Annotated in this window: 50 protein-coding genes and 1 riboswitch (2 of these 51 running past the window's edge); of the genes, 2 read left to right on the plus strand and 48 right to left on the minus strand. The window is 41.2% G+C overall.

Annotated features, from left to right (window positions below; all coding sequences use genetic code 11):
- From pseG to metK, 29 genes are all read right to left on the minus strand, one after another.
- Positions 1-776: the 5' portion of a UDP-2,4-diacetamido-2,4,6-trideoxy-beta-L-altropyranose hydrolase gene (gene pseG / locus WMO37_RS05210; RefSeq protein ID WP_349154465.1), read on the minus strand. 241 nt of this gene lie to the left of the window's left edge; 776 of the gene's 1,017 nt are visible here — the first part of the coding sequence; it begins with the start codon at positions 774-776; its stop codon lies beyond the left edge, outside the window.
- Positions 773-1,801: a pseudaminic acid synthase gene (gene pseI, locus WMO37_RS05215; RefSeq protein ID WP_349154466.1), complete on the minus strand. Its 1,029-nt coding sequence runs from the start codon at positions 1,799-1,801 to the stop codon at positions 773-775. The genes pseG and pseI overlap by 4 nt, the downstream gene beginning before the upstream one ends.
- A gap of 17 nt (positions 1,802-1,818) precedes the next feature.
- Positions 1,819-3,057 (minus strand): ATP-grasp domain-containing protein, encoded by a 1,239-nt coding sequence (locus tag WMO37_RS05220; protein WP_349154467.1) that lies wholly within the window; start codon positions 3,055-3,057, stop codon positions 1,819-1,821.
- Positions 3,009-3,710, minus strand: coding sequence for a pseudaminic acid cytidylyltransferase (pseF, locus tag WMO37_RS05225; RefSeq protein ID WP_349154468.1), 702 nt, complete (start codon positions 3,708-3,710; stop codon positions 3,009-3,011). Before pseF ends, WMO37_RS05220 begins: the two co-directional genes overlap by 49 nt.
- Positions 3,700-4,824: a UDP-4-amino-4,6-dideoxy-N-acetyl-beta-L-altrosamine transaminase gene (pseC, locus tag WMO37_RS05230; RefSeq protein ID WP_349154469.1), complete on the minus strand. Its 1,125-nt coding sequence runs from the start codon at positions 4,822-4,824 to the stop codon at positions 3,700-3,702. The genes pseF and pseC overlap by 11 nt, the downstream gene beginning before the upstream one ends.
- A 69-nt stretch (positions 4,825-4,893) precedes the next feature.
- Positions 4,894-5,886 carry a UDP-N-acetylglucosamine 4,6-dehydratase (inverting) gene (gene pseB, locus WMO37_RS05235; RefSeq protein ID WP_349154470.1) on the minus strand — a complete coding sequence of 331 codons (993 nt, stop codon included), beginning with the start codon at positions 5,884-5,886 and terminating at the stop codon, positions 4,894-4,896.
- Between the two features lie 181 nt (positions 5,887-6,067).
- Entirely contained in the window at positions 6,068-8,230 is a 2,163-nt protein-coding gene (locus WMO37_RS05240) for a motility associated factor glycosyltransferase family protein (RefSeq protein ID WP_349154471.1), read from the minus strand.
- Between the two features lie 79 nt (positions 8,231-8,309).
- Complete coding sequence (locus WMO37_RS05245; protein WP_349154472.1) at positions 8,310-9,128, minus strand: flagellin N-terminal helical domain-containing protein; 819 nt, start codon at positions 9,126-9,128, stop codon at positions 8,310-8,312.
- Between the two features lie 130 nt (positions 9,129-9,258).
- The gene (gene flgN, locus WMO37_RS05250; protein ID WP_349154473.1) at positions 9,259-9,738 is read right to left on the minus strand and encodes a flagellar export chaperone FlgN; all 480 of its coding nucleotides are present in this window, start codon (positions 9,736-9,738) and stop codon (positions 9,259-9,261) included.
- A 44-nt stretch (positions 9,739-9,782) separates the two neighbouring features.
- Entirely contained in the window at positions 9,783-10,160 is a 378-nt protein-coding gene (fliS, locus tag WMO37_RS05255) for a flagellar export chaperone FliS (RefSeq protein ID WP_349154474.1), read from the minus strand.
- Between the two features lie 27 nt (positions 10,161-10,187).
- On the minus strand, positions 10,188-12,494 hold the full coding sequence (fliD, locus tag WMO37_RS05260) for a flagellar filament capping protein FliD (protein WP_349154475.1): 2,307 nt from the start codon (positions 12,492-12,494) through the stop codon (positions 10,188-10,190).
- A 46-nt stretch (positions 12,495-12,540) separates the two neighbouring features.
- Positions 12,541-12,936 carry a flagellar protein FlaG gene (locus WMO37_RS05265; protein WP_349154476.1) on the minus strand — a complete coding sequence of 132 codons (396 nt, stop codon included), beginning with the start codon at positions 12,934-12,936 and terminating at the stop codon, positions 12,541-12,543.
- 141 nt (positions 12,937-13,077) lie between these two features.
- Positions 13,078-13,293 (minus strand): carbon storage regulator CsrA, encoded by a 216-nt coding sequence (gene csrA / locus WMO37_RS05270; protein WP_349154477.1) that lies wholly within the window; start codon positions 13,291-13,293, stop codon positions 13,078-13,080.
- 2 nt (positions 13,294-13,295) lie between these two features.
- Positions 13,296-13,763 (minus strand): flagellar assembly protein FliW, encoded by a 468-nt coding sequence (gene fliW / locus WMO37_RS05275; RefSeq protein WP_349154478.1) that lies wholly within the window; start codon positions 13,761-13,763, stop codon positions 13,296-13,298.
- A gap of 214 nt (positions 13,764-13,977) precedes the next feature.
- Positions 13,978-15,597 (minus strand): flagellin N-terminal helical domain-containing protein, encoded by a 1,620-nt coding sequence (locus WMO37_RS05280; RefSeq protein WP_349154479.1) that lies wholly within the window; start codon positions 15,595-15,597, stop codon positions 13,978-13,980.
- Positions 15,598-15,636: 39 nt separating this feature from the next.
- Positions 15,637-17,196, minus strand: coding sequence for a flagellar hook-associated protein FlgK (gene flgK / locus WMO37_RS05285; protein WP_349154480.1), 1,560 nt, complete (start codon positions 17,194-17,196; stop codon positions 15,637-15,639).
- Positions 17,197-17,292: 96 nt separating this feature from the next.
- Entirely contained in the window at positions 17,293-19,233 is a 1,941-nt protein-coding gene (flgK, locus tag WMO37_RS05290; protein WP_349154481.1) for a flagellar hook-associated protein FlgK, read from the minus strand.
- Positions 19,234-19,323: 90 nt separating this feature from the next.
- Positions 19,324-19,836 (minus strand): flagellar protein FlgN, encoded by a 513-nt coding sequence (locus tag WMO37_RS05295; RefSeq protein WP_349154482.1) that lies wholly within the window; start codon positions 19,834-19,836, stop codon positions 19,324-19,326.
- Between the two features lie 12 nt (positions 19,837-19,848).
- The gene (gene flgM / locus WMO37_RS05300) at positions 19,849-20,130 is read right to left on the minus strand and encodes a flagellar biosynthesis anti-sigma factor FlgM (protein WP_022432018.1); all 282 of its coding nucleotides are present in this window, start codon (positions 20,128-20,130) and stop codon (positions 19,849-19,851) included.
- A 193-nt stretch (positions 20,131-20,323) separates the two neighbouring features.
- Complete coding sequence (locus WMO37_RS05305) at positions 20,324-20,734, minus strand: FeoC-like transcriptional regulator (protein WP_349154483.1); 411 nt, start codon at positions 20,732-20,734, stop codon at positions 20,324-20,326.
- A 36-nt stretch (positions 20,735-20,770) separates the two neighbouring features.
- Positions 20,771-21,562: a ComF family protein gene (locus WMO37_RS05310; protein WP_349154484.1), complete on the minus strand. Its 792-nt coding sequence runs from the start codon at positions 21,560-21,562 to the stop codon at positions 20,771-20,773.
- A gap of 74 nt (positions 21,563-21,636) precedes the next feature.
- Complete coding sequence (gene recD2 / locus WMO37_RS05315) at positions 21,637-23,886, minus strand: SF1B family DNA helicase RecD2 (protein WP_227090467.1); 2,250 nt, start codon at positions 23,884-23,886, stop codon at positions 21,637-21,639.
- A complete protein-coding gene (locus WMO37_RS05320; protein WP_022432022.1) occupies positions 23,876-24,289 on the minus strand; it encodes a hypothetical protein in 414 nt (137 codons plus the stop codon). Before WMO37_RS05320 ends, recD2 begins: the two co-directional genes overlap by 11 nt.
- A 49-nt stretch (positions 24,290-24,338) precedes the next feature.
- Entirely contained in the window at positions 24,339-25,160 is an 822-nt protein-coding gene (locus tag WMO37_RS05325; RefSeq protein WP_022432023.1) for a flagellar hook-basal body protein, read from the minus strand.
- 84 nt (positions 25,161-25,244) lie between these two features.
- Positions 25,245-26,015 carry a flagellar basal-body rod protein FlgF gene (flgF, locus tag WMO37_RS05330; protein WP_022432024.1) on the minus strand — a complete coding sequence of 257 codons (771 nt, stop codon included), beginning with the start codon at positions 26,013-26,015 and terminating at the stop codon, positions 25,245-25,247.
- Between the two features lie 38 nt (positions 26,016-26,053).
- Positions 26,054-27,049 (minus strand): rod shape-determining protein, encoded by a 996-nt coding sequence (locus WMO37_RS05335; RefSeq protein WP_022432025.1) that lies wholly within the window; start codon positions 27,047-27,049, stop codon positions 26,054-26,056.
- Between the two features lie 188 nt (positions 27,050-27,237).
- Positions 27,238-28,407: a CgeB family protein gene (locus tag WMO37_RS05340; RefSeq protein WP_349154485.1), complete on the minus strand. Its 1,170-nt coding sequence runs from the start codon at positions 28,405-28,407 to the stop codon at positions 27,238-27,240.
- A gap of 14 nt (positions 28,408-28,421) precedes the next feature.
- Complete coding sequence (locus WMO37_RS05345; RefSeq protein WP_349154486.1) at positions 28,422-29,225, minus strand: putative ABC transporter permease; 804 nt, start codon at positions 29,223-29,225, stop codon at positions 28,422-28,424.
- Positions 29,226-29,361: 136 nt separating this feature from the next.
- Positions 29,362-30,543: a methionine adenosyltransferase gene (metK, locus tag WMO37_RS05350; protein ID WP_022432027.1), complete on the minus strand. Its 1,182-nt coding sequence runs from the start codon at positions 30,541-30,543 to the stop codon at positions 29,362-29,364.
- A gap of 134 nt (positions 30,544-30,677) precedes the next feature.
- Positions 30,678-30,799, minus strand: a riboswitch (SAM riboswitch).
- Between the two features lie 150 nt (positions 30,800-30,949).
- Between metK and WMO37_RS05355 the strand changes: the two genes are divergently transcribed.
- On the plus strand, positions 30,950-32,053 hold the full coding sequence (locus tag WMO37_RS05355) for an HD-GYP domain-containing protein (RefSeq protein WP_349154487.1): 1,104 nt from the start codon (positions 30,950-30,952) through the stop codon (positions 32,051-32,053).
- Positions 32,054-32,124: 71 nt separating this feature from the next.
- Here the strand turns inward: WMO37_RS05355 and spoIIID are convergent, their stop codons facing one another.
- The 19 genes from spoIIID to WMO37_RS05450 form a co-directional block, all read right to left on the minus strand.
- Positions 32,125-32,376 carry a sporulation transcriptional regulator SpoIIID gene (gene spoIIID / locus WMO37_RS05360; protein ID WP_022432029.1) on the minus strand — a complete coding sequence of 84 codons (252 nt, stop codon included), beginning with the start codon at positions 32,374-32,376 and terminating at the stop codon, positions 32,125-32,127.
- Between the two features lie 108 nt (positions 32,377-32,484).
- On the minus strand, positions 32,485-32,919 hold the full coding sequence (locus WMO37_RS05365) for a MarR family winged helix-turn-helix transcriptional regulator (RefSeq protein WP_349154488.1): 435 nt from the start codon (positions 32,917-32,919) through the stop codon (positions 32,485-32,487).
- A 345-nt stretch (positions 32,920-33,264) separates the two neighbouring features.
- Positions 33,265-35,121, minus strand: coding sequence for an ABC transporter ATP-binding protein (locus WMO37_RS05370; protein WP_349154489.1), 1,857 nt, complete (start codon positions 35,119-35,121; stop codon positions 33,265-33,267).
- Positions 35,121-36,848 carry an ABC transporter ATP-binding protein gene (locus tag WMO37_RS05375; RefSeq protein ID WP_349154490.1) on the minus strand — a complete coding sequence of 576 codons (1,728 nt, stop codon included), beginning with the start codon at positions 36,846-36,848 and terminating at the stop codon, positions 35,121-35,123. The genes WMO37_RS05370 and WMO37_RS05375 overlap by 1 nt, the downstream gene beginning before the upstream one ends.
- A 255-nt stretch (positions 36,849-37,103) precedes the next feature.
- Complete coding sequence (locus WMO37_RS05380) at positions 37,104-38,450, minus strand: MFS transporter (protein ID WP_349154491.1); 1,347 nt, start codon at positions 38,448-38,450, stop codon at positions 37,104-37,106.
- 41 nt (positions 38,451-38,491) lie between these two features.
- Positions 38,492-39,319: a zinc dependent phospholipase C family protein gene (locus WMO37_RS05385; protein WP_349154492.1), complete on the minus strand. Its 828-nt coding sequence runs from the start codon at positions 39,317-39,319 to the stop codon at positions 38,492-38,494.
- A gap of 245 nt (positions 39,320-39,564) precedes the next feature.
- A complete protein-coding gene (locus WMO37_RS05390; RefSeq protein WP_349154493.1) occupies positions 39,565-40,926 on the minus strand; it encodes an MATE family efflux transporter in 1,362 nt (453 codons plus the stop codon).
- A gap of 46 nt (positions 40,927-40,972) precedes the next feature.
- Complete coding sequence (gene recQ / locus WMO37_RS05395) at positions 40,973-42,808, minus strand: DNA helicase RecQ (protein ID WP_349154494.1); 1,836 nt, start codon at positions 42,806-42,808, stop codon at positions 40,973-40,975.
- Positions 42,809-42,816: 8 nt separating this feature from the next.
- On the minus strand, positions 42,817-44,508 hold the full coding sequence (locus tag WMO37_RS05400; protein ID WP_349154495.1) for an extracellular solute-binding protein: 1,692 nt from the start codon (positions 44,506-44,508) through the stop codon (positions 42,817-42,819).
- A gap of 289 nt (positions 44,509-44,797) precedes the next feature.
- Complete coding sequence (locus tag WMO37_RS05405; protein ID WP_349154496.1) at positions 44,798-45,646, minus strand: sugar ABC transporter permease; 849 nt, start codon at positions 45,644-45,646, stop codon at positions 44,798-44,800.
- Positions 45,643-46,974, minus strand: a complete 1,332-nt coding sequence (locus WMO37_RS05410) for a carbohydrate ABC transporter permease (RefSeq protein WP_349154497.1) — start codon at positions 46,972-46,974, stop codon at positions 45,643-45,645. The genes WMO37_RS05405 and WMO37_RS05410 overlap by 4 nt, the downstream gene beginning before the upstream one ends.
- Before the next feature lie 33 nt (positions 46,975-47,007).
- The gene (locus WMO37_RS05415) at positions 47,008-48,270 is read right to left on the minus strand and encodes an extracellular solute-binding protein (RefSeq protein WP_349154498.1); all 1,263 of its coding nucleotides are present in this window, start codon (positions 48,268-48,270) and stop codon (positions 47,008-47,010) included.
- Positions 48,271-48,445: 175 nt separating this feature from the next.
- Complete coding sequence (locus WMO37_RS05420) at positions 48,446-48,802, minus strand: PqqD family protein (protein WP_022432041.1); 357 nt, start codon at positions 48,800-48,802, stop codon at positions 48,446-48,448.
- Positions 48,783-50,684, minus strand: coding sequence for an OPT family oligopeptide transporter (locus tag WMO37_RS05425; protein WP_022432042.1), 1,902 nt, complete (start codon positions 50,682-50,684; stop codon positions 48,783-48,785). Before WMO37_RS05425 ends, WMO37_RS05420 begins: the two co-directional genes overlap by 20 nt.
- A gap of 129 nt (positions 50,685-50,813) precedes the next feature.
- Entirely contained in the window at positions 50,814-51,665 is an 852-nt protein-coding gene (gene nadC, locus WMO37_RS05430) for a carboxylating nicotinate-nucleotide diphosphorylase (RefSeq protein WP_022432043.1), read from the minus strand.
- Entirely contained in the window at positions 51,631-52,986 is a 1,356-nt protein-coding gene (locus WMO37_RS05435) for an L-aspartate oxidase (protein WP_349154499.1), read from the minus strand. Before WMO37_RS05435 ends, nadC begins: the two co-directional genes overlap by 35 nt.
- A gap of 19 nt (positions 52,987-53,005) precedes the next feature.
- Positions 53,006-53,914 (minus strand): quinolinate synthase NadA, encoded by a 909-nt coding sequence (nadA, locus tag WMO37_RS05440; protein WP_022432045.1) that lies wholly within the window; start codon positions 53,912-53,914, stop codon positions 53,006-53,008.
- A 118-nt stretch (positions 53,915-54,032) separates the two neighbouring features.
- Positions 54,033-55,844: a sensor histidine kinase gene (locus tag WMO37_RS05445; protein ID WP_022432046.1), complete on the minus strand. Its 1,812-nt coding sequence runs from the start codon at positions 55,842-55,844 to the stop codon at positions 54,033-54,035.
- Position 55,845: 1 nt separating this feature from the next.
- The gene (locus tag WMO37_RS05450; RefSeq protein ID WP_349154500.1) at positions 55,846-57,381 is read right to left on the minus strand and encodes a response regulator transcription factor; all 1,536 of its coding nucleotides are present in this window, start codon (positions 57,379-57,381) and stop codon (positions 55,846-55,848) included.
- 175 nt (positions 57,382-57,556) lie between these two features.
- Here WMO37_RS05450 and WMO37_RS05455 point away from each other — a divergent pair, with 175 nt between their 5' ends.
- Positions 57,557-57,671, plus strand: the 5' portion of a protein-coding gene (locus WMO37_RS05455; protein ID WP_349154501.1) for a YhgE/Pip family protein. The gene runs 2,039 nt beyond the window's last position; the window shows 115 of its 2,154 coding nt (coding positions 1-115); the start codon lies at positions 57,557-57,559; its stop codon lies beyond the right edge, outside the window.

Consider the following 57,671-nt stretch of genomic DNA (forward strand, 5'->3'; position numbering starts at 1 on the left):
GGAATTCCACATGCACACAATTCAAAAAGTGTCGTTCCTCCCGCCGATACTGCCATTTCACAACCTCGCATATAATCACTCATATTGGTTATGTTTTTATGTATCTTAATTGGCGGATATTGGTGTTCCATTTCTTTTAGCTGGGCTTCATATACATTCATGCTTCCCACAATAACATCATAGGAATATGATGCAAATACCTCATCACAAAGGCAGATACTCAATAATTTATATGTAATATTAAACGGGTCTGTGCCTCCTGTTGTAATCAGTATTCTTTTTTCGCGTTTTTCATAATATCTTTGGGCAAATTCTTCTCGCAATGGTGTATATTCCATTCCCGCTAACACTTTAACCGGTATGTTTTGATATTGATTAAAATATGACTGATCGTCCTTCCATTGGCTGTAGTGCAAAACTGCTGTTACAGGATATATTTCCCGTGCCAAATCATCAATATAAAGAACCGGCACCCTGCTGTTAAGCCATTTCAAATAGGGTATTGTTGCCTGATACGAATCAACCACCATATATTCAAATCTCTGCTCATCAAGAATCTGCGCTAATTGCTCTTTTTCTGATTCCATGTCATTCCATTCTGTTCCCATTACACGATAAGGTAATCCCCTGTCTGCCAGACGCTGCGTTTCCTTTCCCTCTGCCAGCAAAAACAGACACTGCTTTCCTTTTTTTTGGCAAGCTGCTGCAATCGCAATACATCTCATCAGATGCCCGGTAGCAATTTTCTCATTTGCATCTACGCGAAAACCAATCACAATAATTCCTCCATTTGAATCGGTTCACCAAATCGATATGATTTTTTAGCATTTTTCTGTAACAATGCATTATAATACTTCGGCTTTATCCCAATAGCCGGACGAATACTTCTCACATTTTCCTCTGTAAATGCTTCCCCTTGTGCGATTGGCTGAACCGCAACTAAAGACCTTCTTACTGCAAGTCCGTTTTTTTCATGCTCTGTCAGTTCATATGTCGGTTTCCCCATAAGCGTAACTGCATTTCTAACATTCTGTACCATTTGTGCAAATTCACTCATCTCCATTGAGAAACCCGAATCTGGATTTTCAATATAACGGCTTAAACATACGTGCTTTTCAATGACTTTTGCTCCCATTGACACTGCTACTACCGGTGCCAACGAACCAAACGAGTGATCCGATAAACCAATTGGTTTTTTAAAACGTTTCTGCATATCAGGAATAACTGAAACATTCATATCCTCAAACTGTGCCGGATACTGACTACAGCATTTAAGTAATATAACATTTTCATTATGCTGTCTTTTACACGCTGCTAATGCTTCTTCTATTTCTTCAATACTCCCCATTCCGCAGGACATTACAATTGGCTTTCCTTTTGATGCCACATATTCAATTAACGGAATATCTACGAGTTCAAATGAAGCTATCTTATAAAATTCAACGCCCAAATTTTCCAGAAAATCAACTGCACTTTTATCAAAAGGTGTTGATAGAAAATCCACTCCGACTTCTTCACATTTTTCTTTCAATGCCTTCTGCCACTCCCACGGTGTATACGCTTCCTGATATAATTTATAATAATTATATCCATCCCATAAACCACCTTTAATCATATAAGGCTCGTCTGTACAGTTAATTGTCAGTGTATCTGCTGTATATGTTTGTATTTTTACACAATCCGCCCCTGCTTTAGCTGCTTCTTCAATAATGCGAAAAGCATTTTCAATTTTTCCGGCATGATTTGCTGACATTTCAGCAATAATATACACTCCATTTTTTATTTTTTCATATAGCTTCATTGACCTTCTCCTACTTTTTATCTACCATTTTCTATCTTAAACTTCGACAAAATCCATTGATTCTGTTCCTCCAACTCCTGCTCGTTCTTCCCCTGTATGATAAAAAAGCCCCTTCCCATAATAGTATGTCCATTTATTACTTTTTCCAATGTATCTTTTTCTTTTAAATTACACTTCCACATCACAATGTCAGCATTTTCCTTCAAATCCTGCAGTTCCGGAATCTTTTTTAATACACCCGGCTCAAAATAAAAATAACATATCCGTAAGCATCTGATATTTTGGGCTTCAAAAGTATATTCCCTGCCCATTAAAAACTTAATATATTCTTCTGCTAAATCAAGTCCTGTAACCATTGGAACAAATATATCATGTACACTATGTCCTGTTGGTCTTGGCGCCATTTCTACTGCAAACAGTTCATTTTCATTTACAATTAAATCCACTTGAAAATGACAATTATTATATTCTAATGCATCTGTTGTACTTTTTAAATATTTTTCAATTCTATAAAATAAATGTTCATTCTCAGTATTTCTTGATACTGCCGTGTATGCTATTGCCTGCCTTTGCGGTAACGGTGTCATATTCTTCTTCCGAAGCAGCGTAATATACAATTTCCCATCTATCACTGCACCATCTACACCATATTCTACCCCCTCAACAAAACGTTCTAAAATAAAATCCTCGTTTTTGCCAGCAATCGTACAATATGCACTTTGTAATTGTTCCTCATTTTCAATATAAAAAATATCCCGGCTTCCAGAACCAAATCTTGGCTTCATAATTGCCGGATAGAAAAGTTCTAAATTTTTGACACCTTGCTGTTTATTTACAATATATTCATATGTACTTCTCAGTCCATATTCATTTAATTTATAATGAAACAAATATTTATCAGTACTATACTTTGTTGCTTCATACATAGCCCCTTGAAGCTTGTATTTTTCATTTACATAGCCCATTGTAATCAGATATCTTCCAATCGGAACCGGCAATATAAAATCAGGCTTTATCCGTTCTACTTCCTGACATACCTTTTGCATATCGGTAATATCTACAACTCTGCCTTCATCAGCATAATCAAGACCTCCTGCGTGCGGATTTCCATCCAATGCAACTACATAAATTCCCTGTTGCTGTGCTTTTTTTATTGTATGAACCGCATCCTGACTGGCGCCTATTACCATTCCGACTTTCTTTTCCATTACCTGCTCTCTTTCATTAACTGATATTTTAATTCTGCTATTTTCCAATCTTCCTCATTGTCAATATCCTGTACTTCTAAATCAGATACAATTAATGGCCTGATTCCCTCAGATACACTTCCGTTAATTGCACAATATCTGTCTATATCATAAATATAAAATTGTCCCGCATCATGATATTGTTTTTCTAAATCCTGTGATCTTGAACGCAGATACTCTACATATTTATACTCTAATTCCTCGTTTTCATTTTTTATAAAAGCCCTCTGTGGCGGATATGAAAATGCAACAACCGGCATAACTGCAATCGGATGCTCTTTTTTCATAATTTTCATACCGCATTTCAGCTTTTGCACTGTAACAAATGGCGCTGTCGGATATATACAACACATATAATCAAATTCTTTACCCAGCTCTTTGTACTTATGTATTACCTCTAATAAAACATCTGCTGTCGTTGCATAATCGTCTGATGTTTTTTCACTTCTCATAAACGGTACAGAGGCACCATACTTTTCCGCTATATCCGCTATTTTTCCACTGTCAGTTGATACCATTACTTCAGAAAATATTCCACTTGACAATGCTGCTTCTATAGAATAAGCAATAATGGGTTTTCCACAAAATTCCCGGATATTTTTACCCGGAATTCTTTTACTTCCACCTCTGGCTGTAATAATGGCAATCGCTTTATCTGACATATTCAAGTACCTTCTTTATCACATATTCCTGTTCTTCTTCCTTTAAATCCGGATACATCGGAAGACTGATACATTCTTTATAATATTCCTCTGCATTCGGGCAAACCACTTGTGCATATCCATGTGATCTGTAATACGGGTGCTGATATACCGGAATATAATGTACATTAACACCAATTCCAGCCGCTCTCAGTTTTTCAAAGACTTCTTTTCTATTTCCATTCTTTACACGTATTACATACAGATGCCATGCATTGTCACAGCCTTCTTTCTGATATGGAAGCTGTATCTGATTATTCCCGGCAAACGCTTCATTATACTGTTCAGCAATCTTTTTGCGTTTTTCTAAGAATCCCGGAAGTCTGTCCATCTGTGAGGTGCCAAGTGCACACTGAATATCTGTAATCCGGTAATTAAATCCCAAATCCCGTTGTTCATAATACCACGGTCCGTCATTTTTTGTAAGCAGATTTTCTTCTCTTGTAATTCCGTGTGTACGAAATAACTTTAACCGCTCATACAGCTTCGGATTATCTGTCAGAATCATACCGCCTTCACCCGTTGTTATATGTTTTACCGGATGGAAGCTGAAAGTCGTCATATCTGATAAAGTGCCGACACGTTTTCCCTTGTATACTGCACCCAGGGCGTGTGCACCGTCCTCAATAACAATCAGATTATGCTTGTCTGCAATCTCATGAATCTGATCCATTTCACATGGCTGTCCTGTGAAATGAACTGCAATAATAGCTTTCGTCTTCGATGTTATTTTCCGTTCAATATCCACTGAAGAAATATTATATGTTTCCGGATTAATATCCGCAAAAACCGGTGTTCCTCCGCAATACAATACACAATTAGATGATGCCGCAAATGTAATCGGCGTTGTAATAACTTCATCACCTTCACCAATTCCTGCCGCATAACAGGCTGCATGAAGTGCTGCTGTTCCATTGGCAATTGCTACTGCATACTTTGCTCCTGTATAATCCGCAACTTTTCGTTCAAACTCTGCAATTTTAGGACCTGTCGTTAAATAATCTGATTTCAAGACATTTACGACAGCCTCTATATCCTGTTCATTAATACTCTGTCTTCCATACGGTATAAACATATGCACACTTCCTCAATCTTATATTTTGCTTTCTTAATATAAATACAATTCTGTTGCCTATTTCATCTGTTAGTGCTCAGTTACCAGCTTTAATCGTTCTGTTATATCTTCTACGGACAGCCACTCTGTATTAGTTCCTGAACTATATTCAAACCCTTGTTCAATCTTTTTACCACCCGGCTGAATTTTTGATTCATTCCACCAGTCCATGTGTGGATATACAATAAAGTGTTTCTCATATTCATAAGTATTCATGGAATCTTCTCTCGTTACCATAACCTCATGAAGCTTTTCACCTTCACGGATTCCCACCTTCGGCATCTTACACCCCGGTAAAATTGCCTGTGCCAAATCTGTGATTTTAAAAGAAGGAATCTTTGAAATAAAAGTTTCTCCCCCCTTTGCTTCACTTAATGCCTTAATAACTAACTGCACACCTTCCTCAAGACTAATCCAGAATCTTGTCATACGATAATCTGTAATCGGTAGTTCCGTTCCACCATTGCTTACAATATTTCTAAAAAACGGAATAACTGACCCTCTGCTTCCTGCCACATTACCATAACGAACAATAGAGAAACACACATCTTTGCTTCCAGCATAAGCATTGGCTGCAATAAATAATTTATCCGATACGAGCTTTGTGCCACCGTAAAGATTAATCGGATTTACCGCTTTATCCGTAGATAATGCAACCACTCTCTTTACACCACAATCAAGTGCCGCATCGACAATATTCATTGCGCCATCAATATTGGTCTTCACTGCTTCCATCGGATTATACTCACATGCCGGTACCTGCTTTAATGCTGCTGCATGAACCACATAATCCACACCGTCAAATGCTCTGTATAACCGTTCTTTATCACGCACATCACCAATAAAGAATCTCAGCTTTGAACTATATTTTTTCAATCTGTTTGACATTATAAACTGTTTGTATTCATCACGGGAATATATGATAATCTTTTTCGGATCATAATGCTCTAACACATACTCTGTAAATGCATTACCAAAAGAACCTGTACCACCTGTAATAAGAATTGTCTTGTTATTTAACATCTGTCTGCCTCCCTGCATCGTATCGCTGCATCATACAGCTTTTACGTAATATATCGGCTATGACCGCAGTATTCTTTAATGAAGTGTTCAAGTATTCCCTTAAGATAATAACACTCAGTATTCTGAAAATAAAATAATCGTTATCAACAGGCATATTTTTTATCATATATACCCGTTACCTTTATATTTCTTTCAAACATTCTTCAAAATTCTTAACTGCCATCTCCGCCCCTTCTATTAAAGCTTTTGTAACAACAATTCCGCTCTGAATATTATCCCAAACCTCTATCCACTGATCTTTTTGCTGTTTACTATTTGCATACATTTTTTTTAAAGCACTATCTGATTTTGCTGCCGCATAATCCCTAATTATTGTATTTACAATAAACTTCTTTAAAAATTCATCTATTTGATTGATCTGATGCATATTTTTCTTTATCAGTGTTATATCCTTAGAATTCGATATATTCTCATAAAGTTTTAAGCATTCCTGGTACTTTTTCCCCATCTCTTCACTATCTTTTTGCAATTGAACTATTAATTTTTTATATGCTTCTTTTTGACTTTGATTAAATGCTAATTGGCATTGATTTATCACATTTTCTATACTAATTTGTGTTTTACAATACTTATTAATAGCATCTTCTAATGTCATACAGATACTTCCTTCTATTAACGCCCCACCTTCTGTTGCATTAATAAAATTAAGGCAATCCTTCTTAATTCTGTGTTCAAACCATTCCTTATATGCTTTAAAATTCTTGTATGTAAGAAGCTGTTTTCCGTTATTTCCCATTACATATGTATAATCTTCGTATTCTTCTTGATTCACTTTTTTTTCGTCATACACTACGGAAGCATGTTTCCGTTCTTCTTGAAATGCTAAATCCAGACCTATCACAATAACATTTTTAAATCCAATATATTGTGCAACTGCATATGCAGTATTAGAAACACTTCCTCCTGCACTCATCAATTCTTCTTCTTTCCCCAGTTCTTTTAATACCGAATTAGCAAAATTATCAATATTACAAAATATTTTTTTCCCCTTAAGCTTACATATGCTTTCGTATTTGCTATGTTCACAATATAATAGCGGAGTTTTTTCTGCTGTTTCATTATGAAATAACACATCTGGTTTTATAGGATCTAATGTTATATATATATTTGGTTTAATATTATATTGATCAAGCATCCTGATTGCTGAATCAACTGCTATTATAAAAGCTTTGCCTTCTGCTTGTTTCAAATATCTAATATTATAATCCAATGATGGTCCCGCCGCTACAATAATCGCCGGAACATGTTCTACAGCTATTTCCCGTCGACAAACATTTTTAAATTCCGATAATAATATTGTTTCCGGCAAAATTCTCAAATTCATAATTCTTGCGTAATTTATTTTATCCGCTCGATCTACAATTGTATTTTCAGTCATAATAGCTATATTCATTGCCTCGCTGCACTGACTTACTGTTTTTTTTAACAGCTCTAAATATAATGCATTATAATTCGGTGAAACAAACGTATACAAATATTCAGTTTGAACACTATTTGCAAAACTATCAACGTATGAGGTCATCAATCTATCATTAATTCCTTCAACAAACAAAAACGTATATTTTCTTGTGAAAATTTTGGACATATCTCTATAGTGTAAATTTTTATTAAAAATATTACTATTCGGCTCGTATATATATACTACCGTATCTTGTGGTATTACTTTTAATATTGCATTAATATAATCCATATTTGCTATTCCTAATATATATAATTGACTAATATACCCTTTTTTTTCAAAATAATCACATACAAACTCTGACACTTCATACCGATTCTTATAACTATTTAAACGCCACAATACTTCTTCTCTATAAACTCCTATATTTCCATTTTTATCTATTACAATATCTTTACTATCTTTCTCTGATAAATTGCTACACTCTTCTATTACATGATTATAAATATTCATTTTGGCATTTTCCATTGCACTAATATTTTTTTCATAATAATTTTCTATCTGTACCTGTTCATCTACATTTTCTAACTGTCCCTGACTACTTTCAATTTCACAGTTTTGTACGTTTGAAGTTCTCAAATATGTTTCATAAATACAGTATACATCATCTGCACATCTTAAAATATCCCCTGCTGAAACCGCATTTTCCAAATCGCCTGCATATTTTTGAATATTTTCCAGCTCCTCCGGTATATTTTCTATAATTTCATCAATTATATGCTGCAATTGTGGTACAAATTCTATAAAACGAGAAATTGCCCCCTCTGCATTACAGTACAAATTTATCAATTGCTCTTTTAATATTTTACAATTATTAGAATTCATCTACTCTCTCCTACCTGTTGTTTGGACAAAAAAAAGAGCCAGTCGAAACTGACTCTCTTTTTTACAATAGTACTTACGATTACTGAAGTAATGAAAGAACACCCTGATTTGCCTGATTTGCCTGTGCAAGCATAGACTGGCCAGCCTGCTGTAAAATATTGTTCTTTGAGTAAGAAACCATCTCTTCAGCCATGTCAGTATCTCTAATACGTGATTCAGAAGCCTGTGTATTTTCGCTAATGTTATCAAGGTTAGCTACTGTGTGCTCTAATCTGTTCTGAACAGCACCTAATGTAGAACGCTGTGTTGATAACTTTGTAATAGCCTTCTGGATGTTTGAAATAGCTGTCTGTGCTGTATCTGCTGTCTTAACATCAACAGCTGTTGCATCAGAAATAACTGTTGTAAGAGATGTAATCTTAACTGTGATTACCTGCTTAGCATTAGCACCAACCTGTAACTGCTTGCCGTTACCGAACTGAGTACCATCAAGAATATTCATCTTATTGAACTGAGTGGTTGTAGAAACTCTAGTAATTTCAGATTTTAACTGCTGAACTTCCAAATCAATAGCTTGTCTATCTGTTGTCTGGTTTGTTCCATTAGCAGACTGAACTGCAAGTTCGCTCATTCTCTGAAGCATAGAATGTACTTCATTTAAAGCACCTTCAGCTGTCTGTACTAAAGAGATACCATCCTGCGCATTGTCAGATGCCTTATTAAGACCTCTAATCTGATTTCTCATCTTTTCAGAAATAGCAAGACCTGCTGCATCATCTGCTGCACGGTTAATCTTATAACCTGATGATAACTTTTCTGTAGACTTCTGAAGTCCGTTTGTTGTGATACCTAACTGTCTGTTAGTGTTCATGGCTGTCAAATTGTGCTGTACTACCATAATATTCTTCCTCCTTGAATATGTAGCGGCTTCCATGCCGCCGTTATTATTTTTTAGTAATCTTCTTGATTACTTACATTTATTATATCGGGTGTATTTTAGAATACTTTAGCCCGGATATAAACTTTTTTTATTTTTTTTGGTCTAAAAAATGCGATTCGTAATTATTCAGCTTGTTGGCATTCTTATAATACGCATTCGCCTTGCTGGTTGTACGCTTGGCATTACTTAATTCCTTGCGCATCTGCGCAAACCGCTTTTCGACCAGCTGTTTATTCCGCAGCTCCTGTGCCTGTATCCGGACACCCAAGTCCGTAACCGCCGACACCAGTTCTTTTAACCGCTGTAATGGCTGCTTAAACTTTGCTTTATTGTGCTGTACTTCGTCTTTTACACGGTTAAAGACGGAATTAAAACCCTCATCCAGCTTAAGAATTTTTTCTACCAGTTCGCCTTTATCGCTTAAATTCTGCTCAAAAGCCTGATCATCAAATTCTGCCGCCGTAATAATTGTCTGCTGCTTTTCATTATAATCTACAATCTGCTTTAGCAATTCTTCTTTTTGAACCAGACTGTCAATCATAATCTGAAGATAATTTTCTGTATCCATATCTGCTCCTCATTTTTCGTGTACATACTTCCACATTCAATGAGTTACACACTTTTTGCGCTTTTCATGACCTGTTTCCATGTATCCCGCATACCACGGATTTCATTTAAAGCCTTCTCTAACGTATCTTTATCCTTATGGATATTGGCATCTGTAAGCAGACCATAAATATAATGATATACGTTATCAAAGTCCTCAGCCACCTTATAAGAATGATTCAGCGTGGACTGTAATTCCTCAATAATCGCCTGAGCCTTTTTGATGTTATCATGTGTCTTCTGAATATTATTTTCTTCCAGTCCCACCATCGCAATGTTGCAGAACTTGATTGCCCCTTCATAAAGGAGCAATGTCAGTTCTGCCGGAGATGCGGTAAGGACTTTATTGTTATTGTATTGTGCATATGCATTATTTACTGCCACGATTTTTCCTCCTGCATGCTGTATTTATCAGCCAAATAATCCAGAAATAGAAGATGCCTGTGAATTTAATGAAGCCAGTGCTGATTCCATTCTTGAGAACTTCTTATAATAATAATCTTCCCATGTTGAAATCTTTGTTTCCTGGTCAGAAATCTTCGTCTTATATTCTGAATACTGCGTTGCCATCTCCTTGTCATTGTAAATGGACATATAGCTGCTCATGCTGTTTGATGTACCCAGCTTTTTGTTCAGTGTGCTGTACAGATTATTTGCCAGCTGTGAAAAGAATTTAATGACTGTATCCGAATCATTGGCAATGGCTGCTTTTAATTTATCTTCATTTCCCTTTGATGTTGAATCGTCTTCATCACCGTCAATGTGATAAACACCCTTTTCATTCGTTCCACTGGAGAAATAGCTGCCCGTAGAAATACCAAATGTTGATAAATTATATGTTTTACCATCAATTGTGATTCCCGCAAGCATTGTATTCTTCATGGATGAAATAACGCTGTCCAATGTACCGTCACGGCGAAGCAGTGAATCCTTAATCTTTGTTTCCCACTTTTCGACCTCATCATCAGACATGGACTCTTTTTCATCATCTGTCAATGGCTCATAGCCCTTTGCACTTTCCGCATTATAAGCAGTATCTAACGTCTTAATCAGTTCATTATACTCTGAGAGCATATCTTTAATCGTATCATAAATACCATCGACATCTGTATCTGTCGTAATCGTTACCGCTTCGTTGCCTGTCAGTGCAGTTGCCTGAATCGTTAAACCATTGATTGAGAAGTTATTGGTCGTATTTTCAAATACTGCACCATTAAGCTCAATCTGTGCATTGCTTCCGGCAATACGGACTGCTGATGTTGTATCTGTTGATGACGAGGTGGACAGTCCGAGCAATTCTTTCTGAGAATCTGTAGCTGTACCTGCTGTATATGCATTGTAGGCTTCTACCATGCTCACAGCATACTCATACTGCGTGGTAGCTGCTGCCTGATAGCCTGTTGCCAGTGAATTGTTGCCTGTGATTGCATCACTGTAGCTTAACAGAATCTTTCCGTTGGTGCTGTCTACCTGTGCTGCATTGGTGCTGTCTACGCCCGCCTTTGTATAATACTCCGCAATGGATTTATTATTTGAGTCAATCGTTTCCTTATTTGAAGCTATTGATTTTGTCGCACTGGTAAGCATTGCATCAATATCACTTGTATATGTCACATTGCCATCATCATCTGTTGACGCTGTTCTCGTTAATACAAGTGTATCCTTACTTACAGTTTCAGATACTGTCTTAGCTGCCTCAAGCTCCAGTTTTTCATCCTCTGTAATCGTTCCGGCTGTTTTTTTTGCTTCTAACTTTGAGATGGCATCTGACAAGTTGCTCTTTGCCGCATCCACTGTTGTCGGATTATACTTTCCATCGCCATCATCATCTGTATAATTAGCATCTTTAATGAAGTTCTCAATATACTGTTTTTGATACTCAAGCTTTTTATTCTTTTCTTCCAGTTCAGTATTCGATGTCTTTAACTTTTCAATTGCCGTATTGTACTGACTGATTGTGGCATCATAATTGCTTTTTGCTGTATCAGTAATATAAGTATTCTTATCCGTACCTGCAATGGTCTGATATTTTGCAATATCCTTTGCAACTGTATCAGCTGTAGTTGCCTGAAGCTTTAATGCCCCCAGAGCATTCTTACCATTGCTGTTGGCCGCCGTCATTGAGAAATCATTATCTGCACCAGAAGATTTTGAACTGATAAAGAACCGCTGATTATTCTCATCAAAGCTTGCTGTCAGTCCCGCGTTCTTTAATTTTACAACAAATTCATTGATTGTCATATCGGAAGACAATGTAATTGTTGAGGTTGTTCCATTGGCTGTCACAGAAATTGCTGCACCATCAGCCTTTGAACCCATTCCATCTACTTCACTGAGTTTACTGCTGCCTGTCAGCTTCGTACTGCCGCTTCCACTAATCTTTCCACCTGTCAGATATCCGGTGGAAGCAAGCTTTGTCACCTTTAAACTCTGTGTGCCGCTGACCGCAGATGTAGAAGCGGATACGGTTGCATAAGATGAATTGTTAATCGTTGCTTTCTTTAAATTATAAGCAGATGTCAGCTTATTACTTGCAAGTGTTCCTGAATAGAAGTTTGTAATCTTTGTATTGATACTCTTCCACTTATCCTGCTTCCAGGAAAGCTTTGTCTGTGCTTTTTCATAATCTTCTTTTTTAGTACGGTAACCCATAACCAGTGCAGATACTAAAGCTTCTGTATCCAGACCGGACTGCATACCTGATAAACGAATTGGCATATCATCTACCCCTTTCTAAAGTAAAGTACATCTGTACTTATATTCATTACATTTTTTCATCGACAAGAAGCCCTGCCAGTTCACAGGCCTTTGTAAACATTTTAAGCATTTTCTCAGAAGGAATCTCTTTTAATACTTCTCCTGTTTCCTTGTCTTTAATCTTAATGGTGATCCGGTTCATCGGCTCATACACACCAAACTCCGCAACCGTATTGCTGTTTAAGACTTTGCTGATGTCTTTGACATCTGCAAGGGTTGCTTTGCTTTCCTGACTTTCAGGAGATGCACTGTCCTGTCCAAACGAAAGCTGTACTGCCTGTGCCGCTGTATAATCTGCTGTCTGTGCGCTGCTGCCTGCTGCCTGGACATTTGCCGTTACGGGCGCTGTCGTCTGCACACTCTGTGCTGCTGCCGATGCTTTGTTAATTGATTCTAATCCCACTTTTATCCACCTCCGTGTGATAACGCATACTTTGTTTCCTTGTTCCCCGGCGAATATCCTTTTTCGCCGTTTTTAAACTGCACTATAACCGCAGTTTATCTCATTTCTTATTAGTATTATCGGTTTTTTGGACCTGAATCTTTAGAATAACTTCTTTAATTTTTCCATATCTACAGACTGAGAAGCCTCTTTATTAGCTTCCTGTATCTGTGTAAAGACTTCTTTCCGGTAGATTGGAACGGACTTTGGTGCAGAAATACCAATTTTAATCTGGTCGCCCTTAATTTCAAGAATTTTCACTTCAATATTATCATTAATAATGATTGCTTCGTCTTTTTTCCGCGATAACGCCAGCATTTCTACTCACCCGCCTTTTCTTTTCTTTCTTTTAAAAGATTATAAACCGGAAAGCGAACAACATAGTCTTCATTGGCTGCAACTGCCTGAACTGCTTTCATCGTCGCCGTATTAATAATAATCGGCGCTTTTAAATTGCAGGTCATCTTTGTAAGATCAGACGGTACTGTCATCGTAACAAATATCATCAGATCATCACTTTTTACATTTTTTCCCAGCTTATAAACAAGTTCATCTTCAACATCCGGTGCATATTCATCCACAATATATTCCGGCTTAATAATCGGCAGTGCCAGTGCCTGTTCATCTAACGACTGCAACCACATAATTGGTTTTTCTTTCTTATCGTCTGCTTCATATACAATCGCAAACCGGCTGCAGTCTTCAAACCCAATCAGCCCTTTTTCAAATGTAATCACTTTGGCACCATCAATCTCCACCGTACCAAACCATTTTGTATTAATCTGCATATTTACTCCATTTCTGAGCGACTTGTTGCGAAGAGACGATGAGAAATTCGCGTAGGCGATTTCTCATCTGCCATAATGGCTATTTGTTTTCGCTCAGAAACAAATAGCCGTGTGAAACATATGCTATCAAGCATATGTTTCACACTATCTCCATTTTCTAATAAAGACTGCCTGCGCACATTCTCACAAGCAGTCTTTTATTTTGCTTCTATTTTTATCCTAAGAAATCTAACAATGTCTGCTGTACAACTTTACTTGCAGCCTGAAGAGATGCGTTGTATACCAACTGGGCTGATGTATAGCTTACAACAACATCTTCCAGATCAATATCTTCATTGGCAGACTTGCTTTCTGTGACATTGGTAAACTGTTCTGTGAGTCTTCCCTGTGTCAGTTCCAGTCTTGTCAGTCTGTTACCGACATCTGCATTGGCAAGGGAAATCGTCTGCTTATAGCCCTGCATCTGTGAAATGCCGCTTTCAAACGCCTTGGTCATCTCATCTTCTGCCAGTGTTTTCTGCTTATTTAAACCGCTCAGCATCGAATTTAACTTCTTCTGTGAAGTCTCGTCGCTGTACTGGCTCTGCTTCATCATGCTTTCTACCTGTGAAATCTGGCTTTCTAAGTCGAGCACATTCTGAACGGATGTCACAAGGTCATCAATATCTCTGCCAAGGTTAATATCGAATGCCTCATTGGCTTCGGTATTAATCTTGATTTTCTGTGCGTAGTTGATATTATATTCTACATCTTCCCTGACTTTATCATAAACAATTCCAGTCTTATTATCCACGCAGTCATAGTACATGGTTGGATTTAAATCATCCTTAATAAAGTTATCCTTCTGATACGTAAATGAAAAGCTGTCAGAGGTGTAGACCTGCTTATAAACATTTTCGCCCATCAGAACTTCACCTGTTGTTGCATTAAAGGCAATTTCATTATCGCCCGGAATGTAGTTTTTATCCGTTGTATTGGTAAATGTCAGTGCAGTACCGGTAGAATCTGTAATGCTGTACTGTCCGTTGGCATCCGGATTGACCGTTGTTGTCGTTGTAATCGGGTTGCCGTCGGCATCAAGCTGCTTATTGCCATTTGCATCAAGCTGGTATGTTGTAACGGTTGCTGTGCCGTCTGCGGCAAAGCTGATATCTGTATTGTTATAGCTTAAGCTATATCCGGTGTTTTTCACATCTGAATAGCCAAGGCGCAGTCTGTAGACACTTTCCACATTTGGCATCACAGCATTTCCGTCGGCATCATAGGATACGTTTAAATTTAAAATATCTGCATTGCTATACGCATTGGTATAGACGGTCTTGCTTGAAATATCATCTCTGCCAAACTTCTGTGTAATTGTATAATCTGCTTCAGCTGCCAGTGCATCGGACTGATAGGTGAGTGTCGTATCCGTCTTATAACCGGTAAATACGTAACGTCCGGCGTAATCTACATTTCCTTCATCGTAGAAAGTCTTTTTTAAAGCCTTTAAGCTTTCTGCAATCGTATTTCTCTGTTCTGATGCATAAGAATCGGATGAACCCTGATTGCAGTATTCATACAGCTTATTAATAACAGATTCGCCCTGTGTCAGCGCGCCCTGTGTTGTTGAAAGCCACTGCTGTGCATCCGGGATGTTTTTCTTTAAATACTGTGTTACTTCATTTAAGCTGGCACGAAGACGTAACGCACGAATGGCAATAATCGGGTCTTCTGACGGCTTATTAATCTTTTTTTGTGTAGACAGCTGGGTATCCAGTGTATTAACCTGTTTTTTATTTACCTGGATATTTGCCATACTGCTGTTAATCATCATCTGATTTGTAATTCTCATATCTTCTCCAATCCGGAATCATTCCTGCAATTCATCAAATTATAAGCCTGTTCCATTAATCAGCTTGTCATAAATTTCATTCATGACAGACATCATCTTTGAATTTAAGTTATATGCCTGCTGGAATTTCATCATATCCATCGCTTCTTCATCGGTATCAACACCCATGATTGATAAGCGCTGGTTCTGAATGGTTGTGCGCAGGTTGTTGTAATTGTCTAACATATTGGTTGCATTGCTTGAATCAATGGACATATCACTGACCATACTTTCAAGGAAGTATGCGCCTGTACCACCATCGAAAATCTTTTCACTCTGAAGCTTTCTTAACTGCTCCATAATATCTGCTTCTGCCTGTCCGGTTGCCGCAGAACTTCTTGTTGCAAGCTTATCGGCATCTTTAATCAGTTCTGGATTGACTGTAATGTTTAAAGCCGTCATCGTATCTGTGTTTGTCTGTGTTACAAACAATGAAATGCCCTGCTGTGTTCCGTCTGATGTCAGACCACTCTTTAAAACGTTATTGACTGCTTCCGACAATGTGGAAATGAACTGGTTTAACTGGGACTGGTAATACGGAATCCCCTTAAAATCTGTATTCTGTTCATTTCTTAATACAGATTCCAATACTTTGTTACCGTCTGAATCCAGAATGTAATCGCCGTTCTCATCCACTTTGTACTGTTCGAACTCACCATTACAGCCGTCACGGATATCTACCAGTGCCTTCATCTGTCCGCCAAGGGACGGGCTGTAAAGATTGAAGTTTTGTCCGCTCTCCCACTTTACATCATATAAAGAAGCGGCATCGGAAGCATTTCTCTTATCTGCTCTGGCTTCTGTATAAAGCTTATTGTAATCGTATCCTGCAACCAGTGTCTGTCCGTTAATGGATACCCTGAAATCTGTCAGACCGTTTCCGATGTCTTCTTCATTGATGCTGACATTGACAATCTGTGCCAGATCATCAATCAGCGCATTTCTCTTATCTCTTAAATCATTTGCATCGCCGTAGTTGGCTTCAATCTGATTAATCTGTCTGTTTAAAGAAGCAATGTTTTGTGCATAGGAATTAATCTGCTCTACCGCATCCTTGATTTCGTTATTTGCATCTTCCTGAATCTTTCTAAGATTCGTAGACAATGTATTAAAATACTGCGCCATGCTCGCTGCATTGTTAATCAGCTGATTCTTTGTCGAAGCCTCGCCCGGTGCTTTAATAACTTCTTCTACCGATGTAAAGAACTTCTGATATTCCTTACAGTAACCGTTCAGATTCCATTCATCAAAGAAATCTTCAATCTGGTCCATATAATTTTCTTTTGCTTCATATTCGCCGTAATTCGCCTGATTGTTACGGTATTTTTCATCGTAATAGCTGTCACGCAGCTGGCTGACACCTGTTACCTTAACTCCGGCACCGAGCATACCGTATGTTGAGAACGTACGTAATGCCTGTGCTGCTTCTGTTGATGCCTGCTGTTTTGAATATCCCTTTGTATTAATATTGGATACGTTATGTCCTGTAACATTCAGCGATGTGGATGCTGCCTGCAGACCGCTGTATGATATTGTTAATCCAAAAAATGTTGATGCCATATTTTCCTCATTTCCGGGCGTTTTTATTACCGGGCAGCACCCGCTGCCATGATTATCTGCTTTCGCCCCGGTGCAGACAACTGTTTAAACTTCATTTTATGCATTTCCAAGTGAAACGATTAAGCTTTCTAACATATCGCTGACAACATTAATATACCGTGATGCCGCATTGTATGCCTGCTGGAACTTAATCATCTTTTCAAGCTCTTCATCAGAAGATACACCCTGCAACTGTAAACGCTGGTTATCATATCCGTTTACCATGGTTTCCTGATTGCTCACATAATTGTCAAGCACACGGCCCATTGTTGCATATTCACTGATGAAATTTGTATAATATGTATTAAAATCTGACTTTGCATAGACTTCAGGATTTAAGGAAGCAAATTTGTTCTCCCACATATCCACCAGTTCCTGTGCTTTGTCAAAATCTTCTTTTCCCTGCTTTGTTGTCAGCGCAATCTTACCGACATTCTGTGTAACTTCTTCGTTCATCTCAAGGCTGCCGATGGTGTAGTAAGACTGGTTGCCCTTGACATCCAGATTGTTTCTGACATAGATTGTACCGCCGTTCGCATCGGTTGTCACGATATAACGCTTGGTATTCGTACGGGAAATCAGTTCCTCACCGATGGTCTTATCATCGTCCATACCATAATCTGTCTTATCCATGTCCAAAACAGAATATACATAAGAATCTACCTGTTCTTTCTGTGTGAGTGTTTCATCTGTAAAAAGGGCTTCCTCCGATGTGTAACTGTATGTTCCATCGCCATTGTCTGTTCCCTGTACTGCCTGACCGTGTCTTGTATACAGCACTGCATTAGCTGATGTGTTATATATATACTTCGCTGCGGCAATTTCATTGCCCTCACCGTCTGTCAGCGGTGCATCCAGCGTAATCTCTTTTTCGGGGCATAAAACATCATTAATAGACTCCACAATTCCGTTAACCAGCTTATCCAGCCCTGCCATCGCACTTAAAATAGCAGACGGTTCAATGTATGTATTGTAATAATCCTGTTTTTCCTGATATGCGGCATAAGCTGCATCGTATGCTGCCTGTCCTTCTGACGTTGTCAGGTCATAATCACTCTCATCCGGCTTTACCGGTACATCGGAAGCCTTGACATTGACACTTCCCCGCGCAATAATTGCACCTTTTAATGAACCCATATCATTTTTACTGCCATTTGAAATCGGCTGTGTAATGTCAAATACATCCTTTTCAAAGGAAGGCCAGGTTGGAATCAGCAGCGAATTACTGTCCATGGTTCTTGTAGACATCTCTGTCACATTATTCTCATTGACAAACGGAATGCCTTCGCATGTGACGATGACACGTCCGTTTGCTTCTTCATAATAAGACATCTTAATATATCCACTAAGTTCATCGAGTGCATTATCACGCTGGTCACGTAAATCGTTGGCATATTCGCCCGAACCGGATTCAATTCCCTGAATCTGCTTGTTTAATGCAAAAATGGTCTGCCCCAGTTCATTAATCCGGTTTACGGAATTCTGTACTTCGGTATTCAGCGTTGTCTGATAGTCTTTTAAACTCTCATAGATTTTATTGGATCTGTTTACAAATGCTGATGTATACTGAATTAAAGAGGATCGTGCAACGGTGCTTTCAGGATTCTTGCTTAATTCATTCACTGCGGAATATAAATTTTTCAAGCAGTCCTGATAGGTAACACCCTGCATTTCACCAAAAAGATCTTCTACTTCTTCTACGGCTTTTAAGTTGCTTTCATAGTAACCCAGTCTGCCGTTCTCTGTCCGATACGCTCTGTCGATAAACGTATCGCGGATTCTGCGGATTTCACTGACGGAAACACCGAGTCCGTATTTATCAATTGTATTACTTCTCGTACCAACAGTCAGATACGTCATATCTTCAAACGTAATCTGCTGTCTTGTATACCCCTCTGTATTAATGTTGGCGAGGTTATGTGCTGTTGTATTTAAAGCTGTCTGCGCGCTGTGCAGGCCGGAAACGCCAATATACAGACTTCCCATTCCGTTTGCCATTGTTTCTCCATTTCTGCCCTCATCTGCTTATCCTTAAGCCGGCCGTCCTCCCCTCCGTGGGAAAACCTGTATAAAGTATAAAATTAAATATTACTGTCTTGCATCAAAGCCGCTGACGGTCTGGATTCTCTCCTCGTCATAAGCGTTTTTACTGTAGTTTCCTGTCTGTGGCGTAAGCACTGCATTTTTTGCAATGTTGAGTTCAAACTCAACCATATCCAGTGATTCTTTTGTCAGTAATTTATTATTCTCGTTGATTTTCATCAACTCATTTAATGTCTTTTTAAGCTGTGCATTAACTGCCGCAAGTGCATCATGCTCTTTAGGCTGCTTCTTTAGCACTTCTAAAATATCTTCTAATTTAATGTCTGTTCTTCTTAAATTGAGTACATTGCAGATATCATCTACATTTTCCATACGCTGCTGTTCCAGTTTGTTAATGGCATCAATACGTGCCTGTTCCTGAACCAGAATATCCTGTAACCGCTCAATATCCGCACCGACAATTGCCTTTGTCTTGTTATTGGATAACTCCAGCAGTTTTTTATACTCTGCATCTTCCTGTCCAAGTACATCAATAAGTGTATCAATTAAACTTGCCATGAAAGAATCTCCTTAAAATGTTAATGTTGCAATATTCTCAAGCATCTTACCGGCAACTTCCTGCGCACTCACACGATATGTTCCTGCCTCCATTGCCGCTTTTATCTGTGCAACCTTGTCTTCTCTTACTTCCGATGTCCGGCTTACTGCCTCTTTTGCTGTCTGATAATCCTTTGCTGTTCTTGAAATTTCCAGTTTATCACTATATGAAGCAGTACTGCCTCCCTTCTTTGCAGAAGAAGCTGCCCCACTCTGATAAATCCGGTTCACAGCACTGTATGCCTCTACACGCATTGCTGACCGCCTCTCTTTCCGTTTAAACTCTTTTCCTATTCTCATTAAAATGGTTTCAGAAATATTATCGGTACTTTCGGCATATTCCTTAACCTGTTTTTACAATTTTTAAATACAAAAAAAGAAAGAATCGCCCGGAATTCTGTATATATCCTGAGTAATTCTTTCTTTATGCTCTGTAATATAGAATCTGTTATTTATCAAGGAATCTCATTCTTGCATTGTCACGATCCCTGCCTGTCCTTGGTGCCGCTGCCGGTGCCTTATACAGATTATCCAGCTTGTTTGCCATCGTTCCTTTGCATTTATCGCAATAACGTCCTGTCTTAATCGTTGCACCACAGCACTCACACTGCAATCCGATCGGTGAATCATCCGCAAAGCAAAGACGTTCTTCACGCACCCACTGTTCAATCTGCTTGGTGCTGACTTCAAATTTATCTGAAATCTCTGAAATACTTGCAACTTTGTTGTCGCGGATATATTCCTTAATTTCCACGAACTTGTCTTCCAGCTGTTTAATACAGCTCGGGCATAAATTACGGTAACTGCCGCCTATATAATTATATAATTTCCCACATTGTCTACAATTTCTAACATCCATAACCAATTCTCCCATTCTGCCGTTCCCGGCATTTTCTTAAAATCCTTTCCCCGCACACAGACATAAAAAATATACTTTCTGTGCGCCCTTTTCATATAAAACTTTTGCGCAGCTGTCTATCGTTGCTCCTGTTGTATAAATATCATCAACAAGTAAAATTTTTTTATATTTTACTACATTTTCTTTTACAAGAAAAGCCCTTTCTACATTTTTTCTTCTTTCCTCGTCATTTAATTCTTTCATTGGAGTTGTTTTTCTGATACGTACCAGAATTTCCGAAGCACAGATTAGATTTAGATTTTTAGAAAGTTCACGTGCAATCAGTTCCGCCTGATTGTATCCTCTTTTTCTTTGTTTAGCTGCATACATCGGCACCGGAAGTACAAGATTGATGTCCCATTTCCGAATCAGCGCACCGCACTGCCGTGCTGCCTGCCTGCCATAAAACGCCGCATACTCCCTTTTATCGTGATACTTAAATTGGTAGATGGACTGCTTTATGCCGTCCGTATAGGCAAATACCGCCACCCCGCGTTCATAGAAATGCCGTTTCACCGTGCAGTCATAGCAAAACTGCTGCGTATCCGTCTTTTTTAACGGTTTGCCGCACTTCATGCAGCGCGGTTCGCCGATATATTCAAGTCTGTTGTCACAATCCGGACAGATTTGTGTTCGCCTGCCCTTTTCAAACCCCAGTACCCCGCCGCAGACCGGACACGCCGGCGGAAACACTATATCCGTCAGTTCTTTGATGCCGGTCTGTGCAAGCTGCTGTATATATTCTTTTAAGTTCTGCGTGTTATTCCGCTTGTTTTTTCCCTGTTTCATTTTCCCCTCTATTTCGCAAACGTTCCAATTCTAAATGATGCACAAACTGAATTCATTTCTGAAGAATCTTTGATTTAAAGATTATCCATTTCCTGAATCCGCAGGTCCAGTGAAGAATATCGTTTCTGCTCCGATTCATTTGCCGCCATTTCATGAAAGCAGTCTTCCAGTCCTACCATGCAGACACAGGTCCTCGCCCTTGTCACTGCCGTGTATAAGAGATTGCGGTTCATCAGCATACGCGGTCCCGGAAACATCGGAATCAGCACCGCCGGATATTCACTGCCCTGCGATTTGTGAATTGTAATCGCATATGCCAGCTCCAGTTCATCCAACTGTGTAAAATCATAGTATACAAAACGGTCGTCTTCAAACCGCACCAGCATCTGTTCCGAAAAGAAGTTGATGTCTTCTATCACACCGGTGTCCCCATTAAAAATGCCATTGCCGCGGTCATAGGTAACGCCGTAGCGGCTCTTACGCTCCCACTCCAGCTGGTAGTTGTTTTTTATCTGCATGACCTTATCGCCCACGCGGTAAATGGTATCCCCAACTTCTTTTTCCATTTTGTCTGCGGACGGCGGATTTAAGTACTGCTGCATAATCCGGTTTAACCGCTGTGCGCCGACTGCGGATTTTCTCGTCGGTGTCAGTATCTGTATGTCTTTGCGGTCCGCGTGGACATAATCCGGCAGTTTTTCTTTAATCAGTGTACACATCGCCGCAATAATGGCATCGGGATTGTTCCGTTTGACAAACAAAAAGTCTTTACTGTATTTATTAAGTGTTACCGGTTCGCCTTTATTAATCTTATGCGCGTTCATGATGATTTCGCTCTCTGCCGCCTGTCTGAAAATCTTTTCCAGCTTCACGACTTCAAAGCAGCCCGAATGGATAATATCCTTTAACACATTTCCCGGTCCGACACTCGGTAACTGGTCCACATCGCCCACAAGAATCAGACGTGTTCCGACAGCTATTGCCTTTAGCAGTGAGTTCATAATAGATACGTCCACCATGGACATTTCATCTACAATAATGACATCTGTTTCCAGCGGATTGTCTTCATTTCTTTCAAAATGCATGCCTGTGTTCTGTGAATCGGATGCACTGCCGCAGATTTCAAGCAGTCTGTGAATTGTCTGCGCTTCATATCCGCTTGTTTCTGCCATCCGCTTTGCCGCACGGCCCGTCGGCGCTGCCAGACGGATTTCCAGACCTTCCATTTCAAAATATTTAATAATGGTATTAATAGTTGTTGTCTTTCCCGTTCCCGGTCCGCCCGTAATAACCATCAATCCATTTAAAACAGCCTTATGAACCGCCTGTTTCTGGATATCATCAAGAATTATGTCGTTTTTTTCTTCGATTTGCGCGATTCTCTGGCCGATTTCCGCTTCATCCTGCGAATACGGGATATTCAGTTCGATCAAATGCTTGGCAATAGAAGCCTCCATATAATAATACATCGAAGCATAAATGCACTTTTCGCCAGACGCATTTTCACGGACAACAATTTTTTTATCAATTGCCATATCCATGATATGGCGCTCCATATCACGAATATCTATTAACAACAGTGCTGTGACCCCCTGCTCTAATTCTGTCCACGGCAGATAGATGTGTCCCTGTCCTGCCGCCTGTGTCAATACATACAAAATCCCACTGCGGATTCTGAAATCCGAATCCACTTTAATGCCGGCCTTTGCCGCAATTTCATCGGCCGTTTTAAATCCGATGCCGTCAATATCGTCTGCAAGTCTGTAAGGATTCTGCTTAATAATTGTATATATTTCCTGTCCGTATCTGGAATAAATTTTACCCGCAATTCCCATGCTGATGCCATAGTCCTGTAAAAACATCATGGCTTTACGCATGTCGCGTTTATCGACAAGCTGAGCTGCGATATCCATCGCTTTTGTAAGACTGATGCCTTTAATCTCCGCAAGACGTTCCGGTTCTTCTTCCATAATGCGGAAGGTGTCATCCCCGAACTCTTTTACAATCCTCTCAGCCATTTTTTCACCAATGCCTTTGATAGCACCGGATGCAAGATAACGTCTGACCGACTTGGTGTCGTCCGGCGCTTTGAATTCATAAGATTTAATAGAAAACTGCATATCATAGGACGGATGTTTGACAAATCCTCCATTTGCAGTAATAAATTCACCTGCGTTGATGTAACTGAATACACCAACGCAGGTAATCTCTTCACCTTTATAAACCACGTTGAAAACGGTATAGCCGTTGTCTTCATTGCGGTATATGATATTTTCTACAAAGCCTTCAATATATTCTGCTTCGTAATCTAAATTACTCCTCAATTCCGTAATTCCTCTTCATCTGATTATAAAGGGTCTGTGCCAGTCCCAGTCCGCTGCCGTTTTCTGTACTGCACAGTGCTTCAGACAGCTTTGACACCATCTGGTCACCAAAATAGCTGGACATGGTACTCATTCCGGAATCACTGCTGTCAGAAGACAGTCCAAAAATAGAAGCATAGCTGTTATCATCATCACTGCTGTCTACTTTTGCCATTTTAAGCATGGATTTTACCATCTGTTCTGCAAAATATTCTTCAAAATCCTTGCAGACTTCCATGAGTTCATCGCTGGAAGATGTAGATAAATCCTTATTATTTAATGTGCTTTCAAGCGCACTTGTTGTTGAATTGGTATAGGTACCGTTTAAATATGACGAATTTAATCCGCTGATTGTATCGCTCATATGTACACCTTTCCTCCCCGGCATTAAACTGCCGCACCGCTGCTTTTACTTATCGCTTCAGATTGTTTGCCTGCTCCATCATCGTATCGGATGTGGTAATTGCCTTTGAGCATAATTCATAGGCTCTCTGCGCTGTAATCAGATTTACCATTTCTGTTGCTACATTGACATTAGAAGCTTCCAGATATCCCTGCTTTAAGGTACTCTTTTTGCCTACCTCATCGATATCTTCATTTAATGCAATACCGGATGCTTCCGTTTCCATTAAAAGAGAATCTCCTGTCTTATCAAGACCTGCCGGATTGGCAAACTGGAATAATCCAATCTTTAAACCGATTGCCGTCGGATTGTTGTTATTTTCTTCACTTGGATATAATAAATTACCGTCGCCGTCTACTGTAATCTTTGTCGGGTCATATTCCGGTCCCAGCACCAGTTCATTACCGTCTGAGCTTAATACCGGAAGACCTTCTGATGTACAAAGCATATAGCCTTCTGTTGCAATTGAGAATCCAAAGTTACCGTTTCTTGTGTAATAAGTCTGTCCATCTTCACCGACTACACCGAAAAAGCCATTTCCTACGATTGCAAAATCCGTGTCACTATCTGTTTTGTTGACAGAACCCTGTACATACTGTGATGTTACAGCAGATACTCTTGAACCTAAACCAACCTGTGCATTAACCGGCTTTGTTTCACCGTTTGCAGATGTGGTCTTTGCCTGTAACTGCTGATATAAAAGGGATTTAAAATGTGTTGTTTCCATCTTGTATCCTGTTGTATTTACATTTGCAAGATTATTGGAAATCGTATCTACATTTGTCTGCTGTGACGTCATGCCTGCTGCTGCCGTCCATAATGATCTTACCATATTCTTCTCCATTCCGTAATCAATACCGGTGATTTTACCGGCAGCTTACTACCATAATATTAATGTCTTTTAACCCGGACCTTATTATAATTCTGACATTGTCACCATTTTGCCAAGCATTTCATCAATTGCCTGGATGACTTTCTGTCCGCTTTCATACTCTCTTGCAACCGCAATCATGTCCACCATTTCTGATACGACATTAATATTAGAAGCTTCTAAGTAGCCCTGCTGTACGGTTGCCGTACAATCCTGTTCGGTTGCACCATCCACCGCACGGTACAGATTTTCACCGTATTCTTCCAGATAGTTATAATCTTCAAAATCAACCAAGGCAAATGTATCTACATACTGTCCGTCTGCAAAAATATTTCCCTGTGAATCAACAGATAATTCATTCAAATCTGTCGGAAGCTGGATTCTTCCGCCTTCACCTAAAATATAATCGCCGTCTTTTGTCACAAGATAGCCTTCTGAATTCATCTGAAATGCGCCATCTCTGGAATACATTGTGCTTGTTACACCGTTCTTATTGGTGAACTCTACCGAGAAAAAGCCCTGTCCTGCCAGTGCAAAATCATAGGTGTTGTTCGTTGCCTGTAACGAACCCTGCTCCCAGTTTCTGTATGTTTCCCCAATCTTTGCACCCAGACTGACTGAACCGATATTCTGGTTTAAATGTCCGACTGTTGCATCTTTAATCTTGATGGCATACATGGAATCAAATGCCTGTGTTGTACAGCCTTCTGCTTTAAAGCCTGTCGTTGTTGCATTTGCAAGGTTATTGGAAATTACATCCAGTCTTTTCTGGGAATTCACCATTCCTGTGTACCCTGTGTAAAGCCCCTTTACCATTTCTTTCCTCCTCCGCTCACTGCTTATTTTGCTGATAATTATTTATCGTCTCTGTATCCTGCAAGGAATTCAATAAACTTACCGGTTCCGATAGCAACTGCTGTCATCGGATCTTCGGCTGTCATTGTATGGATTCCTGTCTTTGATTCAATCAGTTCTTCAAGTCCCTGCAGCAGGCTTCCGCCACCTGTCAGGACAATCCCTCTGTCTGCAATATCGGAAGCTAATTCCGGTGGTGTCTTTTCCAGTACACTGTGTACGGCTTCAACAATCTGGGATGTTGCTTCTTTTAATGCTTCCTGTGTTTCTTCTGACGTTACCTCAACCGTCTTTGGAAGACCTGTTACAAGGTTTCGACCTCTTACGTTCATTGTTGCAATCTCAGTTCTCGGATAAGCTGAACCGACTTTTATCTTAATATCTTCCGCAGTTCTTTCACCAATCAGAAGATTGTGTTTCTTTCTCATATATCGGACGATTGCTTCATCAAAATCATCACCGGCAATCTTAATGGAGGTGCTGACTACTGTACCGCCTAAAGAAATAACCGCGATATCTGTTGTACCACCACCGATATCAACAATCATGTTACCGCAAGGTCTTGAAATATCAATCCCTGCACCGATGGCAGCTGCAATCGGTTCTTCAATGATTGCTACTTCTCTTGCACCAGCCTGAAGTGTTGCATCTTCTACCGCCTTCTTTTCTACTTCTGTAACACCTGACGGTACACAGACACTGATTCTTGGCTTCTTTAACATTCTCTTGCCGATTGCCTTCTGGATGAAGTACTTTAACATTTTTTCAGTTACTCTGTAATCAGAAATAACACCCTGTCTTAACGGTCTTACCGCTACAATATTACCCGGTGTTCTTCCTAACATCAGACGTGCTTCTTCGCCGATTGCCTTAATCTTGTTGGTATCTCTGTCAAATGCTACTACTGACGGTTCTTTTAAAACAACGCCTTTCCCTTTTATATAAACCAGAATACTGGCTGTACCCAAATCTACTCCGATATCGGTTGATAACATATGAATCCCCTTTCCGATGTTCTTCATTCTATCTATGTTCGTTTTTCTTATTTTCTTCATTTCTATATATATGTAGACAGTATAACGCAGTCTAAACATACATCGTAGAATACCATTATATACAACATTTTCAAAATTTAAAAGGGGTTGACTGAAATTTTTTCAAAAAATCTTTAAACATCATTTTTCTAATTAAATACAATGTCAAAAATTTCATTAAACCGCACTTCAAAATTATGAAACTCTTTTACTTTTCCATAACCATTTGCTGCAATCTGTCTTCGTTCTGCATCATGTACCAGATAGTAATTGCACTTATCCATCAGGTCATCATGAGATTCATACAACACCAAATCCTCACCCGGTATAAAATGCCTGTAAAAATCCGCCTGATAATTCGACATTAAAAATCCCCCTGCACCCATAATATCCATTGCGCGCAGGGGAATTCCTGTTTTAATACTTCGCAATGTGATATTCAGATTAATGTCGGAGCATTTAAAAACGTATGGCATAAACCTCTCATAATCCACTACTCCCATATTTATTACGTTTGGGAGTTCTGGCGTAGGGTTTCTTGTAAATAGCTTTACTTCAAATCTTTCTGATAGCTTCTGCAAAATTTGCGTTCTTTCAATATTAGCCATCTTTTTACATAATATCCCATCTGCAAGAATATCACTATAATCTGCAAGTAAATCTCCCTTATATTGTGTGCAAATACTAAACTGATTTGTCAATTCTGACAGAAAATTATACCCATATACCTTTATTTGTGCAGCCATAATTGCATCTAAATATCCTCTTAGATATGGCGTAAGGTTCAGTTCATCATACTGCCTCTGGCTTTCTTTTTCGTTATACATACTTCCTACAAAAGCAATCTGAGCTGAGCATAAATTTACTAATGCTTTTATATCCTCATTTTCCATTTCTAACAATCTTTCCATCTTATCAAGTCTGGACATATTAACCGGCAACGGCATATAGTAAATATGCGGAGCCCCCATATTAGTCAACTGTTCACACAATTGTTCATCAAATATAAAGCAATAATTACATTTATTATAAATGGACTTTGTAAATAAGCGATACATCGGGCTGTCATATACAAAAGAAATATATGGTATATTATATTTTTTCACACATTCGGATATAATACTGCTATAATTAAATGTGAATACGCAATCATATTTCGCATCTTCCATCTCTTTATCAAATAATGCTGTAAAATTATCATCTGATTCTCTTACAATAACATCAGCTTCTATAAATTTATAGCTATATCCCATCTGTTCCATGCATTGTTGCAAATCCTCAATTAAAAAACTATTATAATGAACAATTAATATCTTCATTTGTGCCCCTCGCTTTATTTTTTCCTATTAAAATACTCTTTAAATTCGTCCAGCGCTTCGCCAAACTTATTAGATGTTGCAGACGGGAAACTATTTAACATGGAATTTTTGAATTTTCCGGCCTTTTCCTTTACCGCATCCAATTCCAGCCTTAAGCGCTCCGCGCGTGCCTCCTGCATACTGAAAAATTCCCTGCTGCGCTCATTGTTCTTATCTGTAAAGACACCTTTAGCATCATTTAAACGCTCTGTCAGTTCTGACAGTTCATTTTTAATTCTTGTTTCATACGTGAGCAGCTTCTGGAAATCCAGCGCCTTTTTAAACGCATCAACTGTATCCACGGATGCCACCGCAATGATAAAAAATAATCCGACTCTTAATATATTTGCCGGAACGGAAGCCACCAGTGCTGCGACCGGAATATGCACAAAGCAGACCAGCAGTACTGTCAGCACACCCCAGAATAAGGACGAGGTCAGACAGATATAGCCGTGAATCTGAAATTTTTTATTGCTGTAATCCCAGTAGCGCATGTTAAACATCATTTCCATCAGTACACCTGTAACATATTCCAGCGCCGTTGCACCGATTGTACCACAGATGTATACTAAAACATAATTATCCTTTGCCCAAAGTGTTGATAACAGCATGATGACCGCTCCCGAACCGTACAGTGGCAGCATCGGACCTTTTAAAAAGCCTCTGTTTGTCAGTTTGCGCTTGTTAAAGGATACAATGGCGGATTCAATGCACCACCCTAAAAAGCTGTAAATAAAAAAGAACGCAATCCACTCTGTAATACTATAATTCTCAATCATACATTTCCTCATTTCTTCATTTTCAAATGCAGTTTCACACCTGCCCTGCGGCAGCTTACTTTTTCTTAAAAAGCATACTTCATTTAAAAACAGTATAAGCCGACAATGGAGTATTTGTCCATAGCCGGCTTATATTTTATAAATACATTTTTAATGCATCTACACGGTCAAGTTTTTCCCATGGCAGATTCAGGTCGTTACGGCCGAAATGTCCATAGCTTGCTGTCTGCTTGTAGATCGGTCTTCTTAAATCAAGCATCTTGATAATACCTGACGGTCTTAAATCGAAGTTTTCACGGATGATTTCTACAATCTTATCTTCGCTTAACTTCCCTGTTCCGAATGTTTCCACGCGGATAGATGTCGGCAGTGCAACACCGATCGCATAAGATAACTGGATTTCACATCTGTCTGCAATACCTGCGGCAACGAGGTTCTTTGCTACATATCTTGCGGCATATGCTGCGGAACGGTCTACCTTTGTGCAGTCCTTACCTGAAAATGCACCGCCGCCGTGTCTTGCAACACCACCGTAAGTATCAACGATAATCTTACGACCTGTCAGACCGCTGTCACCGTTTGGTCCGCCGATTACGAAACGTCCTGTCGGATTGATATAAATTTTCGTGTCATCATCTACCATACTGTTGTCTACAATGGCATCAATAACATACTTCTTGATATCTGTATGAATCTGTTCCTGTGAAACTTCCGGTGCATGCTGTGAAGATACAACGATGGCATCCAGTCTTACAGGCTTGTTGTTTTCATCATATTCCACTGTAACCTGTGTCTTTCCGTCCGGTCTTAAATAAGACAGTGTACCGTCTTTTCTGACCTTTGTCAGCTGTCTTGCAAGCTTCTGTGCAAGTGCTGCGGAATATGGCATATATTCTTCTGTTTCATTGGTTGCATAGCCAAACATCATACCCTGATCGCCTGCACCAATGTCATCTGCATCCGGATCAATGCCTTCTTTTGCTTCAAGTGCCTTGTCAACACCCATTGCAATATCCGGTGACTGCTTGTCAAGTGCCACCATAACGGCACAGGTATTACCATCGAAGCCTTTTTCAGAGCTGTCATAGCCGATTTCTACTACGGTATCTCTTACAATCTGTGCAATATCTACATTGGCCTTTGTTGTAATTTCACCCATAACCATCACAAATCCTGTATTGGTTAATGTTTCACAGGCAACTCTTGAATATGGGTCCTGTGCATATAATGCATCCAGTACTGCATCAGAAACCTGATCGCAGATTTTGTCCGGATGTCCTTCTGTTACTGATTCTGAAGTAAATAATCTTTTCTCCATGAATTCTTTCTTCCTTTCTTTCATCGGGCTTTTTATGTCCCTGTAAACTGTTAAACGCTGCTTCTGGTACTTCTCCTGAAACTGAAAAACGAGCCCCTCTGACAGGACTCGTAATCTATGTAAGATCCGTAATCCTCTTATTGTTCGACCTGCCGCAAAAGCAGGATAGTCGCTCAGGTTGGCACCTTCCATATCTTACCATATGGGGTTGCCGGGCTTCATCGATCCTATGTATCTCCACCGCTCTAAATAAGGGACATCTTAAATTATTCAGTTAATCATTCATACGTATGTATATTACACAATCTATGGGCATTGGTCAAGTACTTTTTATTGACTTTTTATCCCCTCAACCATATAATGAAGCTACCGGAACATTTATACTTTTGTAAAGGAGATTTCAAGGATGAGCGACAATACACAGGAGAAAAATATTTTTATTTTTGATGCCGCTGAAGGCATGGTTTTATCACAGGATATCATGACTTCCACCGGTCATCTTATTGCTGCAAAAGATACCGTTTTGACTTTAGATATGATTGCAAAAATCTCTGAGTACAATGTCTTAAAAATTAATGTATATGAGGAAGCTGCCGCACAGCCTGAGCAACCGGAAGTTCTGGAACAGATGACTTACTATGAAAAAGTTAAGCAGAGCCAGAATTTCGAACATTTTAACGAAACTTTTATTGATGGCATTAATGATTTAAAGACAGAATTAAATGACATTGTCATTAACCACGAAACAATTGATACGACTGCGCTGTTAAAGAATACCGAAAAAATTCTTGCAGGATATACGAATACTCTCCAGATTTTCGATATGCTCCACTGTATGCGTGATATGGACGATTTAACATATGTCCACTGCATTAATGTTGCCATTATTGCCTCCATTCTTGGAAAATGGCTCGGCTATTCTGAGGAAGATGTAAAGGTGCTGACTTTATGCGGTATTTTACACGATATCGGAAAGCTTTTAGTTCCAAATGAAATTTTAAGCAAACCGGACCGGCTGACCGTTAACGAATATGCCATTATTAAAGAGCATGTCAACTTAGGCTATCAGATTGTAAAGGATGCCGATATTGATGAGCGTGTTAAATCTGCAATTTTACTGCACCATGAAAAATGCGACGGCTCCGGATATCCAATGGGTTTAAAGTCAGACGACATTCCTGATTTTGCAAAGATTATTACAATTGCAGATATCTACGATGCAATGACCTCTTCCCGCATATACAGAAAAGCCCTCTGTCCATTCCACGTTGTACGGGATATGGAACAAGATGCTTTTACAAAATTTGACCCGAAGTTCAGCCTTCCGTTCTTAAAGAATGTCGCCACTTCTTATATCGGAAATAATGTCAAACTTTCTGATGGTCGCACCGGCGAAGTCGTTTTAATTAACGGACATGCCCTGTCACGCCCGATTGTAAAGTGTGAAGGCAATGAATTTGTAGATTTATCAAAAGAACGCAATTTAGAGATTGTTGCAGTATTACAGTAACTTTTCTCCCTAAACAAAACAGGCCGGTACCGTCTGATGCATCAGACGGTACCGGCTCATTTTATATGCTGTTACTGTTCGTGCAGGTATTTTTCGCGCGTTGCCAGTCCTCCGCGGATATGGCGCTCTTTTTTGTTGACATCAAGCACCTTGCGCGCTTCATTTGCAAGCGCCGGATTGATTCGTGTCAGACGCGCCGTCACATCTTTATGTACGGTGCTTTTGCTGACACCGAATTTTCGCGCGGTCTGGCGCACGGTTGCTTTGGTTTCGATAATATATTCCGCCGTCTTTACTGCCCGTTCTTCGATATATCCTTTCATGCAATATCCTAAAGTTTGTTTGTATATCCTATTCGGACAACGGAAAATATATGCCTGCTTCTTACAGCCTGCCAGCCACAAAAATGAGGGCAGCCACAAAAGAAGTTCTTATTTACAGTTTTGTGAAATATTGTCCTCTACTTTTTGAAGCAATACGAAAAGCTGCTCCGCTTCTTTCTCTGAAAGATTACTGCAATAAATTTTATCCGTTTCTTCAAATATCTGCTGTACCTTTTTGGCAATATCCATTCCCTTGTCTGTCAGGGCAATCAGCCATGAACGGCGGCAGTCGGGATTACTTTCCCGTACAAGCAGTCCTGCCTGCTCCATTCGGTCAAGTGTCCTTGACATTGTGGTTACATCTAAAAGACAGGCATCCGCAAGTTTTTTCTGTGTCATACTGCCTTCAAAAAGCAGTTCTTTTAAAATGCGCGGCTGTCCCTGCCCCACTGTAAGCCCCAATGCGATAAACTGCGGCCTCATTAATCTCTGCCGCAGCACTTCTATCTTAAATAATTCATTCCGAATCTGTTCTTTTTTCATACTTTCCTCTTTTCTATAGGCATTTATGCCGAAAGAACGCGAACTGAATTTATTCAGTTCTGCGATAAATAATATTTGCGACACCTGCGGCGCAAATATCTGTATGGACGAGTTTACTGTCAATCTACGATAATGGCAATTTGCTTTACCTGAAAGCAAATTGCCGTATGAGCAATCTCTCGCATATGAATTGCTCATACTTCATACTAATCTTCATTCCGCAGGCATTTTAATGCCGTAGGAATCGCGAACTGAATCTATTCAGTTCTGCGATAAAAAGCGGCTTTGTGACGCCTGAGGCACAAAGCGCTGTGTGAAAAATCTTAGATTTAAGGATTTTTCACATTATTCCAATTCAAACTGTCCCGTATACAACCTGTAGTATCTTCCCCGCTGTTCTAACAGTTCCTCATGACTGCCGCGCTCTATGATTTCGCCCTTTTCCAATACCATGATTGCTTTGGAGTTTCGCACGGTTGACAGGCGGTGTGCAATAACAAATACTGTTCTGCCTTCCATAATCGCATCCATGCCCTTTTCAATCAGCCGCTCGGTGCGGGTATCTACAGAACTGGTCGCTTCGTCTAAAATAAGCACCGGCGGTTTGGCAACTGCCGCTCTCGCAATCGCAAGTAACTGGCGCTGCCCCTGCGAAAGATTACTGCCGTCTGCATACAGCATTGTATCATAGCCGTCCGGCAGTCTGCGGATAAAGGAGTCCGCATTGGCAATGCGTGCTGCCTCATAAACCTCCTCGTCAGTCGCATCTAACTTACCGTATCGGATATTGTCCGCAATCGTTCCCGTAAATAAATGCGTATCCTGAATAACCATTGCCAGTGAGCGGCGCAAATCGTCTTTTGCAATCTTCTGAATGTCGATACCGTCATAGGTAATCGTCCCCGACTGGATTTCATAAAAACGGTTAATCAGGTTGACAATCGTTGTTTTTCCCGCACCGGTTGAACCGACAAATGCGATTTTCTGTCCCGGTTTTGCAAAAAGAGAAATGCCGTTTAATACGCGCTTTTTATCGGTGTACCCAAAGACTACATTTTGAAAACGCACATCACCTTTTAATTCAACATAGCGGAAGCCGCCGTTTTCCGGCACTTTCCATGCGTAATCCGGTGTGCTTTGTTCACATTCTGTCAGTGTGCCGTCCGCATTTTTTACGACGTGACATAAATGCACGTTACCTTCGTCCACTTCCGGCTGTTCGTCCATCATGTCAAAAATTCGTTCCGCACCGGAAAGCGCAGACAACAGAAAATTGACCTGCTGGGTAAACTGGTTTAACGGCATTGCACTCTGGCGCACATATACCAGATATGCCGAAAGACTTCCCAAATCCATCAGTCCCCGGATTGCAAGCAGGCCGCCCGCACAGGCAGACACCGCATAATTCAGATAGGAAAGACTGACAATGGTTGGTATCATCATACCGGCAAAGGACAGAGCATTGGTGGACTGCTTTCTGAAATTTTCACTGAGTTCACAAAAACGCGCATAGTCTTTTGCTTCGTGATTGAAGACCTTTTCGACCTTCTGTCCCTCTGCCATTTCCTGTACAAATCCGTTAATTTTGCCGAGTTCCTCCTGCTGCCGGTTAAAATATTTTTTGCTGTGCTTTCCGTTTAAGCGGATAACCACAAACATAACAATTAAAAATACCACAACAATCAGCGACAGCCGGATACTGAGTACCATCATCATTATCACCGTACCGAAAAGCATCATGAAACTCTGGATAATCATTGCAAAGCTGTTGTTCATCGCTTCCTGTACGGCATCGACATCGTTGGTAAAACGGCTCATTAATTCGCCGTGTGTATGCGCATCAAAATACCGCAGGGGCAGTTTTTGTACGTGTGCAAATAAATCGCTTCGGATTTCACGGATGACCTTCTGCGAGGTCTTCACCATTAAACGGTTGTATCCGAGCGTTGCCAGCGCGCCGCACAGATACATCACGCCCATTGCCGCAACGGCACGCACCAGTCCGTTTAAATCTCCCGGAACGATAAAGCGGTTAATAACCGGCTTTAAAAGATATGTTCCCGTAATATTGGCTCCGGCACTGATAAGTACCAGCAGGGCAACCAGCAAAAAGGACCATTTGTGCATGCCTAAATATACCAGCAGATGCCGGATTGTCTTTTTCGTGTCTTTCGGTCTTTTATATCCTACATATTTTGCCATTATAAATCCGCTCCTTCCTTCTGGGATTCGTAAATTTCCTGATAAATGCGGTTGGAAGCAAGCAGGCTCTCATGCGTACCGATACCGCTTACCCTTCCGCCGTCCAAAATAATAATCTGATCCGCATGGCGCACGGAAGATATGCGCTGTGCAATAATAATTTTTGTCATATCAGGCAGTTTCTCTGCAAGTCCTTCGCGGATTCTGCTTTCTGTCGCCGTATCAACCGCACTGGTTGAATCGTCTAAAATCAGTACCTTCGGCTTCTTTAAAATGGCTCTTGCAATGCAGAGGCGCTGTTTCTGACCGCCGGACACATTGACCCCACCCTGTCCCATTTCGGTCTGATAGCCGTCTTGCAGGCGGTCAATAAATTCGTCAACGCAGGCAATCCGGCAGGCTTCTTCAATTTCCGTCATGGAAGCGTTTTCATCGCCCCATTTTAAGTTATCAAGCATTGTTCCAGAAAACAGTGTATTTTTCTGAAGTACCATAGCAATCGCATCTCTTAAATGCTGCATCGGATAATTTTTCACATCAACGCCGTCCACCTTTACCGTTCCCCGCACGGTATCGTAAAGGCGCGGAATCAGCTGGACAAGCGTGGTTTTTGCCGCACCGGTCTGACCGATAATTCCTACTGTCTGACCGGCTTTAATATGAAATGATACATCGGAAAGCACATATTCTTTTGCTTCTTCCTTATATTTAAACCACACATGGTCAAATTCGATTTCGCCGCGCTCTACGCTGATGTCCTTTGCATTTTCATCGGTTAAATCTATTTTTTCATCAATAACCTCAAGGATACGCGCGCCGGATGCTAAGGAACGTGTCATCATTAAAAATACGTTGGACATCATCATCAGCGAATTTAAAATGAGCAGGACGTAGCTTAAAAATCCGGTCAGTTCACCGATACCAAGCCTGCCCTCATGAATCAGATAACCGCCGAATAACAGCAGTGACAATATTGTTGCGTACATAACAAACTGCATGGCAGGCATATTTAACACGGCAATGCCAAATGCTTTTTCGGATTCTTTTTTCAGATTAAGATTTGCTTCTTCAAATTTTGCGATTTCGTAATCGCCCCGCACATAGGCTTTGACTACACGGACTGCCGTCAGATTTTCCTGAATCGTGCGGTTCATGCGATCTATCGCAAACTGCATTTTGGAATAGAGCGGACGTACATTTACAATAATGCAAATGAGTAAAACGGCAAGTACCGGCAGTGCCACGAAAAATACAAGCGCCAGTGTTGAATTAATGGAAAATGCCACGCCCGTTGCAAAAATCAGCATGACCGGACTTCTGCCAAACGGACGCATACCGGTTGAAACGGCATTCTGAATATTCGTGACATCGCTTGTTAAACGTGTCACAATCGACGATACCCTGAAATGGTCGATATTGGCAAATGAATACGACTGCAATTTTTCGTATTCGGCTTCACGCAGGTTTGCGCCCAGTCCCTGACCGGCAAGCGCCGCAAAACGGGCGCTTCCGATTCCAAGCACCAGTGCCGCCGCCGCACAGAGTACCATTTGAAATCCTTTTTGATAGATGTATCTTTCATCGCCTGTCGCAACGCCGGTGTCAATCAGATCCGCCATAATCATCGGAACCATTAACTCCAGCACTGCTTCCACCGCGATGCAAAACAATGCCAGAAAGGCATATTTCTTATACTGTTTCATATAAGAAAAGATTCTCTTTAACATTTATTGCACCTCCAACTGTTGTATGTGCAACAATTGTAGATTCAAGTTTTTGGAATGTCAAGAGGATTTTTGCAACTTTTCCAACCCAAAATAGCCCTGTTTTTGCAACTTTTCCAACCTTTTTTGAATAAAAAATGCAACTTTTCCAACTTCTTTATAAATTTCATTCTATATATTGTGCATCGCTTTACCCCTTAAAATACAAAAAGATGAAACTCTGCACTACATTTCTTGCAAAGTTTCATCTTTTAATTTCTATACCACTTCCTGTTCACTCCCCGGAGCTGCCACACCTTCCCCGTCCCATGTACAGGAATAAGCCGAAGTCAAGTGGGAACGGTGAGGCGTTTCCTGTACATGGGACTTTGTATTGCAAAGTGACACTGATTTACGGAACAAAATAATGCCTGCTACAAATAAAACTGCAATCATACCTACACCGGCGTTGATGTTTCCGGTTATCTGCGATACAAGGCTTACAATCGTTGTTCCCATAAATGATGCGCCTTTTCCGCAGATGTCCATCAGTCCGAAATATTCTCCGGACTTTTCGGCAGGAATGATTTTTGTAAAATATGAACGGGACAACGCCTGAATTCCACCCTGAAACATTCCAACCAGTACCGCAAGTATCCAGAACTGAATCTGGCTCTTTAAAAATACGGCAAAAATTGCAATTCCAAGATAAGCAAAGATACACACGGTAATCAGGCGGCAGGTTTCCATTCTGCCGGATAATTTTCCGAAAAGTATTGCGCACGGAAATGCAACCAGCTGCGTAACAAGCAGTGCCAGTAAAAGTCCTGTGCTGTCCAGCCCCAGTGCAGAGCCGTATGCCGTTGCCATGTCGATAATCGTGTATACACCGTCTATGTAAAAGAAAAATGCCAGCAGAAACATAAAAATATGTTTTTCTTTGCGGATATTGCCAAAGGTCTGTCCCAGACGGCAGAAGCTTTCTTTTACCGCGTGTTTCTGCTTTTCCACATAAAATTTCTGTTCATATCCTTTTAATAGCGGAAGCGACATCACAAGCCACCATGCGGCAATAATTAAAAATGCAATCATCATTGACATTTCCATGCTGATACCGATTTTTCCGCTGCCAAGCACAAGCACCAGACAGACAATAAACGGCACACAGCTTCCGATATATCCCCATGCATACCCTGCCGAAGAAACATAGTCCACGCGGTCTTCGTCTGTCACATCACCAAGCATGGAATCATAAAAAATCAGGCTGCTTGAAAATCCGACTTTTGCAATAATGTAAATAACCAGAAATAACAGCCAGCCTTTTGCAAGTCCAAGCAAAGCACAACCAGCTACGCCTGTTAAAATCGCCGCCGTAAAAAACGGCTTTTTAAACCCTTTGGTATCCGCCATGGTTCCAAGCACCGGACCTGCAAGTGCTACAAGAATCGTGCCAACCGATGCCGCATATCCCCAATATGCCAGATAGTCCACCGATGAAATCCCGGCATTGCCCGCCAGATAATTAAAATAAATCGGTAAAATTGTCGCAATCAGCAGTGTAAACGCTGAGTTTCCCACGTCATACAAAATCCAGTTTCTTTCATTTTTTGTTAATTTCTTTCCCATTTTCTGCTCCATTTCTAAGTGATATACGTTCTGCCGTTTGTTTACCCGCACATTTCCAGCGGCTCATCTTTTTCTTTACCGCCAAAAGTCAGACCATACCGCTTATCGAACGGAATTTTTCCCGATGCGCTGTCCTCATACTCATCAATTAACCGCTCCGCCAGCTTTTCGGCATCGCGGTAGAGCTGCATCAGCATCTGGGTGCTGTCCGTGCATTGCGGATTTTCGTTGTAATTGACTAACAGACCGTGCATTTCCTTATAATTTCCCGTTGCCTTTAACAGACCGTAAATCAAAAAACGCTTAAAATAGGATGGAGCTATTAAAAGTTTATTATTGGTAATCATGCCCTGTAATGCCTGCTCTGCCTGCTGTGGCGTTACATTTTTATAAAACGGACTGATAACCTCGGCATTTTTCAAAGTAGGATGAATATGCCCCGTCAGATTGTGTGTCAGCGGATTAAACCCATCCGTCAGCATTAATTTACGGTCGAATTCCACTTCGATTTCCGTATGGCTGACCCCGCTTTCCGCAATTTTTTCATCAATGTAGCCGTGACAGCTGACGTCCAGTGCAAAATGACAGCAGAAGCCGTAAATATACGCTTCACACGCTTCCTTATTTTCCGCTTTCTGCATCACCAAGGATGCCTGCCTGAAAAATTCAATGCCCGGACGGTCGTGCATCGCATATCCGACCTGATTGACCGGATTTGCAAAGAGCGGTTTGTAATAAAACAAAATATCCGGTCCATGCAGTCCGATATCATATAATTCCTTGTACTTTTCTATAATTTGTTTGGGCTTTCCTGTGAGATTACGATAAACCTCCTGCCCCATTCTGTAATGTGCATATGTTGATGGCATATTTCCTCCATTCCGATTTTCCGAGCAACCTTGTTGCGAGGTGGCGATGAGAAACTCGCGCAGGCGATTTCTCATCTGCCAACAGGGTTGTTTGTTTTCGCTCTTTATATTATTTAGTTTATCCCAGACTTTGTAAAATCTACTACCTTATTACAGTAAAATATCCGTAAATTTTTTTAAAATGTATGTAAAAAGGCGAAAAAAATATCTTCCCTGCCGGTTTTACCCGGTAAGGAAGATCCTTTTTACACGCTCATCGCCGTTCTGCCTTTGCGCGTGCTTTTTTCCAGCCGCTTACAGCAGTAAATAAATGCCGGTATCAGAAAGATGTCGGCGGCTATCCATGCACACGGATTGGCAAGACATGCACCGGTGTAGCCCGTTTTCGGCACAAGCAGGACTGCAGCAAAGGTTCTTGCCGCCATTTCAAATACGCCTGCAAGAATCGCAAATACCGAAAAGCCCATACCCTGTATGCAGAAACGCACAACATTGACAAAGGTCAGTGGAATATAAAACAGCGCACTATATAAAATAAACTGATATGTCAGATGAATGATTTCCACTTCATTTGCATCGACAAACAGCAGGGCGATGTAATCGGCAAAGAAATACAGCAGTATCAGCGCACCCACGCTGTAAACCGCACCGATAATGCCTGCTGCACGGATTCCTTTTCCAAGGCGCTTTAATTTGCCCGCACCGACATTCTGCCCGCCGTAGGTTGCCATAGTGGAACCGAGCGCATCAAACGGACAGCACGTAAATGTAAAAATCTTACTGCCGGCGGTCATCGCTGCTACATACGTTGCACCGAGCGTATTGACGGCGGTCTGCAAAATAACACTGCCGATTGCCGTAATTGAATACTGAAGCCCCATTGGAATCCCGTTCATGCAGAGATTGATCATATACCGTTTTCCCGCCCTGCGGTCCTTTGCCGAAAGCTTTAAAACCTCGTAGCGTTTATTCATATAAATCAGACAGGCAACACCCGATACAAGCTGTGAAATATCGGTTGCCACAGCTGCTCCCGCGACACCGATTTTAAGTCCCTGAATCAATACAAAATCCAGAATAATATTTAACACTGCCGAAAACACCAGAAAGATGACCGGTGTCTTGCTGTCCCCCAGTGCACGGATAATGCTGGATACAATATTATATAAGAATACGGTCGGAATTCCGGCAAAAATAATGACAATGTACGCATACGCATATTCATAAATGCTCTCCGGCGTGCGCATTACCGTCAGAATATTCCGGCAGAAAAAGACGGAAAGCGCCGTCAGCACAATCGAAAACACAACGCTTAATAAATAGCCGTTGTATACATAGCGCCTGAGCTGTTCATATTTCTGCGCACCAAACTGCTGTGCCACGGGAATGGCAAATCCACCACACACGCCCATGCAGAAACCAATAATCATAAAGTTGATACTGCTTGTTGCACCGACACCTGCCAGCGCATCAACCCCCAGTGTTTTTCCTACAATCATCGTATCCACCAGATTATAAAACTGCTGGAACAGCATACCAAACAGCATCGGTATGGAAAATCCCAGAATCAGCTTCATCGGTGAACCCTCTGTCATATTCTTCGTCATGAGAAACCTCCGTAATTACTTGATAAACACATTCTGTACAGAATCATCAGCTGTTTTGTTCAATACACCGGATAAATGCTTCTCCATACCGCGCAAATTTATTTTCACCGACACCGTTGACATCAAGCATTTCCTGCTGTGTATGCGGCATTTTATGACACATGTCAATCAGTGTCTTATCCGAAAAGATAATGTACGGCGGTAAATTTTCTTCTCTTGCAAGTGTCAGACGCAGCTGCTTTAACGCACCAAAAAGCGCAAGCTGCTTTGGCGAAAGCGTATCGGTTGCACGGCTTTTTGCCGTTTTGACCTTTGCCTCTGCCATTTTTTCCGTCCGTTCTGACCAGCGGATTAAAAAAGAAGCGCCCTCATCTAAAAGTTCTTCGCATGTTTTATCCAGCTTGATTATTCTATAGATGTCCGGCGTTTCTGTCAAGTACCCTTTTAAAAGCAGTTCTTCTGCAACCGCCTTTAGCTGCGCTTCGCTTGTTTTGCTCTGGATTCCGAAGGTTTCATAGCGGCTGACACCGTAGCTTTTTAACTTTGCGGTATTTGAACCTCTTAAAATGCCCATAATGACTCCCATTCCATACCGCTGTCCGCTCTCCCGGATACAGGCAATCATATCCCTGCAAAGCACCGTAACGTCTTTTTCTTCAAAGGAAGCATTGCAGTTGCCGCAGTTACCACATTCCCTGCGGTTTGTATACTCCCCGAAGTAATTGAGCATATATTCCCGCAGACATTCTTTAGTTGCACAGTAAAAACGCATTTTATTTAAACGACGGATATCATTTTCTCTGATAACATCTAAATCGTCCTGCGTAAATTCAGTATTCTGCCCTTTCTGTTCAATCAGAAATTCATGAATAACCACATCCTGCGGCGAATAAAACAAAATGCACTCGGCAGGCTCACCGTCACGTCCGGCACGCCCCGCCTCCTGATAATAATTCTCAATACACGCGGGCATATTGTAATGCAGGACAAAACGCACGTTGGATTTGTCAATGCCCATGCCGAATGCGTTGGTCGCCACAATCACCTGCGCCCTGTCGTAGATAAAATCCTCCTGGCTTTCTTTGCGGGTGTCATTGTCCAGACCCGCATGATAGCGCGCCGCAGCAATGCGGTTTTTACGCAGCATCAGATATACATTGTCCACATTTTTTCTTGTAGAACAATAGATAATACCGCTCTCGCCCTTGTGTTTTTCCAGATAATCCAGAATTTCGGCATCCTTCTGCTTTGTTTTGCGCACTTCAAAATACAGATTTTTCCTGTCAAATCCGGTGATTAATACTTCCGGATTCTGCAGTCCTAAAATACACTGGATATCTTCTTTAACCGTCTGCGTTGCCGTTGCCGTAAATGCACTGACAACGGGACGTTTCGGAAATCGCTTTATCAGATTGACAATTTTTAGATAGCTCGGTCTGAAATCCTGTCCCCACTGGGAAATACAGTGCGCTTCATCGACTGTAATCATGGAAATATCGGCATTCATGACAAATTCCAGAAAGCGGTCGGTTTCAAGGCGTTCCGGTGCAACATATACAATTTTATACCGCCCGCACATTGCATTGTAGAGTGCCTTTGTAATCTGTGTTTCCGTCAGGGCACTGTTTATATATGCCGCATGGATTCCGGCATCGTTTAATGCTTTCACCTGGTCAATCATCAGGGAAATAAGCGGCGATACCACTACCGTAATTCCCGGAAACATCAGCGCCGGAACCTGATAGCAGATCGATTTTCCCGCGCCGGTCGGCATAATGCCCAGTACGTCCTGCCCCCGCAGAATCGCATCAATAATTTTTTCCTGGCCTTCCCTGAAACTGTCGTAACCAAATACCTTCTTTAATACTTCTAGTTTTTCCAAAATCTTCCTCATTCTGCCGCAAGGGCGGCTTTTACTTCGTCTGTAATCTGTGCGCCGCCATTTTCCTGCCATGACCGCACAAAGATATCAAAATATTCCGGCGGTTCTTCGCCGCAGATGATTTTTAAATAGACTTCTTTTTCATTTTCCTTTAATTTCCACCACTCCGATTTCATGGTTTTAGTGGTTTTAAAATACAAGGACGGTACTGTAATCACCGAGCCTTCCCGGATTGCCTCACACGCTTTAATCCGTGTCATATACGCCGCCCATGCATCGGTTCCTGCAGATTCTTTATTTTCCATATAATTTTTACACGCAGTATAATAAGACTTTTCAAGCAGCTTTAAATCGTCTTCCTGCTTTTCGCCGGAAAAAACTGCCGCAATATCCTCATAGCACAGCTCCAGCGCATTGTTATAATCCACATTGATTGCCAGCGGTCTTGCCGTGGGTTCTACATTTAACTGATAATATTTTTCAAATTCTTCGGACGAATCACACTCATAGCGGATTTTGTCAAACATTACACTGATCATCTTCGCGGCAATTTCAGGGTGTTCGTAACCCTTCCTTACAACCACATATTTATATGCCGGATTCTGGCTGTGATACGAGGTATTGCCCTGCGCATCCGTCGCTATCAGATACGGCTGCCAGTCCGGCTTTTCAGACTGCGCTACAGCACTGACCGCAGATGCCAGCGGATTATTTGCCGCCCACCACGGTCCGAAAAACGAGCCGCATTTTCCCTGTTCTATCATTTCAATCAGATTCGATGTTGTATGTATCAAAAAATTTTTTTCAAGAATTCCTTCATTATAAAGTGTATGCACATATGAAAGCGCCGCTTTGGCTTCGTCTGTCACCGAACCGTATACCACCTCGCCGTCATCACCTGTAATCCACTGCTTTGGGTATGCTCCATAAGAAGCAAAAATCAAATCAAGCAGATATTCACTGCTGTAGCCGCACTCGCCTGCAATCTGTGTATCACAGACCAGTCCCACGGTTTCTTCCCCACCCATTTGATTATCTACAAACTGACGTACAATTTCAACCACATCTTCTATGGTCTGCGGTGCCGAAAGTCCCAGCGTATCCATCCAGTCTTTCCGCAGCCACACAAGGTTCGGTCCGTCCGTAATATTCGTTTCGGGCAATGCCATAATTTTACCGTCAAATGTCACGCTGTCTATCAGGTCTTCGCCGTAGCTGGCATACATTTCACGTATTCTGTCACTGATACAGTTCTGATACGCTACCGTCAGGTCTTCTATCATATCATTTTCGATAAGCGTTTCCAAGTCCTCATAATTGCTCACAAGCATAATATCCGGCAGTTCATTCATTGCAATCGCCATGCTCACGTTGGTATCATACTGCTTATCGGCTTCTTCAAAAACATCCCTGTTCTGGACATTAATCACTTCCTTAATATACCGCGTATACGCATTGTCTTCATACGTATCCCCCGCCGGCATATTGGAATTATTCGTGCTTATCATCTTTCCCAGTGTATACACAACCGTTTCGGGATACGCGCCAAACGGCGTGGATACCGCAGCCTGCATCTGCTCTGCATATTCCTGCCGCGAGGACAAAACACGATTAGCCGGGCTGTTACACCCGGCTAAAATCCCGCCCGCAGCTCCCGCCGCCAGCAGACACAAACAAAATTTTTTAAATCCTTTTATCATTCCACACACTCCACAGGCATTTTACAGAAATCAGCCGCCCAACCATCCGCACAGGCTGTTTCACAAAGATAAGCCGAAGTCAAGCGACAGCGGTGAGGCGTTCTTTGTGAAATAGCCCTGTCGCGCCTCCACTCTCCACAGGCTTTTTGCAGAGATAAGCCGAAGTCAAGTAACACGTTGAGGCGTTCTCTGCAAAAAGCCCTGCTACATCACGCTCTCGCAGGCATTTCACAGGAATAAGCCGAAGTCAAGTAACACGTTGAGGCGTTCTCTGCAAAAAGCCCTGACACTACCCTTTGACCGCTCCCGACATGCTCTCATTATAACACTTCTGCATGAAAATGAACAGCACTGCAATCGGAATTGAGATGCAGACTGCTCCTGCGGCAAAACAGGTGTACCAGCTGTCTACATATTCCTTTTCAAGCATCTGCCACAGACCAATTGCCACCGTATAATAATCGGCATTGGCACGGCATATTACTCTTGCAAAGATGAAATCCACCCATGGTGCGATAAAGGTCGTCAGCACCGTGTATACTATAATTGGCTTACTAAGCGGTATAGTGATTTTTGTAAACACCTGCCATTTGGTAGCACCATCCAACATAGCCGCTTCATCAATCGTTTTTGGAATTGTGTCAAAAAATCCTTTTGCAATATAAAACTGGATTCCGGACGAACCGGAGTAAACCAGTATCAGTGCCACACGAATCATGGAGCCTTCTGAAAGTCCAACTGCTTTTAAAATATAGTAAACCGCAATCATCGCCATAAATCCCGGAAACAGTCCGAGTATCATTGCAATATTCATCATCGGCTTTCTTAAACGGAAGCGCAGGCGCGACATACAATATGCCACGGACAATACAAAAAATGTTGAAATAATGCAGGAACAGATTGCAATAAACAGCGTATTGCCAAACATTCTCGGAAAATTTAAAATTCCGGTATCCGTAAATAATTTGATATAATTGTTAAATGTATATTTTTTCGGAAAAAAGGACGAGGTATAAGCGCCTTTCTGTGCGCGGAAGCTTGTAAGGATAATCCAGAACAGCGGACTGACCCAGATAATTGCAAGCACGCTTAAAAACAGATGCACCAGTATATTGTTGATTTTCTTTTTTCGTTTCATTGAAATCCCTCCTCGTCTTTATAGGATTTCGTCCGTCTGTATACAAGCAGCGAACCGATTGCCAAAAATACAAAGGTCATAATTCCGATAACGGCACCTAGATTGTAATACTGGTAATCCACCGTCATCTTATACAGCCATGTAACCAAAAGGTCTGTTTTTCCCGCGGTATTGCCTGCCAGCACCGGGTCGCCTTTTGTTAAAAGATAAACAATGTTAAAATTGTTGATATTTGCCGTAAATGTCGTAATCAAATATGGTGTTGTCACAAACAGCATATACGGCAATGTAATTTTAAAGAAACGGATTACCGGACCAGCGCCGTCTACTTCTGCCGCTTCGTAAAGCTCCAATGGGATATTCTGTAAAATTCCCGTAACCTGCATCATCGTATACGGAATACCAATCCACAGATTAACAACAATTACCGTTATTCTCGCCCATGCGACGTTAGAGAAAAACGGCAGGGACTTCTGAATCCAGCCAGCATTTTTTAACATTACATTGATAATGCCGTCCTGACTTAGCATACTGCGCATAACAAGCAGTGACACAAACTGCGGAATGGCAATCGACAAAATAAAAATCAGCCGCCAAAAGCCTTTAATTTTTGTTCCCTTCCTATTAATAAGCAGCGCCAGCAGCATGCCTAAGATGTAATTTAAACCTGTTGCAAATACCGCCCAGACAATTGTCCAGCCAAGCACAGACCAGAATGTTTTTCCGAGCGTTCCGCTTACATCAAACATCTGCCGGAAATTTTCCAGCCCCACCCAGTCAAACAGGATAAGATGGCTGTCTACTTTGCTGTAATTTGTAAATGCCATGGCTATCATAAATATCAGCGGCAGAATCGTAAAAATTAAAATGCCGCCAACCGGCAGTGTCAGAAGCAGTTTGTGCAGATTTTTATCAAACAGGGACTTAATGTCCTCTGCAAATGTTGTCACCGGCTTATTTTTTTCAATACAGACCTGTGCCTGATACGCACTTTTTACCGCACCTGCCCACACACAGATAAATGCGGCACAAATAAATAAAACTGCAATACCATAAAGTAAAATTAACAGGGAGTTATCTCCCTGAACATATTCATAGACGCCCAGTGTTTCATTCCACACTTCTCCCTGTTCTTTTTCACCAAGGCCCAGCAGTGCCAGAAGGCACTGCCAGCCATAGGCTGCCATAAAGAATAGGAAAGCTGCTTCTGTGAAAAGGAATAAGATTCCTTTGATAAATTGTTTTCTGAGGATATTGCCAAATCCCATCACAATTGCAGAACTTCTTGTGAGCCAATCTCCCTTTTTGAACGCATTAACCAATTCCATACGCAACCTCCAAACGCTGTGCGCGTTTTATTTCTATTTTACAATTGATGTATTAATCAATTTGTAAAAATCTTCTGTCTTTTCTGCTGCATTATCCAGTGTAATTTCTCCGTTAACAATGGATTTACTGAAGTTCTGTGCCGGTGTCCAGTAATTATTCATACCGGTTACCGTCGGCTGGATAACAGCAGTATTGTTAAAGGTATTATTCTGTGCAGTTACAAGCACATCGGATTTAACCGGCTCTACTGCCAGCAGTTCTGTGTTGCAAGGAATTACACTACGTAAATCATAATGGGACTGCTGTGCTTCCTTACCACCTAAATACTTTGCAAGTGCAACGGCAATCTGCTGGTATTTGCAGTTTGGATTCACGGCAACTGCTTTAGAACCTGCAAATGCCTTTAACTGCTTATCCGTACCGCCAATCTTGACTGTCGGAAGCTGTACGGCACCAAAATTATCACCCAAAATTTCTTTTACATTCTTATAATCCCATGAACCTGAAAAATAAGCTGCAACACTGCCGTCACGCAGACCTGCGATTCCGACACCGCCTGCATCGTTTACAAAATTCGGATTGCTGACCATAGATACCATTGCTTTCGTTGCATTTGTACCCTTATCACCTGAAATATCAATTCCTGCTGCATTATCTTTTCCGTCTTTACCAAAATATACACAGTCATTTGCAAGGAAGAATGATGACATATACCAGCCTTCTGTGATATTAAATGCAACCTTGTCCTTTGCAAGCATTGTATCCAGACTCTTCACGTCGCTGTCTGTAAATTTGCTCTTATCGTAATACATAAACCAGGTGTTGGTTGTAAATGGTACACCGTAAACTGCTCCGTCTACCGTAACGGAATCTACAATTGCCTGTGAGTTTGTACTCTTTACGTAATCTGCCGTTTCACCGCCAAGCTTTGCTATTGCCTTCGCATCAATTAATGTCTGTAACTGGTCATTTGCAAAGAAATATACGTCGGCTGAATTACTCGGATCCTGCGGAACGGTCTTTCCGGCATCCTGTTCGGAGCAGACACCGTATTCAAATGTAAGATCCCATTCCGGATGTTCTGTGTTGAATTTTTCACACATCGTCTGAAGCCATTTGCCATTCTCGTCTGCCTGATCTTCTGCGCAGCCCCATACGGTAATCGTTGTACTGATTTTTTCAGCCTCTGTGCTTTTCCCCGTATCGGTACTGCCGCCTGTGCCTCCGCAGCCTGTCAATGCTGTTACCCCAAGTGCCGCTGCTAAAAACGCGGCTGTCATTCTTCTTTTTTTCATAAAACCCTCCATTCCCCTGCTGTTTTCCTTTAAAACAGCAGAAACATTTTTGATAGTTTTATTATATTAGGTGTTGGAATTTTTTAAAATATCAGATATTTTAGATTCATGTTGATTTTTATTGACGTTTATAAAAAAAGACAGGCACCCTATTCCATGTGCCTGCCGCTTTCTATTACTCTTTAAAACGGATAAATCCGTAGCTTTCCAGATTTCTCATATACTGCACCAGCCGGTTGTAAAGCGGTTCTGCTTTTTCGCCAAAATGCGCTTTCACCTGTTCTGCAATATCGTATACCGTATTCTTTCCGTCCATTAACGGCCAGATAAAATTCCCCATTTCATCCAGATGAATCTGGGAAATCCGCGGCTTTTTAAAAACCACCTGGGCAATTTTGTTAAATACGCCTTTATTTTCCACGTAAACCGTAACTGCACCATTATCTGACACCGTATAGGAATACTGCTCATGATGCACCGGTATAAAATCCAGATAATTTCTTAAATCTTTTTTACTTGTTTTCTTTGCCATTCTTACTCCAAAGTGAGAACTTCAGGATGCACAGAATCATAACAACCATTAATACAACGCCGCCAATAATTCCGGTTGTAAAGCTGCCTGATAAATCAATCTTACCGGCTACGTTGACAACTGCGAGAATTGCAAGAAGGATACCTACAAGACCCTCACCGGCAATCATACCAGAGCAGAATAAGATTCCACTGTTTGCATCTTTATTTTCTTCCCTATCAGCCTTCTTCTTGTCAACGAACCAGCGGATAACACCACCAATCATAATTGTTGCGCTTAATTCCAGTGGCAGATATAAACCGATTGCTACAGGAAGTACGGAAATTCCAAGAATTTCAACAACGATTGCAATAAATACACCGATGAATACCAGCGCCCAAGGAAGATTTCCTTCCATAACACCTTCGATAATCATCTTCATTAAAGTTGCCTGTGGTGCTGCAAGCTCTGTTGTACCAAATCCCCATGCAGAATCCAGTAATACAAGAACGCCTCCGATAGTAACTGCTGAAACAACTGCACCGATTAATTCACCGATCTGCTGTTTCTTCGGGGTTGCACCAAGGATATAACCTGTCTTTAAATCCTGTGAAGTATCACCGGCCATTGCTGCGATGATACAGATAACAGAACCGATTGCAATAGCACCCTTCATGCCGTGTACACCTGTATCTCCTGTCACCTTTAAGCAGAGTGTAGAAAATAACAGGGTTGCAATTGCCATACCGGATACCGGATTGTTACTGCTTCCGACGATACCAACCATTCTGGATGAAACCGTTGCAAAGAAGAAACCGAATAATGCAATAATAACTGCTCCGAGCGGAGATACCGGAATTTCCGGTAACAGCCAGATTGCAATAATCATGATTAATACACCGATACCGATTACACGCATATCAAGGTCTACTTCTGTACGAACAGCGCTGTTGCTGTTTCCTGCACCCTTCATGCCCTTAATTGCATCTGCAAATGTTCTTACAATTAACGGAAGGGATTTAATTAAACTGATGATACCACCCGCAGCTACGGCACCTGCACCGATGTATCGGATATAGCTGCTCCAGATTGCGGAAGCACCGCCTGCAGCATACATATCAGCAATCGTCTTTGTTCCCGGATAAAGGATTGTGGAACCGCCAAATGTAATGATTGCCGGAATGAGTACAAACCATCCGATTAAACCGCCGGCAAACATATAAGATGCGATCTTTGGTCCACAGATATAACCTACACCAAGCAGTGCCGGATATACTTCTGCTGAAAGCTCTGTCTTGAATGCCTTGAGTGGTACTGTAATAACGCTTGGAATCACTTTGAGTCCATCGACTACAAACTTAAATAAAGCAGCAAGTCCCATACCTGCAAATACAGACTTCGCACTTGCACCGCCTTCTTCACCGGCTAAAAGAACTTCTGCACAGGCTGTACCTTCCGGATACGGAAGCACACCATGTTCTTTTACAATCAGTGCATTTCTTAACGGCACCATGAATAACACACCTAAGATACCGCCGAATAATGCGATTAATGAAATGGTAATCAGGCTTGGAGCCTCTGTAATACCTTCCTTTGACCATAAAAACAATACAGGAAGTGTAAAGATTGCTCCCGCTGCCAGGGATTCACCGGCAGAACCGATTGTCTGTACCATGTTACTTTCAAGGATTGAATCCTTTTTCATAATGACGCGGATAACGCCCATGGAAATAACTGCTGCCGGAATAGAAGCAGATACAGTCATTCCGACACGCAGACCAAGATACGCATTGGCTGCGCCGAAAATAATTGCCAGAAGAATACCCATAATGACAGATGTCACTGTAAACTCAGGCGTAATTTTGTCAGCCGGAATATACGGCTTAAATTCGTCTTTCTTCATTAGAAACCTCCAAAAATTTAGTGTGTTATTATGTTAACACACTATTATAAAAAAGAAAAGCAGATTATTTATCCAATTAAAGCAATAAAGCTATTTTTTTACTGATTTTCTTTATTTTGGAAAGTTTTTTTATACTGCATGTAAATTTTTTAAAGAAACGTCCAAAATCGGAGCGGAATGGGTCAGCGCACCGCTTGAAATATAATCCACGCCGATATCTGTCAGACGTGTCACGTTTTCTAACGTAACGTTGCCGGAACACTCTGTTTCTGCCCTGCCGTCAATAATACGGACTGCTTCTTTCATCATTTCCGGTGTCATATTATCCAGCATGATAATATCTGCGCCCGCTTCTACCGCTTCGCGTACCATATCCAGATTTTCGACTTCCACTTCAATCTTTCTGACAAACGGCGCATATTCCTTTGCCATAGTTACGGCTTCTTTGACACCGCCTGCGGCTCCGATGTGGTTATCCTTTAACAAAACACCGTCCGATAAGTTGTAACGGTGATTATAGCCGCCGCCGACCTTTACGGCATATTTTTCAAAAATGCGGTTGTTCGGTGTTGTCTTTCTTGTATCAAGCAGCTTTGTTTTACTGCCCTTTAACAAATCGGCTATCGAGCGGGTATACGTTGCGATACCACTCATTCTCTGTAAGTAATTTAAGGCAGTGCGTTCTCCTGAAAGCAGGACACGGATATCACCCTTTACGACTGCAAGCAAATCACCTTTTTTTACAGCATCTCCGTCCTTTACGTAAAATACGACTTCTGTTGTTTCGTCTAAAAGCTCAAACACTCTTTTAAATACGTCCAAGCCCGCAATCACACCGTCCTGCTTGCACAAAAGCTGTACCTCGCCCTGCTGCGGGTGGCGCATTACGGCATTTGTCGTAATATCTTCGCTTGTAATATCTTCTTCCAGTGCCTGCATAATTAATTTATCTGCATTTAACTTCATTGATATACTGTTCATGTACCTTTTTCTCCCTTTCAATTTCTTCAAAAATTTCTGTCTTGTACTGTTTTTTCAATTCATCATAGCCGTTGTACTTCCGGAGTGCTGCCGCTTCCACGAGCTTTGGACAACTCTCTGCCATATCAAAGCCGTCTGTAATATGCTTTGCCGCACGTTTCGCAAAGACCAGACTTTCAAGCAGGGAATTGCTTGCCAGACGGTTTGCGCCATGCACACCGTTACAGCTTGCTTCACCGACTGCATATAACTGTTCCATAGACGTTTTGCTGTTGCAGTCTACATGGACACCGCCCATAAAATAGTGCTGTGCCGGTACAACCGGAATACTTTCCTTTGTGATGTCATAGCCTTCTTCCAGACAATGCTGATAAATATTCGGAAAATGTTCCATAATCGTCTTTTTATCTATATTTTCAAGTGACAGATGCACATACGGCATATCGTCTTTTTCCATCTGCTCATAAATTGCCCGTGCAACCACATCTCTTGGAAGCAGTTCATCAACAAACCGCTCGCCTTTCCTATTTAATAAAATAGCGCCTTCCCCACGTACTGATTCGGATATTAAAAATCTTCTTCCCGGCTTTTCGGAATACAGTGTTGTCGGATGAATCTGGATATAATCAATATTTTCCAGTTTGATATGATGGCGCAGGGACAGTGCCAGTGCATCACCCGTCAGATGCGGAAAATTCGTGGAATGTGTGTATAAACCGCCGATACCGCCGCATGCCCATACGGTATCCTTTGCCGAAATTGTAATCAGATGCGGCATCGCTTCCTTTGATACACGGCATACAATACCGTAGCATACATTGTCCTGTTCAACAATATCTACCATTTCCGTATTTTCAAGGATTGTAACATTCGGCAGCTTCTGCACCTGTGCAAGCAGCTTGCTTGTAATCTCTTTTCCCGTGATATCTTCATGGAAGAGGATTCTCGGTGTGGAATGGGCACCTTCTCTTGTAAAACGCAAGTGTCCGTTATCATCCCGCTCAAAATCTACACCGTATCCGATTAAATCATCAATAATCTCACGTGAAGAACGAATCATGATATCCACAGACTCTTTTCTGTTTTCATAATGTCCTGCACGCATAGTATCTTCAAAATAACTGTCGTAATCATCTTCATTTTTTAATACACAAATTCCACCCTGTGCAAGAAACGAATCACTGCTTTCCAAATCCGCCTTTGTAATCATCACAATCTGCTTATCACGTGGCAGATTCAGTGCGGTAAACAAGCCGCCGACTCCCGTTCCTACAATCACAATGTCCGTATTAATATGTAACTTTACCTTATTCTCATTCATCTTGACACATTCTTTCCGGCTATTTTGCAAGCTCTAACATTCTCTCAAGCGGACGGCCTGACTTTTCACTTAACTCTTTTTCCACCGTTACGGCATTGCTCTCATTTTTTAAGACATCCCGTACTTTCTCTAATGTAATCTTTTTCATATCCGGGCAGATCTGATGAGCCGATGCCGGATAAAACTTTTTCCCAGGATTTTTCTTTTTCAACTCGTAAAATACACCTGTTTCCGTACAAATCACAAATTCCTCTGCATCGCTTTTTGTTGCATAATCAATAATACCCGAGGTACTGCCTACATAATCTGCCAGTGCCGACACTTCCGGAAGACATTCCGGGTGTGCAAGCACAAGTGCCTGCGGATGCTCCTGTTTTGCCTTTTTGACAGCTTCCGGTGCAATTGCCTTATGAACCGGACAGTGTCCGTTCTGGTATAAAAATTCTTTCTCAGGCACCTGCTCTGCAATAAAATGTCCGAGATTGTCATCCGGAATAAATAAGATGTGTTTATTCGGGAGTGCCTTTACAATCTTTAACGCATTTGAGGAAGTCACACATACATCCGCGTGTGCTTTTAACTCTGCCGTGGAGTTGATATAACAGACAACCGCTAAATCTTCATACTCTGCACGAAGCTTTTCAATTCCTGCGATATCTGCCATATGTGCCATCGGACAGTCCGCACTCATATCCGGCATTAAAACCTTTTTCCCCGGATTTAATACCTTTGCGCTCTCACCCATAAATCCCACACCGCAGAAAACAACGACATCTGCTGTTGTTTCCGTTGCAAGACGGCTTAAGTAGTACGAGTCCCCGATGTAATCTGCAATTTCCTGCACGGCATCTTCCACATAGTAATGTGCAAGAATGACTGCATTTTTCTCTTTTTTCAGTTGCTTAATTTCCTCTGTTACCGCGTTCATCATTTACCTCATTTTCCTGTATAAGTGCTAAATTTTTTGTTGGTAATTATATCACGTTTCTTTACAGGTGACAAGACAGTTGTAAAATCATTTTACAAAACACCCGTCTACCGCCGTTTTAAGCCTGTTTCTGTGTGGTATAGACACGTGCCGGAAATGTAATTGTAATCGTTGTACCTTCGCCCTGTTTACTGTCCACCTTTAACGGATACTGATCCCCGTAATACAGCTTTAACCGCTCGTTGACATTTCTTGCACCATATCCGCCGGACTGCACCGTTAAAAAATCTGCCGCCGTCTGCTTATCCATGCCGACACCGTTATCCGATACCGTCAATACTACCAGATAATCTGTGCCGGATTCCACATCTGGTTCTCGGCGGGATTCTGTACCGGATTTCGTTTCGGATTGTGTGTCAGATTCCATATCTGTCCGGTGTGTGAGCGGATTTTGTGCAGGCTCCTGCCAGCCGCGGATTGTAATCCGCCCTCTGCCCTCTGTTTTTAAGTCAATTCCGTGATCAATCGCATTTTCAACCAGCGGCTGTAAAATCAGATTCAGGGATTCGTACTGTAAAATTTCCGCTGCCACATCTATTTCCACATCAAAATCCCCGTCATGCATAAGCTGCTGGATTTGCAGATAGGAGCGTACATTGCTTAATTCCTGCTCTAATGTCAATGTGTTTCTTCCTTTATTTAATGAGGTTCTGTAATAATTGGAAAGTTCAAGTGTAATCCGGCTGATGTCCTCCTGCCCGCTCTCAATAGCTTTCCAGTTAATCAGGGACAGCGAGTTGTATAAAAAATGCGGATTTATCTGCGCCCGGAGTGCCCGCATTTCATATTCCTTCTGGTGAATCCTGCCCTCATAAACCTCGGTAATTAAGGTGCTGATGCGGCTGACCATATGATCAAAGCCGTTAATTAATGCACCGATTTCATCGTTGCTGTCACTATGGACACGTACTGTGAAATCACCCTGCTCCACCTTCTGCATATTGTGCTGTAACAGCTCAATTCTCTCTATTAAAAAGCGCGAGGTCGATATCAGTGCAAGCACTGCACCGGCTATAATCACCGTCACTGCCACAAAAATCATGCGCATCATCGGCTTTGCCGACTGGATAATCAATTCTGTCGGTTCATACATATAAATCGTCCAGTCCGTTGTCGCAAGCGGTGTACTGATAACCGTGTAATCGCCGCTGCCGTCCCGTATTCCACAAAAGTCTGCAAAATTTAACGCCTTATCCACATTTTCACCGGTAAAGCTGTGGAATTCATACACCTCGCTGCCCGCAGAATCGACAATATAAATCCCGTAGTTTTTCTGCGTATTTTCTTCAAGTGCTTCAAACACCTTATCATAATCCACTGAAATGTATAAAATGCCGAGTTTATTCTTCTGATAAAGCAGTGACATTTTTCGTGCCGATGACAGCGTGTGCGCCGAGCTGTCCGCAAACCACTGAATCGTTGTATGTTCCTTTGACGTATCAAACCACGGTGCAGCTTCAATTTCTGACAGCGGTGCAAGCGTGGTATCGTGCTTTACCGTGCCTTCAGCGTAAATCGTCACCTGTTTCACGTCTTCGTGGAAATATTTAAGCGATGATAGCATCGGGTCAAACAACAGCACAAGCTGGTCGTACATTTCATAATCGCTTTTATAGTCGTAGCTGACAACCCGCGAAATCGTTTCATTAAAGGTGATGTAATTGGACAGGTTGTTATACACCTCTAACTGGGCATCAATACCCGCTCCCGCCTGATTGACAAAATTCTGGATACTTTTCGTATCGCGCTCAATTAAAATATGCTTCATCTGCCCGTAGGAAAATGTAAACAGCACAATAACCGGCAGTACTGCCGTGAGCAGATAAATCCCTGCCAGCCTGTATTTCAACTTCATATTTTTTATATTCATCTTAAATTCCATTTCTGAATTTCTGAGGACTCACCCCGTAGCACTCGCGGAAACTCTGGCAGAAGTACGAAACATTCTGATAACCGCACGCTTCGCTGATATTTACAATTTTCATATTTGTATTTTCAAGCATATCCTTTGCCTTTTCCATGCGGTACTGCTTGATAAATTTACTTAAATTCTGTCCGGTTTCTTTTTTAAAAACCGTACTTAAATAACTCGGTGCCAGATACACCATGTCTGCAAGCTGTTCTACACCCAGTTCATCCCCGAAATGCGTATAAATATACTTTTTGACTGTTTCAATTTCTTTATGCTGTGTCTGCGGATTTTTTGCAAATACCGCTTCCAGCTTATCAATATGGCTGTTGACAATCGACACAATACAGTTAAAATCCCCAGACTTATACAATGTATCAATTTCCTTATTAAATTCCTCTTCCCGCGTCTCCGGCAGATTCTGATAGAAATCTTTTAACAGATTAGAAAAAATAAATTTAATATAAATCTGTGAAAAATATGATTTTTTGCGGTACTTGGCACACATTCTGTCAAAATGCTCCCTAAGTGCCCGGATATCTTTCATCTTAATATCCTGTTTCATCTGCTTCATGAGCGTGTCGTCATCAATCTGCACCAGCACCGGCGTTTCCCCGCTGATGTCCTCGGAATATACATACACATCAGGACGGTAAAACTTATTTTCCATCAGGGCTTCAAGCATATCCATTGTCTGCGGTATTTTTTCATAATCGTCAATTTCGCCTGAAATTGCAAAATGACAGTGCTCGCCGTATTTTTTGAAAACGGCATCATGCAGCTTTTGTGCTGTCTGCTGCAGGGTCATGTAATGCGGACTGGCATTTAATAAAAGCACTGCCTGCTGCGGATTTAAGTTTAAATACTGATATTCTTCACTCATATTTTCTTCAAGTATCTCCGCCTGAAAATCAAGCGCTTTTTTCCCAAAAAATTCTCGGTCAAACTCAAGAAATACAATCCGGTGGAAGTGATTCCAGAAATTTTCTCCCGCAAGATTTCCTGCCAATGTATGCACCTGTTCTACACTGCCCCCATTAAATAAGGTATATAAAAGATATTCCCGCATATAGCTGCTCTGCTGCAGACGTTGTTCATTTTCAACATACTGCTTTTGCAGTTCCCCTGTAACCTTCTCTATGGTCTGTGCAAATTCCTGTGGATTGACCGGCTTTAAAATGTAGTCCGATACGCCAAGACGCACTGCCAGCTTGGCATACTCAAATTCATTATACCCGCTGAATATAATTGTTTTTAATGTAAACCCCTCTTCTTTGGCTGCTCCAATAAGTTCTATGCCGTCCATAAACGGCATTTTTACATCGGTCAGCAATATATCTATCTTTTTCCCCTGATTGCGCATTGAACATAGCTGCTCGAGTGCTGCTTTGCCGTTTGGTGCTTCATAGATTTCAAACGGCTCTGCCTGCTTCTTTAACAGAAATTTGATTCCGTTACGTTCAATCTTTTCATCATCCACTATTAAAATTGTATACATACCATTCCCCATTCTGTCCATTTACTATATAGCCAGTATACCACACCTTCCATTTAATGTAAAAAATAACTGGCTTTTGAACTGCCAATATACTATAATGTCGCTATGAAAGTGCCTTTGCTCGCTTTCTAATGATAACAGTGTGCTGTATATCAGGCACAGAAATGAGGTCTTTATGAAACATATCTTACATATATTCCGCAAAGACGTTACCGGTCTTAGCCGCAATTTATTCGCTTTGGTGATTGCGGGCGGATTGTGTATTATTCCGTCCCTGTATGCGTGGTTTA

It is taken from the genome of Lachnospira intestinalis (assembly GCF_040095895.1).
In the GTDB taxonomy this organism is placed as follows: domain Bacteria; phylum Bacillota; class Clostridia; order Lachnospirales; family Lachnospiraceae; genus Lachnospira; species Lachnospira intestinalis.

Coding starts and splice junctions, on each gene's coding strand:
- WMO37_RS05320 (WP_022432022.1), bottom strand. CDS start 24,289: ATGAGCGATACAATCAGCGGATTAAATTCGTCATATTTAAACGGTACC.
- WMO37_RS05280 (WP_349154479.1), bottom strand. CDS start 15,597: ATGAGAATTACAAATCAGATGATGATTAACAGCAGTATGGCAAATATC.
- WMO37_RS05345 (WP_349154486.1), bottom strand. CDS start 29,225: ATGATTGAGAATTATAGTATTACAGAGTGGATTGCGTTCTTTTTTATT.
- WMO37_RS05295 (WP_349154482.1), bottom strand. CDS start 19,836: ATGGCAAGTTTAATTGATACACTTATTGATGTACTTGGACAGGAAGAT.
- pseI (WP_349154466.1), bottom strand. CDS start 1,801: ATGAAGCTATATGAAAAAATAAAAAATGGAGTGTATATTATTGCTGAA.
- WMO37_RS05365 (WP_349154488.1), bottom strand. CDS start 32,919: ATGAAAAAAGAACAGATTCGGAATGAATTATTTAAGATAGAAGTGCTG.
- WMO37_RS05380 (WP_349154491.1), bottom strand. CDS start 38,450: ATGGGAAAGAAATTAACAAAAAATGAAAGAAACTGGATTTTGTATGAC.
- metK (WP_022432027.1), bottom strand. CDS start 30,543: ATGGAGAAAAGATTATTTACTTCAGAATCAGTAACAGAAGGACATCCG.
- WMO37_RS05355 (WP_349154487.1), top strand. CDS start 30,950: ATGAGCGACAATACACAGGAGAAAAATATTTTTATTTTTGATGCCGCT.
- WMO37_RS05340 (WP_349154485.1), bottom strand. CDS start 28,407: ATGAAGATATTAATTGTTCATTATAATAGTTTTTTAATTGAGGATTTG.
- WMO37_RS05305 (WP_349154483.1), bottom strand. CDS start 20,734: ATGGATGTTAGAAATTGTAGACAATGTGGGAAATTATATAATTATATA.
- flgF (WP_022432024.1), bottom strand. CDS start 26,015: ATGGTAAAGGGGCTTTACACAGGGTACACAGGAATGGTGAATTCCCAG.
- nadA (WP_022432045.1), bottom strand. CDS start 53,914: ATGAACGCGGTAACAGAGGAAATTAAGCAACTGAAAAAAGAGAAAAAT.
- spoIIID (WP_022432029.1), bottom strand. CDS start 32,376: ATGAAAGGATATATCGAAGAACGGGCAGTAAAGACGGCGGAATATATT.
- WMO37_RS05390 (WP_349154493.1), bottom strand. CDS start 40,926: ATGACGAAGAATATGACAGAGGGTTCACCGATGAAGCTGATTCTGGGA.
- WMO37_RS05370 (WP_349154489.1), bottom strand. CDS start 35,121: ATGGCAAAATATGTAGGATATAAAAGACCGAAAGACACGAAAAAGACA.
- flgM (WP_022432018.1), bottom strand. CDS start 20,130: ATGCGTGTAGAGGCATACAGTGCTGTGAACCGGATTTATCAGAGTGGG.
- WMO37_RS05415 (WP_349154498.1), bottom strand. CDS start 48,270: ATGAAAAAAAGAAGAATGACAGCCGCGTTTTTAGCAGCGGCACTTGGG.
- pseF (WP_349154468.1), bottom strand. CDS start 3,710: ATGTCAGATAAAGCGATTGCCATTATTACAGCCAGAGGTGGAAGTAAA.
- nadC (WP_022432043.1), bottom strand. CDS start 51,665: ATGAACAGTATATCAATGAAGTTAAATGCAGATAAATTAATTATGCAG.
- WMO37_RS05245 (WP_349154472.1), bottom strand. CDS start 9,128: ATGGTAGTACAGCACAATTTGACAGCCATGAACACTAACAGACAGTTA.
- WMO37_RS05310 (WP_349154484.1), bottom strand. CDS start 21,562: ATGAAACAGGGAAAAAACAAGCGGAATAACACGCAGAACTTAAAAGAA.
- WMO37_RS05385 (WP_349154492.1), bottom strand. CDS start 39,319: ATGCCATCAACATATGCACATTACAGAATGGGGCAGGAGGTTTATCGT.
- flgN (WP_349154473.1), bottom strand. CDS start 9,738: ATGGATACAGAAAATTATCTTCAGATTATGATTGACAGTCTGGTTCAA.
- WMO37_RS05445 (WP_022432046.1), bottom strand. CDS start 55,844: ATGAATATAAAAAATATGAAGTTGAAATACAGGCTGGCAGGGATTTAT.
- csrA (WP_349154477.1), bottom strand. CDS start 13,293: ATGCTGGCGTTATCGCGGAAAAAAGACGAAGCAATCATTATTAATGAT.
- WMO37_RS05420 (WP_022432041.1), bottom strand. CDS start 48,802: ATGGCAAAGAAAACAAGTAAAAAAGATTTAAGAAATTATCTGGATTTT.
- WMO37_RS05410 (WP_349154497.1), bottom strand. CDS start 46,974: ATGGAATTGGTTAATGCGTTCAAAAAGGGAGATTGGCTCACAAGAAGT.
- WMO37_RS05400 (WP_349154495.1), bottom strand. CDS start 44,508: ATGATAAAAGGATTTAAAAAATTTTGTTTGTGTCTGCTGGCGGCGGGA.
- flgK (WP_349154481.1), bottom strand. CDS start 19,233: ATGGCAAACGGAATGGGAAGTCTGTATATTGGCGTTTCCGGCCTGCAC.
- WMO37_RS05435 (WP_349154499.1), bottom strand. CDS start 52,986: ATGAATGAGAATAAGGTAAAGTTACATATTAATACGGACATTGTGATT.
- pseB (WP_349154470.1), bottom strand. CDS start 5,886: ATGTTAAATAACAAGACAATTCTTATTACAGGTGGTACAGGTTCTTTT.
- fliW (WP_349154478.1), bottom strand. CDS start 13,763: ATGCAGATTAATACAAAATGGTTTGGTACGGTGGAGATTGATGGTGCC.
- flgK (WP_349154480.1), bottom strand. CDS start 17,196: ATGGCATCAACATTTTTTGGATTAACAATATCATACAGCGGTCTGCAG.
- WMO37_RS05450 (WP_349154500.1), bottom strand. CDS start 57,381: ATGTATACAATTTTAATAGTGGATGATGAAAAGATTGAACGTAACGGA.
- WMO37_RS05425 (WP_022432042.1), bottom strand. CDS start 50,684: ATGAAGAAAGACGAATTTAAGCCGTATATTCCGGCTGACAAAATTACG.
- WMO37_RS05405 (WP_349154496.1), bottom strand. CDS start 45,646: ATGAAACGAAAAAAGAAAATCAACAATATACTGGTGCATCTGTTTTTA.
- pseC (WP_349154469.1), bottom strand. CDS start 4,824: ATGTTTATACCGTATGGAAGACAGAGTATTAATGAACAGGATATAGAG.
- WMO37_RS05335 (WP_022432025.1), bottom strand. CDS start 27,049: ATGTTATCAACCGATATCGGAGTAGATTTGGGTACAGCCAGTATTCTG.
- WMO37_RS05325 (WP_022432023.1), bottom strand. CDS start 25,160: ATGGTAAGATCATTATGGACGGCAGCAGCAGGCATGACGTCACAGCAG.
- WMO37_RS05240 (WP_349154471.1), bottom strand. CDS start 8,230: ATGAATTCTAATAATTGTAAAATATTAAAAGAGCAATTGATAAATTTG.
- WMO37_RS05375 (WP_349154490.1), bottom strand. CDS start 36,848: ATGTTAAAGAGAATCTTTTCTTATATGAAACAGTATAAGAAATATGCC.
- fliD (WP_349154475.1), bottom strand. CDS start 12,494: ATGCCAATTCGTTTATCAGGTATGCAGTCCGGTCTGGATACAGAAGCT.